Origin of the sequence: Acidovorax facilis (genome assembly GCF_050626955.1) — a bacterium.
GTDB lineage: Bacteria > Pseudomonadota > Gammaproteobacteria > Burkholderiales > Burkholderiaceae_C > Acidovorax > Acidovorax facilis.
In genome coordinates this window covers 5115001-5169947 of record NZ_CP192460.1, presented here as the reverse complement: position 1 = coordinate 5169947, position 54947 = coordinate 5115001, and the positions used below count along the sequence as shown (strand labels likewise).

The 54947-nt window shown below is 65.9% G+C and carries 52 protein-coding genes and 2 rRNA genes (2 of these 54 only partly in view); 27 read left to right on the top strand and 27 right to left on the bottom strand.

Translation table 11 applies throughout. The annotated features are described in order from the left end of the window. From ACQ4MJ_RS23705 to ACQ4MJ_RS23695, 3 genes are all read left to right on the top strand, one after another. On the top strand, nucleotides 1–903 hold the final stretch of the coding sequence (locus ACQ4MJ_RS23705) for a site-specific recombinase (protein WP_431151049.1). Its footprint begins 1125 nt before the window's first position; 903 of the gene's 2028 nt are visible here — the last part of the coding sequence; its start codon lies beyond the left edge, outside the window; its stop codon occupies nucleotides 901–903. A 161-nt stretch (nucleotides 904–1064) separates the two neighbouring features. Continuing rightward, nucleotides 1065–2324, top strand: a complete 1260-nt coding sequence (locus tag ACQ4MJ_RS23700) for a cation:proton antiporter (RefSeq protein ID WP_121421423.1) — start codon at nucleotides 1065–1067, stop codon at nucleotides 2322–2324. Beyond that, nucleotides 2314–3438, top strand: a complete 1125-nt coding sequence (locus ACQ4MJ_RS23695) for a YbdK family carboxylate-amine ligase (protein WP_055395579.1) — start codon at nucleotides 2314–2316, stop codon at nucleotides 3436–3438. Before ACQ4MJ_RS23700 ends, ACQ4MJ_RS23695 begins: the two co-directional genes overlap by 11 nt. Nucleotides 3439–3459: 21 nt before the next feature. Here ACQ4MJ_RS23695 and ACQ4MJ_RS23690 read toward each other — a convergent pair whose 3' ends face one another. Next, the gene (locus ACQ4MJ_RS23690; RefSeq protein ID WP_121508331.1) at nucleotides 3460–3858 is read right to left on the bottom strand and encodes a tautomerase family protein; all 399 of its coding nucleotides are present in this window, start codon (nucleotides 3856–3858) and stop codon (nucleotides 3460–3462) included. Continuing rightward, a complete protein-coding gene (locus tag ACQ4MJ_RS23685; protein ID WP_431151050.1) occupies nucleotides 3840–4064 on the bottom strand; it encodes a hypothetical protein in 225 nt (74 codons plus the stop codon). The genes ACQ4MJ_RS23690 and ACQ4MJ_RS23685 overlap by 19 nt, the downstream gene beginning before the upstream one ends. Nucleotides 4065–4226: 162 nt before the next feature. Between ACQ4MJ_RS23685 and ACQ4MJ_RS23680 the strand changes: the two genes are divergently transcribed. The 5 genes from ACQ4MJ_RS23680 to ACQ4MJ_RS23660 all read left to right on the top strand — a co-directional run bounded on the left by ACQ4MJ_RS23680 (nucleotide 4227) and on the right by ACQ4MJ_RS23660 (nucleotide 7669). Beyond that, nucleotides 4227–5135, top strand: a complete 909-nt coding sequence (locus ACQ4MJ_RS23680) for a LysR family transcriptional regulator (RefSeq protein WP_431151051.1) — start codon at nucleotides 4227–4229, stop codon at nucleotides 5133–5135. A 45-nt stretch (nucleotides 5136–5180) separates the two neighbouring features. Beyond that, a complete protein-coding gene (gene thiL / locus ACQ4MJ_RS23675; protein ID WP_431151052.1) occupies nucleotides 5181–6164 on the top strand; it encodes a thiamine-phosphate kinase in 984 nt (327 codons plus the stop codon). Between the two features lie 126 nt (nucleotides 6165–6290). Further along, nucleotides 6291–6494 (top strand): YgaP family membrane protein, encoded by a 204-nt coding sequence (locus tag ACQ4MJ_RS23670; protein WP_010466405.1) that lies wholly within the window; start codon nucleotides 6291–6293, stop codon nucleotides 6492–6494. Nucleotides 6495–6667: 173 nt separating this feature from the next. Next, on the top strand, nucleotides 6668–7216 hold the full coding sequence (locus ACQ4MJ_RS23665) for an RNA polymerase sigma factor (RefSeq protein WP_431173681.1): 549 nt from the start codon (nucleotides 6668–6670) through the stop codon (nucleotides 7214–7216). A gap of 99 nt (nucleotides 7217–7315) precedes the next feature. Continuing rightward, the gene (locus tag ACQ4MJ_RS23660) at nucleotides 7316–7669 is read left to right on the top strand and encodes a hypothetical protein (RefSeq protein WP_431151056.1); all 354 of its coding nucleotides are present in this window, start codon (nucleotides 7316–7318) and stop codon (nucleotides 7667–7669) included. Nucleotides 7670–7705: 36 nt separating this feature from the next. On the opposite strand, the gene ACQ4MJ_RS23655 is transcribed toward ACQ4MJ_RS23660, so the two are convergent. The 4 genes from ACQ4MJ_RS23655 to ACQ4MJ_RS23640 form a co-directional block, all read right to left on the bottom strand. Continuing rightward, entirely contained in the window at nucleotides 7706–7855 is a 150-nt protein-coding gene (locus ACQ4MJ_RS23655; protein ID WP_431151057.1) for a hypothetical protein, read from the bottom strand. A gap of 274 nt (nucleotides 7856–8129) precedes the next feature. Continuing rightward, a complete protein-coding gene (locus ACQ4MJ_RS23650) occupies nucleotides 8130–9470 on the bottom strand; it encodes a ferredoxin reductase family protein (protein WP_431151059.1) in 1341 nt (446 codons plus the stop codon). A 128-nt stretch (nucleotides 9471–9598) separates the two neighbouring features. Then, nucleotides 9599–10780 carry an Acg family FMN-binding oxidoreductase gene (locus ACQ4MJ_RS23645; RefSeq protein WP_121508326.1) on the bottom strand — a complete coding sequence of 394 codons (1182 nt, stop codon included), beginning with the start codon at nucleotides 10778–10780 and terminating at the stop codon, nucleotides 9599–9601. A gap of 32 nt (nucleotides 10781–10812) precedes the next feature. After that, nucleotides 10813–11853 (bottom strand): NAD-dependent epimerase/dehydratase family protein, encoded by a 1041-nt coding sequence (locus ACQ4MJ_RS23640; RefSeq protein WP_426305430.1) that lies wholly within the window; start codon nucleotides 11851–11853, stop codon nucleotides 10813–10815. Between the two features lie 142 nt (nucleotides 11854–11995). On the opposite strand from ACQ4MJ_RS23640, the gene ACQ4MJ_RS23635 reads away from it, so the two are divergent. The 8 genes from ACQ4MJ_RS23635 to ACQ4MJ_RS23600 all read left to right on the top strand — a co-directional run bounded on the left by ACQ4MJ_RS23635 (nucleotide 11996) and on the right by ACQ4MJ_RS23600 (nucleotide 19920). Next, nucleotides 11996–12880 carry a LysR family transcriptional regulator gene (locus tag ACQ4MJ_RS23635; protein ID WP_431151061.1) on the top strand — a complete coding sequence of 295 codons (885 nt, stop codon included), beginning with the start codon at nucleotides 11996–11998 and terminating at the stop codon, nucleotides 12878–12880. Nucleotides 12881–13011: 131 nt separating this feature from the next. Then, nucleotides 13012–14619 (top strand): DUF4139 domain-containing protein, encoded by a 1608-nt coding sequence (locus ACQ4MJ_RS23630; protein WP_431153142.1) that lies wholly within the window; start codon nucleotides 13012–13014, stop codon nucleotides 14617–14619. 88 nt (nucleotides 14620–14707) lie between these two features. Then, nucleotides 14708–15184, top strand: a complete 477-nt coding sequence (locus tag ACQ4MJ_RS23625) for a universal stress protein (RefSeq protein ID WP_431151063.1) — start codon at nucleotides 14708–14710, stop codon at nucleotides 15182–15184. An 18-nt stretch (nucleotides 15185–15202) separates the two neighbouring features. Next, nucleotides 15203–15730 (top strand): phosphatidylglycerophosphatase A family protein, encoded by a 528-nt coding sequence (locus tag ACQ4MJ_RS23620; RefSeq protein WP_431151064.1) that lies wholly within the window; start codon nucleotides 15203–15205, stop codon nucleotides 15728–15730. Further along, nucleotides 15727–16254, top strand: coding sequence for a CinA family protein (locus tag ACQ4MJ_RS23615; protein ID WP_121421437.1), 528 nt, complete (start codon nucleotides 15727–15729; stop codon nucleotides 16252–16254). Before ACQ4MJ_RS23620 ends, ACQ4MJ_RS23615 begins: the two co-directional genes overlap by 4 nt. 81 nt (nucleotides 16255–16335) lie before the next feature. Then, a complete protein-coding gene (locus tag ACQ4MJ_RS23610; RefSeq protein WP_431151066.1) occupies nucleotides 16336–17238 on the top strand; it encodes an alpha/beta fold hydrolase in 903 nt (300 codons plus the stop codon). Between the two features lie 218 nt (nucleotides 17239–17456). Beyond that, entirely contained in the window at nucleotides 17457–19346 is a 1890-nt protein-coding gene (locus ACQ4MJ_RS23605; RefSeq protein ID WP_431151067.1) for a cyclic nucleotide-binding and patatin-like phospholipase domain-containing protein, read from the top strand. Nucleotides 19347–19431: 85 nt separating this feature from the next. After that, nucleotides 19432–19920, top strand: coding sequence for a nuclear transport factor 2 family protein (locus tag ACQ4MJ_RS23600; RefSeq protein ID WP_431151069.1), 489 nt, complete (start codon nucleotides 19432–19434; stop codon nucleotides 19918–19920). A 1131-nt stretch (nucleotides 19921–21051) separates the two neighbouring features. Here ACQ4MJ_RS23600 and ACQ4MJ_RS23595 read toward each other — a convergent pair. The 4 genes from ACQ4MJ_RS23595 to ACQ4MJ_RS23580 form a co-directional block, all read right to left on the bottom strand. Next, nucleotides 21052–21492: a hypothetical protein gene (locus ACQ4MJ_RS23595; RefSeq protein WP_431151071.1), complete on the bottom strand. Its 441-nt coding sequence runs from the start codon at nucleotides 21490–21492 to the stop codon at nucleotides 21052–21054. A gap of 264 nt (nucleotides 21493–21756) precedes the next feature. Then, nucleotides 21757–21828: an SEC-C metal-binding domain-containing protein gene (locus tag ACQ4MJ_RS23590; RefSeq protein WP_431153143.1), complete on the bottom strand. Its 72-nt coding sequence runs from the start codon at nucleotides 21826–21828 to the stop codon at nucleotides 21757–21759. 110 nt (nucleotides 21829–21938) lie between these two features. Further along, nucleotides 21939–23492, bottom strand: a complete 1554-nt coding sequence (locus ACQ4MJ_RS23585) for a SulP family inorganic anion transporter (protein ID WP_431151073.1) — start codon at nucleotides 23490–23492, stop codon at nucleotides 21939–21941. 130 nt (nucleotides 23493–23622) lie between these two features. After that, a complete protein-coding gene (locus ACQ4MJ_RS23580) occupies nucleotides 23623–24480 on the bottom strand; it encodes a YecA family protein (RefSeq protein WP_228899235.1) in 858 nt (285 codons plus the stop codon). Nucleotides 24481–24696: 216 nt separating this feature from the next. Here ACQ4MJ_RS23580 and ACQ4MJ_RS23575 point away from each other — a divergent pair, with 216 nt between their 5' ends. The 4 genes from ACQ4MJ_RS23575 to ACQ4MJ_RS23560 all read left to right on the top strand — a co-directional run bounded on the left by ACQ4MJ_RS23575 (nucleotide 24697) and on the right by ACQ4MJ_RS23560 (nucleotide 29753). Next, nucleotides 24697–26439 (top strand): FMN-binding glutamate synthase family protein, encoded by a 1743-nt coding sequence (locus ACQ4MJ_RS23575; protein ID WP_431151075.1) that lies wholly within the window; start codon nucleotides 24697–24699, stop codon nucleotides 26437–26439. An 8-nt stretch (nucleotides 26440–26447) separates the two neighbouring features. Further along, nucleotides 26448–27269 (top strand): hypothetical protein, encoded by an 822-nt coding sequence (locus ACQ4MJ_RS23570; protein ID WP_431151076.1) that lies wholly within the window; start codon nucleotides 26448–26450, stop codon nucleotides 27267–27269. Between the two features lie 222 nt (nucleotides 27270–27491). Then, the gene (locus ACQ4MJ_RS23565; RefSeq protein WP_431153144.1) at nucleotides 27492–29234 is read left to right on the top strand and encodes an ABC transporter ATP-binding protein/permease; all 1743 of its coding nucleotides are present in this window, start codon (nucleotides 27492–27494) and stop codon (nucleotides 29232–29234) included. Nucleotides 29235–29324: 90 nt separating this feature from the next. After that, nucleotides 29325–29753, top strand: a complete 429-nt coding sequence (locus ACQ4MJ_RS23560; protein WP_431151077.1) for a GNAT family N-acetyltransferase — start codon at nucleotides 29325–29327, stop codon at nucleotides 29751–29753. A 28-nt stretch (nucleotides 29754–29781) separates the two neighbouring features. On the opposite strand, the gene ACQ4MJ_RS23555 is transcribed toward ACQ4MJ_RS23560, so the two are convergent. The 10 genes from ACQ4MJ_RS23555 to argS all read right to left on the bottom strand — a co-directional run bounded on the left by ACQ4MJ_RS23555 (nucleotide 29782) and on the right by argS (nucleotide 38674). Next, complete coding sequence (locus tag ACQ4MJ_RS23555) at nucleotides 29782–30063, bottom strand: hypothetical protein (RefSeq protein ID WP_431173680.1); 282 nt, start codon at nucleotides 30061–30063, stop codon at nucleotides 29782–29784. Nucleotides 30064–30099: 36 nt separating this feature from the next. Beyond that, entirely contained in the window at nucleotides 30100–30585 is a 486-nt protein-coding gene (locus tag ACQ4MJ_RS23550; RefSeq protein WP_431151081.1) for a putative toxin-antitoxin system toxin component, PIN family, read from the bottom strand. Continuing rightward, nucleotides 30575–31867, bottom strand: a complete 1293-nt coding sequence (locus ACQ4MJ_RS23545; protein ID WP_431151083.1) for a THUMP domain-containing class I SAM-dependent RNA methyltransferase — start codon at nucleotides 31865–31867, stop codon at nucleotides 30575–30577. Before ACQ4MJ_RS23545 ends, ACQ4MJ_RS23550 begins: the two co-directional genes overlap by 11 nt. Continuing rightward, nucleotides 31864–32346 carry an acyl-CoA thioesterase gene (locus ACQ4MJ_RS23540; RefSeq protein ID WP_055402488.1) on the bottom strand — a complete coding sequence of 161 codons (483 nt, stop codon included), beginning with the start codon at nucleotides 32344–32346 and terminating at the stop codon, nucleotides 31864–31866. Before ACQ4MJ_RS23540 ends, ACQ4MJ_RS23545 begins: the two co-directional genes overlap by 4 nt. Nucleotides 32347–32413: 67 nt before the next feature. Continuing rightward, on the bottom strand, nucleotides 32414–34003 hold the full coding sequence (locus ACQ4MJ_RS23535) for an RNA polymerase factor sigma-54 (RefSeq protein ID WP_431151085.1): 1590 nt from the start codon (nucleotides 34001–34003) through the stop codon (nucleotides 32414–32416). Beyond that, nucleotides 34003–34800: an LPS export ABC transporter ATP-binding protein gene (gene lptB, locus ACQ4MJ_RS23530; protein WP_055402495.1), complete on the bottom strand. Its 798-nt coding sequence runs from the start codon at nucleotides 34798–34800 to the stop codon at nucleotides 34003–34005. The genes ACQ4MJ_RS23535 and lptB overlap by 1 nt, the downstream gene beginning before the upstream one ends. Nucleotides 34801–34811: 11 nt before the next feature. Next, nucleotides 34812–35465, bottom strand: a complete 654-nt coding sequence (gene lptA, locus ACQ4MJ_RS23525) for a lipopolysaccharide transport periplasmic protein LptA (RefSeq protein ID WP_431151087.1) — start codon at nucleotides 35463–35465, stop codon at nucleotides 34812–34814. Nucleotides 35466–35573: 108 nt separating this feature from the next. Then, nucleotides 35574–36230: a thiol:disulfide interchange protein DsbA/DsbL gene (locus ACQ4MJ_RS23520; RefSeq protein ID WP_431151089.1), complete on the bottom strand. Its 657-nt coding sequence runs from the start codon at nucleotides 36228–36230 to the stop codon at nucleotides 35574–35576. Nucleotides 36231–36310: 80 nt separating this feature from the next. Further along, on the bottom strand, nucleotides 36311–36955 hold the full coding sequence (locus ACQ4MJ_RS23515) for an SPOR domain-containing protein (RefSeq protein ID WP_055397987.1): 645 nt from the start codon (nucleotides 36953–36955) through the stop codon (nucleotides 36311–36313). A 9-nt stretch (nucleotides 36956–36964) separates the two neighbouring features. Further along, the gene (gene argS / locus ACQ4MJ_RS23510; RefSeq protein WP_431151091.1) at nucleotides 36965–38674 is read right to left on the bottom strand and encodes an arginine--tRNA ligase; all 1710 of its coding nucleotides are present in this window, start codon (nucleotides 38672–38674) and stop codon (nucleotides 36965–36967) included. Between the two features lie 203 nt (nucleotides 38675–38877). Between argS and ACQ4MJ_RS23505 the strand changes: the two genes are divergently transcribed. Then, nucleotides 38878–39246 carry a PsiF family protein gene (locus tag ACQ4MJ_RS23505; protein WP_055397983.1) on the top strand — a complete coding sequence of 123 codons (369 nt, stop codon included), beginning with the start codon at nucleotides 38878–38880 and terminating at the stop codon, nucleotides 39244–39246. A gap of 78 nt (nucleotides 39247–39324) precedes the next feature. Here the strand turns inward: ACQ4MJ_RS23505 and ACQ4MJ_RS23500 are convergent, their stop codons facing one another. Both ACQ4MJ_RS23500 and ACQ4MJ_RS23495 read right to left on the bottom strand, forming a co-directional pair. Next, complete coding sequence (locus tag ACQ4MJ_RS23500) at nucleotides 39325–39771, bottom strand: DUF2214 family protein (RefSeq protein WP_218301423.1); 447 nt, start codon at nucleotides 39769–39771, stop codon at nucleotides 39325–39327. Between the two features lie 203 nt (nucleotides 39772–39974). After that, nucleotides 39975–41342, bottom strand: coding sequence for a dicarboxylate/amino acid:cation symporter (locus ACQ4MJ_RS23495; protein WP_121421454.1), 1368 nt, complete (start codon nucleotides 41340–41342; stop codon nucleotides 39975–39977). A gap of 230 nt (nucleotides 41343–41572) precedes the next feature. On the opposite strand from ACQ4MJ_RS23495, the gene ACQ4MJ_RS23490 reads away from it, so the two are divergent. Beyond that, entirely contained in the window at nucleotides 41573–44242 is a 2670-nt protein-coding gene (locus ACQ4MJ_RS23490; protein WP_431151092.1) for a hybrid sensor histidine kinase/response regulator, read from the top strand. Nucleotides 44243–44454: 212 nt separating this feature from the next. Here ACQ4MJ_RS23490 and ACQ4MJ_RS23485 read toward each other — a convergent pair whose 3' ends face one another. From ACQ4MJ_RS23485 to ACQ4MJ_RS23475, 3 genes are all read right to left on the bottom strand, one after another. Next, entirely contained in the window at nucleotides 44455–45099 is a 645-nt protein-coding gene (locus ACQ4MJ_RS23485; RefSeq protein ID WP_431151093.1) for a response regulator, read from the bottom strand. Nucleotides 45100–45125: 26 nt separating this feature from the next. After that, a complete protein-coding gene (locus ACQ4MJ_RS23480; protein ID WP_055397973.1) occupies nucleotides 45126–46058 on the bottom strand; it encodes a LysR family transcriptional regulator in 933 nt (310 codons plus the stop codon). Nucleotides 46059–46201: 143 nt separating this feature from the next. After that, complete coding sequence (locus tag ACQ4MJ_RS23475; protein ID WP_431151095.1) at nucleotides 46202–48127, bottom strand: acyl CoA:acetate/3-ketoacid CoA transferase; 1926 nt, start codon at nucleotides 48125–48127, stop codon at nucleotides 46202–46204. A 283-nt stretch (nucleotides 48128–48410) separates the two neighbouring features. Here ACQ4MJ_RS23475 and ACQ4MJ_RS23470 point away from each other — a divergent pair, with 283 nt between their 5' ends. The 5 genes from ACQ4MJ_RS23470 (at nucleotide 48411) to ACQ4MJ_RS23450 (ending at nucleotide 53827) form a co-directional block, all read left to right on the top strand. Beyond that, on the top strand, nucleotides 48411–50621 hold the full coding sequence (locus ACQ4MJ_RS23470) for a malate synthase G (protein WP_431151096.1): 2211 nt from the start codon (nucleotides 48411–48413) through the stop codon (nucleotides 50619–50621). Nucleotides 50622–50935: 314 nt separating this feature from the next. Beyond that, complete coding sequence (locus tag ACQ4MJ_RS23465) at nucleotides 50936–51199, top strand: cysteine-rich CWC family protein (RefSeq protein WP_431151097.1); 264 nt, start codon at nucleotides 50936–50938, stop codon at nucleotides 51197–51199. Between the two features lie 70 nt (nucleotides 51200–51269). Next, nucleotides 51270–51458 (top strand): 4-oxalocrotonate tautomerase, encoded by a 189-nt coding sequence (locus ACQ4MJ_RS23460; RefSeq protein WP_010466444.1) that lies wholly within the window; start codon nucleotides 51270–51272, stop codon nucleotides 51456–51458. A 57-nt stretch (nucleotides 51459–51515) separates the two neighbouring features. Beyond that, a complete protein-coding gene (locus ACQ4MJ_RS23455; protein WP_431151098.1) occupies nucleotides 51516–52970 on the top strand; it encodes a DHA2 family efflux MFS transporter permease subunit in 1455 nt (484 codons plus the stop codon). 89 nt (nucleotides 52971–53059) lie between these two features. Beyond that, a complete protein-coding gene (locus ACQ4MJ_RS23450) occupies nucleotides 53060–53827 on the top strand; it encodes a class II glutamine amidotransferase (protein ID WP_431151100.1) in 768 nt (255 codons plus the stop codon). Nucleotides 53828–54012: 185 nt separating this feature from the next. Here ACQ4MJ_RS23450 and rrf read toward each other — a convergent pair. Both rrf and ACQ4MJ_RS23440 read right to left on the bottom strand, forming a co-directional pair. Beyond that, nucleotides 54013–54125, bottom strand: a 5S ribosomal RNA gene (gene rrf, locus ACQ4MJ_RS23445). 154 nt (nucleotides 54126–54279) lie between these two features. Further along, nucleotides 54280–54947 (bottom strand): 23S ribosomal RNA (locus ACQ4MJ_RS23440); it runs 2211 nt beyond the window's last position.

Genomic DNA, 54947 nt, shown 5'->3' with positions numbered 1-54947 from the left:
GCGTTCTGGGGCGGGTTCATGGCGGGGGTCAACTACGCCGTGAGCTTTGTGCTGATCCAGCTGTTGCACTTCACGGTGGCCACCAAACAACCGGCCATGACGGCGCCGGCCATGGCAGCCAAGCTCAAGGAGCTGGGCTCGGGCGGCGCGATCGAGGCGTTTGTGGATGAGATCACGCACCTGGTGCGCTCCCAGGTGGCGGCCGTGCTGGGCAACGTGCTGGTGGTGTTTCCCGCCGTGCTGGCGCTGGCCACGCTGATTGCCCTGGCCACGGGCGGGCCCGCCATCAGCGTGAAGGAGGCAGAGCATGTGCTCGCATCCTTGCACCTGCTCGGGCCTTCGCTGTTTTTTGCGGCCTTTACCGGGGTGCTGCTGTTTGCATCCAGCATCATTGCGGGCTGGACGGAGAACTGGTTTGTGCTCCACCGCATGGACTCAGCCCTGCACTACAACCCGCGCATCACCGGGCTGCTGGGCGCCGAGCGCGCCGCGCGCTGGGCCCGCTTCCTGCGCGAAAACCTCTCGGGCCTTGCGGCCAATGTCTCGCTGGGTTTCATGCTCGGCCTGGTGCCCGCGTTTGCCGCTTTTTTTGGGCTGGGGCTCGATGTGCGCCACGTCACGCTGTCCACCGGCCAGGTGGCTGCCGCCAGCGCCGCACTGGGCCTGCAGGTGCTGCATTTGCCCGCGTTATGGTGGGCCGTGGCCTCGCTGCCCTTTCTGGGTGCGCTGAATGTGTCGGTCAGTTTTTATCTGGCCTTCAGCCTCGCGCTGCGCGCGCAAAACGTGAGCGGTGTAGACCGCTCGCGCATCTACGCCGCCATTCGCGCCCGCCTGCGCAGCGCGCCCCTGAGCTTTTTTGTGCCAGCGCGGCAAGCCAGCGTTGGTGTATCGTCGCAGGCCTGACGGCGGGCAACCGCCGCATCTGTCCTACATGGCCGGAATGTTTCCGCCTGTAAATTCGGGGCACCAACGCCCAAGCGCACCCCCTCCCATCTGCGGAGGGCCTGTGCGCGGGCCCTTTCACACCAACGGGCACCGCCCGTCTGACGCAGAGGTTCCATGACATGAACGAAATCCTGACCTTCTGGGCGCAGTGGCTGCGCCCCTCGGCCGGGTTGCCCACGGTGCAATGGTCGCTGCTGCTGGCCGTGGCCGCCATGGCGGGCTATCTCACGCAGCGCCACACGGGCCTGCCCAAGGTGCTCGGCTATTCGCTGGTAGGCACCGCCGCCGGGCTGGCCGGGTTCAGCGGTGCCGTGTGGCCGCTGCAGGGCATTGGCCTGTTCCTGCTGGAGCTGGGCATTGCCCTGGTGCTCTTTGAATGTGGTGGCCGCATTCCGCTGCGCTGGTTCCGCCACAACCCGATGGTGCTGGTGCAGAGCATTGCCGAATCGGTGCTGACCTATTTCGCCGTGTACTGGGTGCTGGTGTGGCTGAACCTGCCCACGCAGGTGGCCGGGCCGCTGGCCCTGGTGGCGCTCGCGGCTTCACCCGCCGTGCTCACGCGCGTGGTGGCCGACACCCGCGCCGCCGGGCCCGTGACGGAACGCGCCATCGTGCTCACCACGCTCTCTACGCTATACGCGCTGACACTGGGCAGCGCCAAGGCCGAGCTGATCAACCGCCAAAGCGTCACCATGGTGGAGACCGTGTACCCCGTGATGGTGGTGCTGGGCGTCTCCATCATCGTGGCCGCCGTGCTGGCCCTGGTGCTGCGCATGGCGTTGCGCTTCATGAGCCCCACGAGCGAAAACACCTCCATGCTGTTTCTGGCATTGGTCGCGGCGGGCACCGCCGTCGCAGCGCACATGGGGGGCTCGGCGCCGCTGGCCGCACTGCTGGGCGGCATGCTGCTCAAGCAACTCAACCCGCGCCCCTGGGCCTGGCCCCGCCAGCTGGGCAATGCGTCGTCACTGCTCACCATGCTGATGTTTGTGCTGGTCTCTACCGTGGCGGCGCAGGCCGACTGGAGCGCTCCGGTGGCCGGCGTGGTGCTGGCCCTGATTGCCGTGCGCCTGGTGGCCAAGGCCACCGGCGTGGCACTGGGCAACGTGGGCAGCGGTGCGAGCTGGAAGCAGGCGCTGTGGGTGGGCTGCGCGATGACACCGATGTCGTCCATCGCACTCTTGATCGCCTCGCAGTTCGTGCTGGCCTCGCCTTCCACCGGCCATGTGATTGCCGGTGTGGCGCTGCCGGCCATCTTGCTGATGGAGGTGCTGGGCGCCGTGATCGCCACCGTGGCCATTTACCGTGCGGGCGAAAGCTCCAAACCCTGGGCGCCATTGACCCGCAGCAACAACGGAGAAAACAGCCGTGAGTCTTGAAGCCTTCAACCATTCCGAACCGCTGACGCTGGGTGTTGAGCTGGAGCTGCAGCTCGTCAACACCAACGACTACGACCTGGCCCCCTATGCCGAGGACATGCTGCGCCTCATGAAGAAAACCCCGCTGCCCGGCAGCGTGGTGCCCGAGATGACGAACAGCATGATCGAGATATCGACCGGCATCTGCCACTCGGCCAGCGAAGTGCTGGGCCAGCTCACGCCCATCCGCGATGCGCTGGTCAAAAGCGCTGACAAGCTCAACATCGCCGTGGTGGGCGGCGGCACGCACCCCTTCCAGCAGTGGCACGAGCGGCGCATCTACGACAAGCCGCGTTTTCGTGAGCTGTCCGAGCTGTATGGCTACCTGTCCAAGCAGTTCACCATCTTCGGCCAGCACGTGCACATCGGCTGCCCCGACGCGAACGCCGCGCTGCTCATGCTGCACCGCATGTCGCGCTACATCCCTCACTTCATCGCACTGTCGGCATCGAGCCCCTATGTGCAGGGCCAGGATACGGCCTTCGACTCGGCACGCCTGAACTCGGTGTTTGCGTTTCCGTTGTCAGGCCGCGCCCCCATGGCCCTGACCTGGGACGACTTCACGGTTTACTTCGACAAGATGACGCGCACCGGCGTGGTCAAGAGCATGAAGGACTTCTACTGGGACATTCGCCCCAAGCCCGAGTTCGGCACCATCGAGATCCGCGTGTTCGACACGCCACTGACCATTGAGCGCGCTGCCGCACTCGCGGGCTACGTGCAGTCGCTGGGCGCATGGTTTCTGGCCGACCAGCCCTTCATGCCCGCCGAAGACGACTACCTTGTGTACACCTACAACCGCTTCCAGGCCTGCCGTTTTGGCATGGATGCGGTGTATGTAGACCCGGCTACGGGCGACCACATGCCGCTGCGCGAGCACATCCTCAAGACCATGGACAAGATCGCCGGACACGCCGCCGTGCAAGGCGCATCAAGCGCCATGCACATGCTGCGCACTGAGGCGGAGGCGGGCCAGAACGACGCGCGCTGGCTGCGCGAGCGCCAACGCGAAGAGCAATTGCTGGCCGAGGTCAGCCGCCAGGCAGCGCAGCGCTTTCGCGGCGCACCAGCCTGAGCGCGCCTCGCACCCGCACCTTCACGCCGCCAGCGCCAGCTTGCGCGCCTGCTGCGTGCGCCCGCCATAGCCCCAGTCGCTGGCGGGCAGCTCCCGCACCACCACGTAGCTGGCCGTGGCCAGCGCGCCGTCACCGGCCAGCTGGCGCTGCAGTTCAGCAAATGCGGCCTGGATGAAGGCGGCCTTCTCTTCCCGTGTGTTCGTACCCTCTGTGATGCTGATCTCCAGCAGTGCCGTGGGCTGCTCGATGGGCGCACCGCCGATGTGCCAACGCGCGGCGGGCAGGTCGTCGATGACCACCGCCGTCACCTCGCGGCGCTTGCCCAGCAGGTCCACGGTCAGGTCGGTCAGCGCGCTGGCCAGCTGCCGGTAGCGCTCGGGGTTTTGTAGCGGGGCGAGTTTCAGGACAAGGGTTGGCATGGTGTTTTCAGCTCCGGGGTGGAAGGATTCATGGGCGCAGCTTCAGTGCGCGCGAGGTTGAAAGCCCGGCGGACCATGCGCAGGAACCCACGCGCCACCCAGGTGTGGGCTTCGCGAATCGCGTCCTGCCGCAGCTGCAGCGCGTGGCGCTTGGCCTCGTCGCGCAGTCGCTGGTAGTCATCGGGGTGCAGGTGCTGTGGGTACATGCTCATTTCCTTTCAGGGTGAAGCCACTGTAGGCAGCACCGGGCACGGCGGAAACCGCCTGCGCTGCAAGGCCGTTTTGCACAGATTGCAAGGGGCCTGTGCGCGCATCGAGCGCGACGATTCGTGCAGAGGCTCCCCGGCCCCCGCCGTTACCATTGCCCGATGCGCGATATCCGCTTTGAAGACATGCACCTGTTCGTGCGCGTGACCGACCTGGGCTCGCTCTCGGCGGTAGCGCGCGAGCGCGATGCGCCGGTGAGCCAGGTCTCGCGCACGCTGGCCCGCATCGAGAAGGCCTGCGGCGCACGGCTGCTGCACCGCACCACCCACGGCCTCACACCCACACCCGAGGGGCTGACCTTTCTGGACTACTGCCGCCGCATCACCGGCACGCTCGACGAGCTGGAGGGCGAGTTCGCCCAGCAAAGTGGCCAGCCCAGCGGCTGGGTGCGCGTGGCGTCCAGCTCGGTGGTGGCCGAACACCTGCTGATCCCCAGCTTCGACAGCCTGCAGCACAAGTACCCGCAACTGCGTGTGGAACTGGTAGTGGACGACCGCATGGCCGACATGGCGCGCGATGGCATCGACATCGCCATCCGCACCGGCCCGCCGCTGACCGACACCGTGGTGGCGCGCCCGCTGGGCACGCTGGCACGCGCGCTGTACGCCACACCCGGCTACCTGCAGACACACGGCGTGCCCCAGCGCCCCAACGATCTGCGCCAGCACCGGCTCATCACCAACAGCGCGGTGGCGTTTCTGAACCACTGGCCTTTCCAGATCAATGGCGAACCGCAGGTGCTGGTGGCCGAGGGCCACTGGCGCTCGGGCAGCACGGCCATCACCGCGCGTTTGGCGCTCCAAGGCCTGGGCATTGCGCGCCTGGCCACGGTGGTGGCTGAGCCCCTGGTGCGCCAGGGCCTGCTGGCGCCGGTGCTGGCCGACTGCGTGGACCTGCAGCCCAGCCCCATCCATGCCATCACACTCACCCGCAGGCACCGGCTGCCCAAGATCCAGGCCTGCATCGACCATTGGGCGCAGTGGTTTTCCACCGCAGAGCCGACCGACTGAGCGGGTTCGCGCCGTTTTCTTCCTCCGATTCTTTAGGACCGCACCGTGGGTGAATTCGACCTGATTGCACATTACTTCACGCGCCCCGCGCGCCCGGGCGGTGCCGTGGCCCTGGGCGTGGGCGACGACTGCGCGCTGCTCGCGCCCACACCCGGCATGCAGCTAGCCATCTCCAGCGACATGCTGGTAGAGGGCCGCCACTTCTTCGCAGACGTGGACCCGGAAGCCCTGGGCCACAAGGCGCTGGCCGTGAACCTGTCGGACCTGGCGGCCTGTGGAGCGCGCCCGCTGGCGTTTACCCTGGCCTTGTCACTACCCTGGGTGGATGAGGCCTGGCTGGAAGGCTTCTCGCGCGGGATGTGGACGCTGGCCGATGCCCACGGCTGCGAGCTGGTGGGCGGCGACACCACGCAGGGCCCGCTCAATATCTGCATCACCGTGTTTGGCGAGGTGCCCCCCCGCCAGGCCCTGCTGCGCAGCGGCGCGCGGCCCGGCGACGATATCTACGTGAGCGGCACGCTGGGCGACGCCCGCCTTGCGCTGGAGGCACTGCTGGGCCACACCCCCCTTCCCGCCGACGTGCTGGCCCGCGCGCGCCAGCGGCTGGAGCGCCCCACCCCGCGTGTGGCCCTGGGCCTGGCCCTGCGCGGCGTGGCCAGCAGCGCCATGGATGTGAGCGACGGGCTGCTGGGCGACCTGTCGCACATCCTCAAGGCCTCAGGCGTAGGGGCCCGGATCGACACGCACATCACTTCAAAAATGATAGCTTCTAGCGTTTATCCATCAAGCGCTGGAGCCCTATTTGATGCTGAATTAATTCGCCAATGCACGTTGGCAGGTGGCGACGACTACGAGCTGGCCTTCACCGCCCCGCCCACGCAGCGTGACGCGGTGGCCGCCGCGTCGCAGGCAAGCAGCACGCCCGTCACCCGCATCGGCACGGTGCTGGTGACACCTGGACTGCAACTGGTGGATGCACAGGGCCAACCGGTAGACAAGCGCTACGCCTCGTTTGACCATTTCCGGTAACGGGCAGCCGTGACTGGCCGCGACTTTTTTTCGCAAACCATGAATCCTTTTGCGATACCCGCAGCTCTTGGTGGTGGAGGCGCCCTGTGTTGGCACCTCCTTCAACCGACCAAGGAGCCCATTCCCATGCTGTACCGCAAAAACATAACCCGCCCCGAAAGCCTGCTGCGCGTTGTCGGGGGCGTCGCCCTCATCGCTGCGGGCCTGTGGTGGCTGGCCGCATCGCCCCTGGGCCTGGCACTGGCCGCCTCGGGCGTTGGCAGCATCCTGAGCGGCGCATTTGGCTACTGCCCCGCCTGCGCCATGGTGGGCCGCAAGCCTGTCGAATGACATGAAACAACACCCCCTGAGTCGCTTCGCGCCTTCACCCCCGCTCTCACGTTGCGCGTGGGCAGGGGGACGCAGCCATCGCGGCGGGGCGGCCCTTGCGCGGCGGCCCGCGCAGGGGTCGCGCCGGTTTCACAGGCTGCGGGTGGCGCAATGCGCTGTGGAGAACTAAAACCATGAGCAACCCCATGACCGCACCCACACTCGCCCAGCTGCTTCCCGCCGCGCGCAGCGGCAATGCCGTGGCGATGGAGCAGCTGCTGCGCCTCACCCGCCCCGACATCCGCCACTATGCGCTGCGCCACTGCGCCGCCACCACGGCCACCGACGACGTGGTGCAGGAGGCGCTCATCATCGTTTACCGCCGCGTGGGCGCGCTGCGCGAGGTGGCGGCGTTTGGTGGCTGGGTGGTGCGCATCGTGCAGCGCCTGTGCATGCGGCCGATGCTGGCGTGGCTCAAGGCCGAGCCACTGGCGCAAGTCGAAGACAACCTCGCCTGGTCGCACCGCCCCGACCACGAGCTGCGCCACGACCTGGCCCTGGCCATCGACTCGCTGCCACCGATCTACCGCGATGCGCTCCTAATGCGCGACTTCGAGGAGCTCACGATCGAGGAGATGGCCGGGCGCCTGGGCACCACGCGCGAGGCCGCCAAAAGCCGACTGCACCGGGCAAGGGCTCTGGTGCGCGAGTACCTGGTGCCATCGGCGCCTGCGGCTCGCTGAGCCCCGCTGCGCACGCAATCGGACGGGTTGCGCAATAGTTCACGCAGCACGCTGCAGGCTTGTGCGTGGCCCGTGCAACAAGGTGCAACATCGCGCTCCATGGCTTATACCTACCTGTTCTTTCAGCCCGCACGGTTGCCGCTGTCTACCGACGAGCTCTCACCCGATACGGTGCTGGTGCTGCGCGACATCCATCACATCAAAACATCGCTCGCGCAGATGGTGCCGGGCCTGGAGTGGGCCCTGCCCACCTGGGGCCACGCCACGGTGCTCGGGCATGGCGTGGAATTTCATCTGCCCGACAACGCATCCGACGGTCCGCTCGCCATGCATTGCTCGCTGCGCACCGACTACACCGCGTGGGTGCAGGCGCTGTGCGACGCGCTGGGCTGGCTGGCCTTCGACGAGCGGCCCATGTGCCTGCAGCCCCACGGCCCATCGTTTCCCGCCTGAGAGTCCGCCCTGCGGGGCAGGTGCCGAAGACCCCGGCTACTTCGCAATGATGGTCAGCAACGCTTCACGCGTGGACTGCGCGCCCGCATCGGCAAAGGCCATGCGGTTCTGGGCCAAAAGCTTGCCCCACGGGGCGATGCAAACCAGTTGGAGGCCTACCGCAGCACGCATGTGGGCGATGTGCATGACACCTCGCCCTACCCGGCCGACAACCCACCGGACATCGAGCCCTGTGTGAAGAGAGACAAGCCCCAGTTCATCTTCACCGCGGACTGGATACGGCGCATGGACAGGCTGACCGCGTTCGTAGCGCCGGGGGCATGAGCACCTCACGGCCAACATTACGGGCACCATTTGCTACATTTTCAATAGCTATTTGCGCTTACCTGTAAAGCGCTGAGTGGCAATTGGACCCATTTTTCCTCAGCCCCACCCGGAGCGCCGGGGAGAAAACCCCGCCTCAACGCATCTGGAACAGCTCTTGGTGAAAACATGCAGGCGAGCGCCCCAGCTGCTGCATGCCCAGGCGCACCGCCTCGGCAAAACCCTGCGGCCCACAGAACCACACGCTCGCCGCCGGGCTGGTGCCCGCCAGCAGCGCTGTGGGTGTCACGGGCCCAGCATCGTCGCTGTAGTGGATCTCCAGCGTCACGCTGGGCAGGCGCGCGCACAGCGCGGCCATGCGCTCGGCAAACACCGCCTCGCCCGCATGGCGCACGCAGTAGTGCAGGTGCACCCGGGGCGCCAGCGCGGGCGTGGACTGCATCGACTCGAGCCAGGCCATGAACGGCGTGGCGCCAATGCCTGCGGCCACCCACACCTGCTCGGTGGCGCTGTCGCCGCGAAAGTCAAAGCAGCCATACGGCCCCTCGATGCTCACCGTCTGGCCCGGCTGCACCTGCAGGGGCAGCTGCCCCGTGTGGTCGCCCAGCGCCTTGATGGCAAACCGCAGCACGCCGTTGCCCTGGTCAGCATTGAGCAGGGTGAAGGGGTGCGCCCCTTCGGCACGGCCAAAGGTGACAAACGCAAACTGACCGGCCGCATGCTTCCAGCCACTGGCGGGGCTGACCTGGCAGGTCACTTCCAGCACCCCAGCCCCTTGGGGCGACACGCTCACCACACGGGCCGCATGGCGGCGGCTGCGCCCGATGGCCCCGGCCAGCGAGCGCACGGCGCACAGCACCCCCACCAGCGTGCACAGGCCCACCAGCACACCCGCAGGCTGCTGCCACCAGGCAGGCGGCGTGAGCACCACGGCATGGAAGGCCAGCACCAGGTACACCACGGCCAGCAGCTTGTGCAGGTAGCGCCACACGTGGTACGGAAACCGCTGCCACAGCGTGATGACCAGCATGGCCGCGAGGAACCACACGGCCCATTCCCCCATCTCCTCGGCCAGGTGGCGGAAGGTGTTGAGCCACCAATCCGCGCGCGGCGTGCGCACCGGGCGGCCTACCCAGTCAGCCAGCAGGCTGCGCGACAGCTGCAGCCCGTAGTGCAGCAACGCCAGCACAATCGCGCCGATGCCCGCCCACTTGTGCAGGCGGTAGCTCTTGTCCAGGCCACCGAGCGGCTTTTCCAGCCACGCGGGCCGCACGGCCAGCACCATGATCAGCGACATCAGCGTCCAGGCTGCCACCCCGGTGAGCAGGATCAGCTGGCTACGCCACCACCAGACATCGCCCCACGCGGGCGGTGCAGGCTGGGGCACGATCAAAGCCAACATCCACACGCCCATGGCCACCGCCAGAGTGCCCCCCAAAACCTTCTTCCACATCACCAGCCCCACTAATTGTTGCAATGCAGCAACTGTAGAAACCCGCGATGAACGCCACCTGAACAGTGTGTGAAGCAGCGGCAAAGCGCGCCAGTGTGTGGCCGGAGGTTGATCTGCATCAGCCCTTTGCGCAGGTCCTGTCCTCCTCCGAATCAAGCCTGCACAAAACGCGCGAGCGGCCTGCGCGGCGTGGCAGGCACCTCGCCCTGCGGGTAGCCAATGCGGCAGAACATCTGCACGGTGGGCTCCTGGGGTGTGCGCGGCGCGGGCCGCCCCAGCACCAGCTGGTGCACGCGCTCGAAGTGCGGGGCCATCTCGGCAAATTCCTGCACCGCCTGGCTCATGGGGTGCATGCCCACACCCAGCGCCGTGGCCTGCAACTGCTGGCGCACATACAGGCGCCCGGTATGAATCTGGTCGCTGCGCGTGTTGGGGCCGGCAATCCACACAAAACCCATGGCCGTGCGGCTGTGGCCTTCAAAGCGGCCCATGGCATTTTTGTACGCCGCGCTGCCTTCGGCGGGTGGTGCGGAGCGGTCGAACAGGCCAAGGGCCGACACCGCGCGCACAAAGGGCGAGTTGATCGAGATGCCATCGCGGTGCTGCAGGATCTCGGCCGGGCCCACGCGGGTGAGCTGGATGCTTTCCATCATGGTGCGCGGCGTGAGCAGCTCTACCCGGGCGGACTCCCAGCACAGCGTGCGCAGCGCGGGCAACTGGTCTGCACTGACGGTACCGCCAACGCTGAGCGGGGCTTGAGCCGGGGCGCTGCCCAGCAACCGGGCCAGCAACTCGGGCGCCACGGGGCGGGTGGTGTCGAAATCGGTCTTGGGCGTGCGGCGCAGCAGCACCTGGGCAAACAGCGGGTCGGGCTGGCCGCCCGGCTTGAGGGTGATGCGCGCCACGGGACGGTCGTCCCAGTCCTTCAGGGCCGCAGGCATCTCGCCCTGCGGCCACAGCAGCACCTCGCTGGCCACGCCTTGCTGGGCCAGCGCCATCACCAGCAGCTCCAGAAAGGCGCCATGGCCGATGAGTATCTGGCGCCCACCCGGGTCGGTCTGTGGCAACACCCGTGCAGGGTCGGTGCGCAGGGTGATGACACCGCTCTCGCGCAAGTCCACCAGCCAGGGCTGCAGGTTGTGCGAATTGGGCGCGGTGATGGCGTAGGCCACCGCCCGGCGGCGCACATCGGTCTCGCCCACAGGGCCCTGCCAGGCCTCGACCGCCTCGGCGGGATAGTTCGAGCTCACGGCGCCGCAGGCGACCAGCGTGCCGGTGGTGGCGGCGGCGATGGTGCCACCCCCTGCCAAACGAATGAAGTTGCGACGGTTCATGAGAAGACTCCGGTGGTTCAAAGGTTGTGCCGTCAGGCCAGCGCAGCGCGGGTCGAACGCAAGGCTACGAGCCCCAAATCTGCCAGCGCCTGGCGCACGGCCTGATCGAAGGGGGTGTGGGGCTCGTCGCCGATCAGCGCACGCAGGCGGGTGTTGTCCAGACGGTGGGGCGTGCGCCACAGATAGCGCATGTCCGCCAGCGCAGCGAACGTGGGGGCCACCAGCCCCATCACGCGCAGCAGCGGCCACGGCAACTGCCCCACCCGCAGCGCGCCCGCATCGGGCAACCAGCCTTGCTCTGCGGCAATGGCCGTGAAGCTGTGCAGCCACTGCTGCGCCGTGACGTGATGGCCAGCGAAATGCAGGCACTCGAAGGGGGCCAGCCGGTCCCGCTCTTGCGCCACACGCACGAAGGTGCGGGCGAGGTCGGGCAGATAGGCCCAGGGCGTGGCTACGTCCAGCGGGCCGGGCCAGGTGATGCGGCCCCGGGGCAGGTCCTTGGCAATGGCCTGGTCCAGCCAGCTGCCGGTGCCACTGCCAAAGAAGTCCCCGGCGCGCAGCACCACGGCGCGCATGTCGCCCCCTTGCGTGGCAGCCTGCAGGCGCAGCTCCAGTTGCACCCGCATGCGGCCCTTGAAGCCCGTGGCGGCCTGGGGTGTGTCTTCGTGCAGCACGGGCGGCATGCCTTCACCAAAGTTGTAGACGTTGCCCGGCAGCATCAGCGTGGCGCGCAGCTGGCGGGTGACGGCAATGGCAGCTTCCATCAACGCGGGCGCCTCTTCGCGCCAGGCCTTGTGCGTGTAGGCGGGGTTGAGCGCATGCACCACCACCTGCGCGCCTTGCGCCTGGGCCGCCAGTGCGGCGGTGTCCTCCACCGCCACGGGCATCCACCATACACCGGCGATAGCGGGCAGCGCAGGCCCGCGCGCACCGGGCCGCACCTGGGCCAGCACTTGCCAGCCGGCCTGGGCAAAGGCCCGGGCCGCCGCCAGTCCCAGCCGGCCCCGGGCGCCCAGGATCAACACGGTGGAAGGGTTGTCCGTGCAGGGCGGAAAACGGGGGTGGGTGGTCATGTCAGGGCTCCATTCACAAGGGATGTATCGATTGTGGAAACGCAGAGCCCGTTACACAATTGGCTAAGCGTCCATAACAGCAATGCAAATTTGAATACCTCCAACCACCCCGCTGCCACCCCGTTGCGGGCACGCTATCGCCATGAACCAAACCTTTGACTGGAGCCTTGTGCAGTCCTTTCTGGCCGCGCTGGACCAGGGCAGCCTGCTGGGCGCGGCGCGCGTTCTCAACGCCAGCCAGCCCACCATCGGCCGCCACATTGCCGAGCTGGAATCGCAGCTGGGCGTGGTGCTGTTTGAGCGCACAGGGCGCGGCTTGTTACCCACCGCGACGGCGTTGCGGCTGGCCGAATCGGCCCGCGCCATGGAGATGGGCGCCCACCAGCTGGCACGCAGCGTGTCGGGCGCGGAGGAAGGCGTGACGGGCACCGTGCGCATCACCGCCAGCCAGCCCGTGGCCTGCGTGCTGCTGCCGCCCGTGCTGGCGCGCATGCGCCAGGCGCTGCCCGAGGTGCAGGTCGAGCTGGTGGCCAGCAACCAGGTCACCAACCTGCTGCGCCGCGAGGCCGACATTGCGCTGCGCATGGTGCGCCCCGACCAGGCCAGCCTGGTGGCCAAGCGCATCGGCGCGGTCACGCTGGGCGCCTATGCCCACCGCGACTACCTGCGCCGCAAAGGCATACCCCGGCAGCCGCCCGACCTGCTGCAGCACGAGCTGGTGGGCAACGACCGGCACGAGGACATCCTGCAAGGCTTTGCCGCCATGGGCTACCCGGTGGAGCGCCAGCACTTCGCGTTTCGCACCGACGACCTCATGGCGTATTGGGAAGCCGTGCGCGCAGGATTGGGCATCGGCTTTGTGGGCAACTACATGGCCCGCACCGACCCAAACGTGGTGGCGGTGCTGCCCCAGCTTGCGTTGCCCGAGCTGCCTATCTGGCTCACGGTGCACCGCGAGATCCGCACCAGCCGCAGGATTCGGGCGGTGTATGACTTTTTGGCGGCAGAAGTGCCAAGGGTGCTTTAAGCGCCTGTTCCACACCACGGCGGCTGCTAGCATCCCATTCCCTTCGTCCACCGCGCCCCAGGAGCCCCGTGATCCACCCGCCCATTGCCTTGCGCTTTCCACACCCGCTGCGGCTCTTGTGCCTTGTCAGCATGGCCCTGCTCTGCAGCGCGGCCTCGCCTGCGCTGGCCCAGGACACCTCCCGTATCGCCCGCGTCACCGTCTACCCCGGCAGCGCCACGGTGGAGCGTGCGGCCAAGGTGCCCGCTGGCGCGCGCAGCCTCACGCTGACCTGTCTGCCCGCGTCGCTGGATGTGCAAAGCCTCCAGATCAACGCCGACCCTGCCGTGCGTGTGGGCGAGTTCAACGTGCTCACCGAGGACCGCGATGTGGCGGCAGGCTGCGCGAGCCCGCTGGACGGCCGCATCCGCGAGCTGGAAGACCAGATCGCGGTAGTGAAGGCCGAAGCCTCCGCCCTGCAACTGGTGGATGGTTACCTGCGCAGCGTGGCACACACCGGCAATGGCCAGGAGGCGGCAGCGCCCGCTACAAGCGCCCCCCGTGTCGCCCCCCCTACGCCCGCACAGATCACCGCTACCGCCGATGTACTGCGCAAGTCTGGCCAAGACAGCTTTGCACGCGCGCACCAACTGCAACGCAAGCAGGAGGCGCTGGAGCTGGCCCTCAAGCCCCTGGTGGCCGAGCGCGACCGCGTGGCCAGCCAGCGTGCGCGGGTGGTTTCCGTCACCATCAACCTGGCCGCCGAGCGCGAGGCCGAGCTGCGCCTGTCTTACCAGGTACGCGGCCCTGGCTGGCAACCCACCTACCGTGCCACGCTGGATGCCACCAAATCCACCGTGCTGATCGAGCGCCAGGCGCTGGTGGCGCAAAACAGTGGCGAAGACTGGAGCAACGTTCAACTGACCCTGTCCACCGGCCAGCCAGGCCGCGCCACGCAGGGCCGCTTGCCGCGCGAATGGACGCTGGATGTGGCCCCGCCGCCGCGCCCCGTGGCCGCAGCCGCCCCCGTGATGGCAATGGCGGCAGCGCCTTCGCCCGTGGCACGCTCGCGCAACGCGGTCGAGGAGGCCATGCCCACCTTCGACGTCAGCACCCTCGACAAGGGTTTTGCCACCGAGTTCGCCGTGCCGCAGCGCATCACCGTGCCATCAAGCGGCCAGCGCGTGACTCTGGCGCTGGGCAACCATACCGCACCCGCCACGCTGATCACCCGCACAGCCCCCGCCGTGGAAGAAGCCGCCTACCTGGTGGCCCACATGGCCCAGCCGCCGGGCGTGTGGCCCGCAGGGCCTGCAGGCCTGTACCGCGACGGCGCGTTTGTGGGCAACGGGCGCATCGACTTCTCCACCCCCAGCGCGGGCGCACCCGAGGGCAGCGCCAGCCTGTCATTTGGCCGCGATGAACTCGTCACCGTGCGCGCCGAGCCCGCGCAGGACCTGACGGGCAGCACCGGCTTTACCGGCTCGCGCACCGAGCGCAAGACCCGCCGCGCCTACAGCGTGGAGAACCGCCACAAGACCGGCATCACGCTGCAGGTGCTGCATGCCGCGCCGGTGTCGCGCAACGAGAAGATCGAGGTCGAATCGCGCTACCAGCCCCAGCCCACCGACACGGCCTGGAACCGCACGCCCGGCACCGTGGCCTGGCAGCAGCCGCTGGCCGCAGGCGCCACGGCGCAGTTCAGCGCCGAGCACACCATCCGCTACCCCAAGGATGTGGAGCTGCAAGAACGCCAGTGAACCGGCAACTGCAGCCCGCCCCACCCACAACAGTCGTTCACAATCGACAGCAGCGCCCCACGAAAAAGCCCGAGGAGCCCGCCCCACCATGAGTTACCAACACATCCTCGTTGCCGTTGACGGCAGCCCCACCTCGGACCACGCCGTGGCCCAGGCCATCGGCCTCGCGCAATCCACGGGTGGCCGCATCCGGCTGCTGCATGTGATGGACCCGGTGGCCCACATCAGCGGCTTTGAGCAGCCCGAGGTTTACAGCCAGGAGGTACTGCCCCGCCTGCGCAAGGCTGGCGAAGCCCTGCTGCACCAGGCCCAGGAGCGCGTGGCGCAACGCGGTGTACCGGTAGACACTGTGCTGATTGAAAACCTGGACGCCCGAGTGGCGCAGCTGGTGGTGGAGCATGCCCAGGCCTGGGGGGCCGACCTGATCGTGCTGGGCACCCACGGGCGCCGTGGCCTGGCCCGCGTGCTGATGGGCAGCGATGCCGAGCAGATTGCACGCACCGCGCCCGTGCCCGTGTTGCTGGTGCGCCTGCCCGCAGGGGCAGACGTGGCCGCCAGCGCCTGACAGCCCCTCCCTCGTGCCATGACCGTTTCCGAGCCCCCGCAGCCCCTGCCCTCCCGCCGCCCTACCGTGGCGTTCATGTTTTCCCACCCGGCCCACTTCATCGCACTGGGTTTTGGCGCCGGGCTGTCGCGCGTGGCGCCGGGCACCGTGGGCACGCTGTGGGCCTGGCTCAGCTACCTTGCACTGCAGCAATGGCTGTCCCCCCAACACATGGGCCTGCTGATTGCCGCCAGCACCGTAGTGGGCTGGTGGGCCTGCACCACCACCGCGCGCAACATGGCCGTGGCCGACCCCGGCAGCATCGTGTGGGACGAGGTGGTGGCCTTCTGGCTGGTGCTGTGGCTGGCCATGCCCATGGGCTGGTGGGGGCAGCTGGTGGCGTTTGGGCTGTTCCGATTCTTTGACGCGGCCAAACCCGGGCCGGTGGGTTGGGCCGACAGCCTGTTCAAGGGCTTTGGCTGGCGCGGCGGCTGGGGTATCTTGTGGGACGACTTTGTGGCAGCCTTCTGTACCCTGCTGGTCATTGCAGTGTGGAGGTTTCTATGACAACCGCATCGCTATCAAATAAAGAGCTGCTAGCGCTTGATACATCAGCGCTAGAGGCCAATTTGACCCAAATTTCTCTGGAATTGCTCAAACACAGCCACCTGCTGGCCACGGCCGAAAGCTGCTCGGGCGGCATGATCGCGGCGGCCTGCACCGACCTGGCGGGCTCCAGCCAGTGGTTCGAGCGCGGCTTTGTCACCTACTCCAACGCCGCCAAGGTCGAGATGCTGGGCGTGCCCGCAGCACTCATTGAGCAGGAAGGCGCCGTGAGCGAGGCCGTGGCCCGCGCCATGGCCGATGGGGCGCTGGCCCATTCCCAGGCGCATGTGAGCCTGGCCGTAACCGGCGTGGCCGGCCCTACAGGCGGCAGCGAGGCCAAGCCCGTGGGCACTGTGTGGTTTGCCTGGTGCGTGAATGGCGAAACCCACAGCGAGATGCAGCACTTTGCGGGCGACCGCGCCGCCATCCGTGCGGCCACGGTGCGGTATGCACTGCAGCGGCTGCTGGGCTTTTTGCTGGCCTGATCCCCCGGGTAGGCACCTGACGGGGCGTGCACGCCAACTCAGCCTGTCGCCCCAATGCATTCAACCATCGCCGCATCCCGCATGACCTCACCTACCTGGTTTGAAGGCTTCACCACCCAGCGCATCACCACCGCTGGCGCCGAGATTTTTGTCCGCACCGGCGGTACCGTGGGTGCACCGCCCCTGCTGTTGCTGCACGGCTTTCCGCAAACCCATGCGCTGTGGCACCGCGTGGCGCAGCAGCTGGCGCACGACTACTTTCTGGTGCTGCCCGACCTGCGCGGTTATGGCGATTCATCGCACGCGCCCGGCCTGCCGGACCACCGCAACTACAGCAAACGCGCCATGGCGCAGGACATGGCCGAGGTGATGACCGCGCTGGGCCAGGACGCGTTCTTTCTGTGCGGCCACGACCGGGGCGGCCGCGTGGCCCACCGCCTGGCGCTGGACCACGCCGCGCGCGTGAAGAAGCTGTGCGTGATCGACATCGCCCCTACGCTCGACATGTACGCGCGTACCGACATGGAGTTTGCGCGCGCCTACTACCACTGGTTCCACCTCATCCAGCCCGCGCCGCTGCCCGAGAGCATGATTGGCGGCAACCCGCTCGCCTACCTGCACGCCAAGCTGGGCGGCTGGGGCAGCGCGGGCCTGGCCCACATCGAGCCCCAGGCGCTGGCCGACTACGAGCGCTGCTTTTGCACGCCCGAGGCCATCCACACCGCGTGCGAGGACTACCGCGCCAGCGCAGGCATCGACCTGGAGCATGACCGCGAAAGCCGCGCGCGCGGCGAGAGGATCGCGTGCGACACGCTGGTGATCTGGGGCGAACACGGCGTGGTGCACCGCCTGTTCGACCCACTGGCTCTGTGGCAGGCGCAATGCGCGGGCGTGGTGACGGGCCAGGCCGTGCCTGCAGGGCACTTCATCCCCGAGCAATTGCCCGCGGCCACGGCCCGCGCGCTGAGCGCCTTCATGCGCTGACGACCCGCTCCGCATCGGCACGGAGGGGCAATCGCAAGGGCCCGCCGTGCATTTGTTCACGCGCTGCCCGGCCACCATGCCTTGCACAGTGCGCACAGGTGCCCTTGCGTTCCTAGAATCCGCCGCTTCGCACGCTGCGGAACCCATCGCAAACACGACGTGTTGGCGAGCCCCCCGCTTTCCGCAGCGCCCCACCGAGCCTTGCCGATTGCGTGACCATGCCCCCCTTTACCGCCACCCAGAACCAACTGCTCACCGAGCACCTGCGCAGCTTTCTGCCAGGCATCGAACCCGAAGCGCTGGAGCTGCTGCGCGCCCAGCTGGAGTGGGTGGAGGTGCCCGGCGGCAGCACGCTGATGGCGCAGGGCGAGCCCGGCGAGTCGATGTACCTCACCGTGAGCGGCCGCCTGCGTGCCTATGTGCGCTGCGATGACGGCAGCATCGGCCCGCAGCGCCGTGTGGCCGATATGGGCCGGGGCCAGGTGATTGGCGAGATCAGCCTGTTCACCGACGCACCGCGCGCCGCCACCGTGGTCGCCGTGCGCGACTCGGTGCTGGTGCGACTGACTAAGGATGTGTTCAAGACCCTGCTGGCCAGCAGCGCCCAGGTGTCGATTGCCCTCACGCGCCAGATCATCCAGCGCCTGCAAACGGGCACCGCCACCCACACGGCCGCACAAGAGCGGCCCGTGGCCATGGGCCTGCTGCCCGTGAGCAGCGGCGTGGACCTGCAGGGCTTTGGCCAGAGCCTGGCGCGCCAGCTGGGCACCATCGGCCGCGTGCGTGTGGTCGACTCCGCCACCGTGGACGCAGAGCTGCACGAGCCCGGCATTGCCCAGCGCGAAGGCGCCGACGCCACGGCCAACCGGCGCATCGCCATGCTGCTCGACGAGATCGAGGCGCGCAACGACTTCGTGCTGCTGCTGGCAGACCCCGAGCCCACGCCCTGGACACGGCGCGTGAGCCGCCACTGCGACGAGTTGCTGCTGCTGGCCGACGCTCAGGCCGAGCCCGCCATCCACCCCATCGAAGAAAACTGCCTGCTGCGCCGCGCGCCCCTGGCCGAGGCCGCCGAGATCCTGGTGCTGCTGCACCCGGAAGGCACGCAGTGCCCACGTGGCACCCAGCAATGGCTGGACCGCCGCCCCGTGGCCGACCACGTGCATGTGCGCCCCACCCTCGACCGCGACATGGCGCGCCTGGCCCGCATCCAGAGCCGCACGGCCGTGGGCCTCGTGCTGGCGGGCGGCGGCGCGCGCGGCTTTGCGCACCTGGGCATCTACCGCGCGCTGCAGGAGGAAGGCGTGGAGATCGACTGCGTGGGTGGCACCAGCATCGGATCGGTCATGGCCGCGTATGTCGCATCCGACCAGCCGCTGGCGACGGTGATGGCCAACGCCCGCGAGGCGTTTCGCACCAACCCCACGGGCGACTGGAGCCTGCTGCCGCTGATGTCGCTCATCAAGGGCCGCCGACTGCGCCACATCCTGCACGAGGCCGTGGGGAGCCTGGTGGGCTTCCCGGCCCAGGTGGAAGACCTGTGGAAGAACTATTACTGCGTGGCCACCAACTACTCGCGCGCCAGCGAACAGGTGGTGCGCCGTGGCAGCCTGGTGAAGTCGCTGCTGGCCAGCATCTCCATCCCCGGTGCATTGCCGCCCGTGGTGCACGAGGGCGACCTGCTGTGCGACGGTGGCACGTTCAACAACTTTCCGGTGGACGTGATGCGCAGCAGCATGCGCGGCGTGGGCACGGTGATCGGCGTGGACCTGAACTTCCGCAAGCCGCGCCGCATCGAGCTGGACGACATCCCCACCAGCTGGGCCCTGCTGCGCGACAAGCTGCGCCCGCGCGCCCAGCGCCGCTACAAGCTGCCCTCGCTGGCCAGCTACCTCATGCAGGTCACCATCCTGTACAGCATGTCGCGCCAGCGCCAGTCGCAGCAGCTCACCGACCTGTACTTCAACCCCCCCATGGACCGCGTCGGCATGCTGCAGTGGAACCGCTTCGAGCAGATCGTGCAGCAGGGGTATGCACATGGCATCCAGGTGCTGGACGGACTGGATGACATCAAGCGCCGGCGCATCGGCGGGCTGCGCACCCGTTGAGAACGCACCACACGGCCCGGTCGCCCAAGCGGCATGCAACAGGCAGGCACCGGTGTAGCATGGGCGCCCTTGAGGAGGAGACCCCATGCACCCCAACGCCCAGACCCTGCAGCGCTTCTACACCGCGTTTGCGCAGCTTGACCACGCCACCATGGCCGCCTGCTATGCGCCCAACGCCACGTTCGACGACGAGGCCTTTTCCCTGAAGGGCCGCGACCAGATCGGCGGCATGTGGCGCATGCTATGCACCGCCACCAAAAAGCCCGGCGCGGCCGAGCACTGGAAGCTCACGTTCAGCGGTATCGAAGCCGACGCGGCCGGCGGCAAGGCGCACTGGGAAGCGCACTACCTCTTCAGCGCCACGGGGCGCAAGGTGCACAACATCATCGACGGCACCTTCACCTTCACGCCCGAAGGGCTGATCGCCACCCACCGCGACCGCTTCAACTTCTGGCGCTGGGCACGGCAGGCTCTGGGGGCACCAGGGCTGCTGCTGGGCTGGTCGCCATCGCTCAAGCGCAAGGTGCGGAGTACGGCGGCGGGGAATTTGAAGAAGTTTTTGGCGCAGGGGTGAGGGGTGGTGTTGCGGTGACGCAGATCGCTCAATGCATTGGGAACTGCGGCTCTCGGCCAGAACCGGACATAGGCGTCATATGGAATTTTTGAGTGCTCCCAGAATTCTCCCCGGACTACCTGGAGTGGGCAATTTCCCGCGCCAATTCAGTGCGACTGGACAAGGTAAGCATCGCGAGGGTCTGGTCGTAGAGTTTTGCGCGGACGAAAACCGCTGCTGGGTTGGAAATTTCCAGCCAGGACTCACGAAGTTTTCAGCCGTCTTCGCGGATGGAAGGGGACTTGAAGCAAATGTGCTGGCTGGCGGCCAAGGTTACAGGGTGAACACGGTGACCGGGGAGCTACTTGAAGAGTTCGGGGGTGACATTGAGTCTGCGCTGGAAGTACCGAGCACTGGATGTCTGCTGCTTTGCAGTCCCACAGACTTCGAACTTCGACAAAGGGGAGGGGGCGTCGTTTGGCGCTCGCGCCGCATCTCTTGGGATGGCTTCCGCGATCTATCCCTTCATGACGATGAGTTGAGAGGCGAAGCGTGGATGTTCGACGACACATGGCACCCGTTTACCATTTTTCTTGCAACTGGTGCAGTTGAAGGTGGCTCGTACTACGAAGCGCAGTAGGTGGAAGAAAGATGAGCGTTTGGGACTTGCGCAGGCGTCTGCTTAGGGCCCAAAGCGGAAAGTCAACGTCTTGGCTACAGACCAAAACTACGGCCGGCGATTGCCGCAAAGAACGCCGCAAGGTTAACGGTAAGTAAGGCGAATAGCGTCCGCCGAAATCTGAACCCTGACAACGCGCACACGAGCAGTGTTGCACTAACGGAGAGGAGAAACGCACCACCGGTGTACGCGGCTACTTCGTGCAGAACGTTAACCTTTAAAGGAGCGCTACGCGATCCTCCCTCAGCAAGTTCTCCGGTTTGCAAGGCGATGACTCCTGCACTACCCGACATAGCGGCGAGCATAAGAAGGATCGCTTTCCCGCCTATCCGCTCAAATGCCGACGATGGCCTCTCAGGTTGTGACAGCCCGTCTGTGCCTTGGCTCATGTCGTTTCCTCTTCCAAGATCAATGTCCGCTTCTGACGGAATTCTGCCCCACGGCGAGAGACGCTATCCAGCCCTAAGCCGAAGTTAGGGCTTTCGATAGCGCTTCTGACGTTCGCGGTGGATTTGCAGATCGTCGGACATCGATTTCGACCTTCCAGCGCCAAAGATGGAAACCCAGCCTGCAAACAGGGAAAGCCCGGCGGGGAGAAGAATCGCCGTGAGACCCATGCCATCTCGCGCCAAATTGAAGGCCATTGCGGCAAGTACCAACGCAATGCCTCCAATAACCAGGCCCCTCGCCCAAAAAAAAGTCCCGTGCATAAGGCGCTCTGCGCGAGAGACAGGCTCGTTAGAGCCTAGCTTGTCTTCAAAGAACGCCTGCCAGAAGACCCAGAAAATAATGGGAGCCAGCAGTATTGCGAAGAAGGCTCTCTCCCCATCCATCACAAGCCAAGCAGAGAGAGAAACCAAGACGATGCCTACTGCAATGAGAACTCTGCGCTCCATAACTTCCCAGCGCTCCATGCCTTCTCCTCGATGAGTGGGTGAACGTCCGCTCCTAGCCGAATTCTGCCCGACGGCGAGGAACGCAATCGGACCCATCGGAGCCACTGCTACGATGACGGCCACCGGCCCAAAGCGCCCTATCACTGTGCTCGATCAGCGACAGGCAGCCACCCACCTTGAACCCCGCCCTCGCATCTGCAACGGGCAGCAGTGGAAAAGTCAAGTCCAATTGGCCCCTAGCGCTTATTCAACAAGCGCCAGCAGCTATCAAATCAGTAGCTTCTACCAAAAACCCGTAGCACTCTTGTACTTCTTGCCACTGCCGCAATGGCACGGAGCATTGCGACAGGACATGTGGCGATGCCGTGCACGGAGACAAAAGGGCCGGCAGCCAAGCGCTGGGCCTGCTGGGTGTGCTGCGGGGCTGGTCGCCTTCGCTAAAACGCCAGCGGCCCCCTCCCCGTTCAACCGACCACCCCTCCTTTCGCACGGTCCGGTGCGACATCGCTCCCCATCCGATCAATCAGCACCGCGCTGGCTTCGTTAAGCCCCAGCACCTGCACCGTGCAGCCATGGTGCCTCAAGCGTTCCACCACCTTGTCGAGTGCGGCCACGGCGGTGATGTCCCAGAAGTGGGCGTGCGTCACGTCGATGACCACCGCGCGGCCTTCGGCGCCCAGCACGTCGAACGCCTCGATGAACGCATCGGCCGAGGCAAAAAACACCTGGCCGGACACGCGCCAAGTGCGCTGGCCCAAGGCCGTGGCACCAGCGCCATCTGCGTGATCGGCGCCATCCGCATCGTCGTGCACGCGCACCTCCAGCATGTGCGAGACCTTGAACGCAAAGAACACCCCGCTGAGCACTACGCCCACGGCCACGCCAGCCGCCAGGTTGTGGGTGGCGATGGTGACGGCCACGGTGGCCAGCATGGCGGCGCTGGACAGGCGCGGGTGGCGCACCAGGGCACCCAGCGATTTCCAGTCGAACGTTTCGGCCGACACCATGACCATGATGGCCACCAGCGCAATCACCGGCACCTTGGATACCCAGTCTTTCAGCGCCACCATGAGGATGAGCAAAAACACCCCGGCGAACAACGTGGACAGGCGCCCGCGCCCGCCGTACTTCACGTTGCCCACAGCCTGGCCGATCATTCCGCAGCCCGCAATGCCGCCGAACAGGCTGGCCGCGATGTTGGCCACGCCCAGCCCCGCACATTCGCGGTTCTTGTCACTGGGCGTGTCGGTCAGCTCATCGACCACTGCGGCGGTGAGCACTGATTCGAGCAGGCCCACCATGGCGATCGCCAGCGCGGGCAGCAGGATGATGCGCAGGGTGTCGAGCGACGCGGGCACCTGCGGCAGCGCAAACACAGGCAACGCGTCGGGCAGTTTGCCCAGGTCACCCACCGTGGGCAGGTGCAGCCCCAGCGCCGATGCCAGCACAGTGAGCACCACCACGCAGATCAGCGGTGACGGAATGGCGGTGAGCGCAGGCCATGCCAGCCGCTGGCCCAGCCACGGCAGGCCGTAGATGAGCGCCAGCCCCAACGCCAGCGCCCCCCAGGTGGCCGTGCTGGCGCCGTGCAGGTGCGGCAGTTGCGCGGCAAAGATCAGGATGGCCAGCGCATTGACGAAGCCCGTGCGCACCGAGCTGGAAACGAAGCGCATCAACACGCCCAGCTTCATCAGCCCAAACGCCACCTGCACCGCGCCTGCCAGCAGCCCCGCCGCCAGCAGGTAGCCCAGCCCGTGCGACTGCACCAGCGGCGCAGCCACCAGCGCCACCGAGCCTGCCGCCGCCGACACCATCGCAGGCCGCCCGCCGGTGAAGGCGATGACCAGGCTGATGACAAACGAGGCGAAGAGCCCCACCGAAGGGTCCACGCCCGCCACAAAGGAGAAGGCGATGACTTCGGGGATGAGCGCAAACGTGGCCACAGCCCCGGCCAGCAGCTCGCGCGGAATGCTGGGCGCCCATTCGGCGCGCAGACGGTTCAGGGTGGAAGGGTTCATGCGGTGTGCCCTGCAAAAAACAAAGCGCGCCCGAAGGCGCGCTGCGAGGAATTTCAGATCAAAACAGGCTCTAGCGCTTATCCATCAAGCGCCAATAGCTATCCAATCAATAGCAAATTGCCCAACAAAATCAAGCTCCGTGGCACTTCTTGTACTTCTTGCCGCTGCCGCAGTGGCACGGGTCATTGCGCCCCGGCTCGGGCGCCTTGCGCACCGTCTCCACGCGCGGGCCCATGCTCTTCCACAGCTGGCGCAGGTCGTACACGGCCCAGATGGCTTCGCCGAAGGCCTCGACGCGCGCCTGGCTGGTGCTGGGTGGGCCGTCTTCGTCGTACATGCAGACTTCGGGCTTGCCGGTGTCGTCTTCGGTCAGGGCAACGATGCGGTCCAGCGCGTCGTCCAGCCACTTGGCGGCTTCCTTGTCGCGCGGGGCGGCCCAGTCTTCAGGCCAGTTTTCCACGGCAAACATGAAGCCCAGGGCCCACACCTGACCGAAGGACGGGATCTCCTGGTCGTCGCCCATTTCGGCGCGCTGCTCGTCGGTCAGGCTGGCCACGGCGCCGCGCATGTCCATGGCTTCGGGCTGGAAGGTGCGGTCGTCGTCCAGCGTCTTCACGTCGGTGTCGAGCTGGGTCACGATTTCGGCCCAGCGGCGGTTCCACAGCTCTAAAAAGCGCGCCTGCTGGGCGGCGTCAGCAAAGGCTGGCAACTGCGGCAGCGGGTCGCCTTCGGCAACATCCAGCTCGGCGCCGTCGCCCAGCAGCATGGGCAGGTACTCGGCCGGGGCGATGGCGCGGCGGCTGCAGATCAGCGCGGTCATGAAGCCATCGCAGAACTCCCACTGCGGGATTTCCTCGCCGCGCGAGCGCAGGTCGTCGAGGATGTTGTCGATCTCTTCCAGCTCTTCAGGGCCCAGTGCGGCGGCCGGGGCGCCCGCGGGGTCATCAAGATCGTCGGTGGAGGGAGTGGGCGATGTGGGTTCGGTCATGGGGGGCTCCGGTCGTCAAGCGAGAAAGCGGGGGCGGTAAAACATTGTTTTACTTTTATGATGCGCAGGCCTTGTGCCGTGGCGCTGGTGTAGCGGCGGAGGTACGGCGACCCGGGGTGGTGCCGGGCCTCAAAAGCGCCTTGCGCAACATGGCAACCCGATAAAAAGGCGGTCAGTGTAGCCCCCTCTCGCACCGCCACCAGAACCAGGACCCCCATGCTCCACCAACTGAACTCCCTGTACCCGGTGCGCTACACGGCCTTTGCGCTGTGCGTTTTCGGGCTGCTGCTGTCGCTGTTTGCGCTGGTGGCTTTTCACGTGGGGTTGCCCGTGGTGCTGGTGTTTGCTGCCCTGGTAGCAGTGGGCGTGTACGACCTGCAGCAGTCGCGCCACGCCATTTTGCGCAACTACCCGGTCATCGGCCACATCCGCTTCATGCTCGAATATGTGCGGCCCGAGGTGCGCCAGTATTTCATCGAAAGCGATAGCGAGGCCGCGCCGTTCTCGCGCGCCCAGCGCTCGCTGGTGTACCAGCGCGCCAAGGGCGACCCGGACAACCGCCCCTTCGGCACGCACCTGGACGTGGGCGCGCAGGGTTATGAATGGGTGAACCACTCGCTCGCACCCACACAGCTGCCGTCGCACGACTTTCGCGTGTGGATCGGCGGCAACCCCGATGCGCCGTCGCAGTCTGTGGCGCCTTGCACCCAGCCTTACCACGCGAGCGTGTTCAACATCTCGGCCATGAGCTTTGGTGCGCTGTCGGCCAATGCGATCCTGGCTTTGAACCAGGGTGCAAAAAGAGGCGGCTTCGCGCACGACACGGGCGAGGGCAGTATCAGCCAGCACCACCGCGTGCATGGCGGTGACTTGATCTGGGAGATCGGCTCGGGCTACTTTGGCTGCCGCAACCCCGATGGCACGTTCAGCGAAGAGCGTTTTGCAGCCAGCGCCACCGACCCGCAGGTGAAGATGATCGAGCTGAAACTCAGCCAGGGCGCCAAGCCGGGCCACGGCGGCGTGCTGCCGGGGGCCAAGGTGACTGCCGAGATCGCCGCTGCGCGCGGGGTGAAGGAGGGCGAAGCCTGCATCTCGCCCGCCAGCCACAGTGCGTTCAGCAACCCGGTGGAAATGATGCAGTTCATCGCGCGGCTGCGCACCCTGTCGGGCGGCAAGCCCACGGGCTTCAAGTTCTGCCTGGGACACCCGTGGGAATGGTTTGCCATCGTCAAGGCCATGCTGGTCACCGGCATCACGCCTGATTTCATCGTGGTCGACGGCGCCGAGGGCGGCACGGGCGCGGCACCGGTCGAATTCACCGACCACGTGGGCGCGCCCCTGCAAGAGGGCCTGCTGCTGGTGCACAACACCCTGGTGGGCGTGAACCTGCGCGACCGCGTGCGCATTGGCTGCGCGGGCAAAGTGATCAGCGCCTTCGACATCGCGCGCATGATGGCGCTGGGCGCCGACTGGTGCAACGCGGGGCGCGGCTTCATGATGGCGCTGGGCTGCATCCAGGCGCAAAACTGCCACACCGGCCACTGCCCCACGGGCGTGACCACCCAGGACCCGCTGCGCCAGCAGGCCCTGGTGGTGCCCGACAAGGCCACGCGCGTGGCGCAGTTTCACCGCAGCACCTTGCACGCGCTGCAGGAGCTGGTGCAGGCCGCCGGGCTGCGCCACCCCAAGGACATCACAGCCCACCACATCGTGCGCCGCATCAGTGACACCGAGGTGCGCCTGCTGTCCAACCTGATCACGCGCATGCAACCGGGCGCGCTGCTCGGCCCGCTCGACGCGCAGCACAACGTGTTCCGCCTGTACTGGCCCTTGGCCAGCGCGCACAGCTTTCAGGCCAGCGAGCCTGCACTGGAACCCTCCATCCCCCACCATGTCGAGCTGGTGCACGCAGCAGCCGCGGGCACCGCAGCGGCCGTGGCGGGGGACGCCGCTGTATGAACTTGACGATGGACGCATCCGCCCCCACCCACACCGCCGCCCCGGACTACGCCGCCTTCTTGCAGCAGCAACTGGCCACCCAGCCCCACAACGTGATGGCCCATGTGCTGGGCCACGAACAGATCTGGATCAAGCGCGCCGGCGCGCCCCACGGCACGGGCCGCTACCGCGCCATGGCCGTGCTGGCCGCCCTGCTGCGGCTGGACGCCCTGCGCCCCGTGCCCAACCCCGGCGGCCCTGCGGCCATTGCCACCGAAGTGCAGCGCCTGCGCGACCTGGCCGCGCGCGGCATCCGCGTGCCCGTGGTGCTGGCCGCCTTGCCCCATGGTTTTGCCATGCGCCACCTGGGCCACACGGGGGAAGAGATTCATTCGCTGGGCAACGAGATCGACCATGCCGTGCAGGCGGGTGACACGGCCACCGTTCTGGCGCTGTGGCAGCAGGGGCTGGACACGCTGGCCCTGGTGCACCGCCAAGGCACGTGCCTGAGCCAGGCCTTTGCTCGCAACATGGTGCGCTGCCCCGATGGCGAAGTGGCCTGCATCGACTTTGAGGACGACCCCGCCGCCGTGCTGCCCCTGGCGGTGTGCCATGTGCGCGATGCGCTGTGTTACGCGCACTCCACCGCGATCTACCTGCACACCAGCGGCACGCTGACCGAGGGGCGCGAGCGCTGGGTGGCGTGGGTGGCGCAGGAGAGCGCGGAGATGCAGACGGTGCTGGCGACCAGTGTCCGGCGGATGGGGTGGATGGGGCTTTTGCCGGCAAGCCGCAGACTGGGGCGGGATTTGCAGCGGGTGCGGGCGGCGTACGAGTTGCTCAGCAGATGAAACGCGGCCGCTCCTATCAAGCTGTGGTTGTTCACTGACAGCGCCAAGCGCGCTCATCGCCTATCGTTCAGGTGGAGCTTCCTCCAGCCCTCCCTTCTTTCCATGCCACTGCCCGCCGCTGCCAGCCCAGCCGCCCCTGAGCCCACGCCCTTGCCCACCACCTCCGACAAGACCCGCCGCAGCCGACCGCCCACCCTGTCGCGGGCTGCCTGGAAGCAGTTCATGGGCGTGGCCCGGCCCTACTGGGCAGGCGACAAGAAGCGCACCGCCTGGGGCCTGATGGCACTGCTGATCGCCCTGATGGTGTGCGAGACCCAGCTGGCCGTCATGCTGATCGACAAGACGGGGGAGATGACATCGGCCCTGGCGGCCAAGCAGGCCGACCGCTTCTGGATCGCGGTGCGCACCAGCCTTGTTGTACTGGCATTCGCGGTGCCGGTGTACGCCTTTTATTACTACATGCGCGATGCGTTTTCCAACCACTGGCGGCGCTGGCTCACCCACCGTTTCCTGGATGGCTATCTGAGCGAACGCAAGTACTACGAGATCGGCGCGGGCGGCGACATCGACAACCCCGACCAGCGCATCAGTGAAGACATCAACACCTTCACCAGCCGGTCCACGCACTTCCTGCTGATTTTCATCGGCTCGCTGATGCAGCTGGTGGCGTTCAGCGCGGTGTTGTGGTCCATCTCCAAGACGCTGGTGGCATTTTTGGCGGTGTATGCCCTGCTGGGCACCTTCGGGGCGCTGTACTTTTTTGGCGCGCCGCTGATCCGGCTGAACTTCTGGCAGATCCGCCGCGAGGCAGACTTCCGGTTCGGGCTGATGCGGCTGCGCGAAAACGCTGAATCCATCGCCTTCTACCGGGGCGAACCCCAGGAGCGCGTGCAGATCGACCACCGGTTCGAGGCTGCGTTTACCAACTTCGCCCGGCTCATCAAAAAGCAGCTCTCGCTCAACCTGTACCAGCGCTCTTTCAGCCAGCTTACCTTGATCCTGCCCAGCATCCTCCTGGCCAATGCGGTGCTGTCGGGCGAGCTGGAGGTGGGCCGGGCCATCCAGGCGGCAGGCGCATTTGCCGCCGTGCTGGGCGCCATCTCGCTCATCGTGGACAACTTCGAGAGCCTGAGCCGGTTTGTGGCGGGCATCGACCGGCTCCATACCCTGTCGCAGGTCGTGCTCAAAACCCCTGCCGCGCCCACTCCCTGGGCCGAGCCCGCCCCAGCAGGCCAGCCTGCGGACGATGCGGCGCCCGCGATCAACGCCCACGACCCCTCCGAGCCCCCACCGCAAATCACCACCCGCATCGGCGACACGCTGGCCATCGAAGGGCTCTCGCTTTACACCCCCCACTTCGGTCGCCTGCTCGTGGCCGACCTCTCGCTGCAGCTACAGCCCGGCGACGCGCTGCTCATCACCGGCCCCAGCGGCTGCGGCAAAAGCTCGCTCTTGCGTGCCATTGCCGGCCTGTGGCACACGGGCAGTGGCACCGTGCAGCACCCGCCCCTGGAAGACATGTTCTTCCTGCCCCAGCGCCCCTACATGCAGATTGACACACTGCGCAGCCAGATCATCTACCCGAGCAAGCAGACGGCGCTGAGCGACGAACGCCTGCTGGAGCTGCTGCGGGAGGTGCACCTCGAATCACTGTCCAAGCGTGTGGGGGGGCTCAACGCGTCCTACGACTGGGAGAAACTGCTGTCCGTCGGCGAGCAACAGCGCCTGGCCTTTGCCCGCGTGCTGGCGCGCCAGCCCAGCATCGTCATCCTGGACGAAGCCACCAGCGCGCTGGACAGCGCCAACGAAACCGCCCTCTACGAACGCCTGCGCGCCAGCGGCACCACCCTCATCAGCATCGCCCACCGCCCCGCCGTGCTCAAACACCACACGCACGTGCTGGAATTCAAGGGCGAAGGGGCCTGGGAGCTGTACGCGGCAGCGGACTTCAGGTTTGATAGCTGAGCGCGGCGGCTCAAGCGACGGAGGGGCAGCTTCGCCCGATGAGAGCAGGTCGGGTTACGCTTCGCCAACCCGACCTACATGACTTCCGCAATGACCGACTTTGAGATCTACACACCCACAGCAGAAGAAGTTCACTCCGGCGTCTTAGGCCGTCGGATGCGGCAATTCAACTACGGGTTCGTCGGTGAGTACGGCCAGTCCCAGCCGGTGTGGGTGAGCGCGCGTGACACCCAGGGCGAATTGGTGGGCGGGCTGCGCGGATTCGTGTTTTTGGAATGGCTGAACGTGGAACTGCTGTTTGTGGACGAAGCCGCCCGGCACCATGGAGTGGGCCGCAACCTGCTGGCAACAGCGGAACAGAAAGCCCGCGAGCTGGGCGCACACAGCGTGACGCTGAACACCTTTGAATGGCAGGCGCGCGAGTTCTATCTTAAACAGGGCTATGAGGAGTTTGGGCACATCGACAACTACATCCAGCGATTTCAGCTGGTGTATTTGAAGAAGGCTTTGATGCCCTGATGTCCTCGGCCAGCGTGCCTACGCGTCTTCAAAAGTCCCACGCGAACCACAGCCAGGCAGCGACAACCAGACAACCCATCGAGAGCACAACAAAGACCCAGTAGAGGCCGGGAATGCCCCCTACCGCAGTCAACTTGTTCGACTGCAACCCATCCTGCTCGGCGGGCGACAAAGGATCCACGCCAACAGCCCGGCCAGACGATGGCGGTACAGCCCAGATCTTGTGGCCGGACGTTCGTTCAAACTGACGCGCATCGAAAGCGAGGTACGCGAAGAAGCCTGCAAGGACTAGAAAACCCAGTGGCCCCATACGGATCCTCATGGTGACAGACGGCTCAAAGAGCGTTCAATCCATCGCAGCGACGGGTACCTCTTCAAGCACCAGCTCCGTCGCCACTTGCGCATCCAACAGCGCCAACCGCTTGCGCATACAGATCACCGCCTTGTCCTTGCTCAGCAAAATCGCCCGGTGTGCCGCCGCCAGGTCGATGAACTTCTGGTCGTCCGCGTCCTTGCAGACATAGGGCACCTTGGGCGCGACCTCCACCAGCCGCGCCTGCGCATCAAATGCAGCGAGTACCTGCGCTGCATCCAGGCGGTAGTAGTCCATGCGCCCAACGATGTGCGGATAGGCCAGCACACGCTCCAGTTCGTCGCGCATGACCTGGGTCGCTATCCAGGCCAGGCGCCCTTGGGCCAGCAGTGCGCGCAGGGGGGCGGTGCGCGGGTCGCTGAAGATCAGCAGGTCGAGCGCGACGTTGGTGTCCACCACCACAGGGCGGGCGGGTTCGCCCTGTGCGGCCTCGGCGGGCAGGCGCAGTTCAACCTGCATTGCGCGGGTCGTTGTCAGGGGCGGGTTTTGCAGCACGGTCGCGCACCGCGCCCTTGATCATGTCGAAGCGGAAGAGGCGGCATTCGATGGGGCCGTTCCACATCGGCACGCGGCGCGATTCTTTCAGGCGCATCTTGCCGGGCAGCTTGAGGTCGGGTGTGAGCATCCAGGCCTGCCAACCAGCGTAGTTCTTCTTCCAGTGCGAGGCCAGCTGGCTGAAGAATTCGCCGCCATCCTCGGTCTGCGCCTCTTCCCGACCCACGGCCATGCCCTGGGCACGGTCGGCAGCGCGCTCGCTGGCGTTGCGGCCTGCGCTACCTGCGGCAGCAATGCGCTCGCCGTAGGGCGGGTTGAGCAGCATCACGCCAGGCTGGTCGCACGGTGGCATGCGCTGCAGGGCGTCGCCGCCGCGCAGCTGCACGGCATCGGCCACGCCTGCGCGCTCAGCATTGCGCTGCGCAAAGTCGACCATGCGGAAGGCCACATCACTGCCAAACAGGGGCACAGCGCTTGTCTGTATTGCGCTTTCAGCTTCGCTTTTAATAGCATCCCAGACATGGGCCTGGAACGGCAGCAGCTTCTCGAACGCAAAACGCCGCAGCATGCCGGCCGGAATGCGGCAGGCGATCTGCGCGGCCTCGATCACGATGGTGCCGCTGCCGCAGCAGGGGTCGTACAGGGGCTGGGGGTTGTCGCCATGCGGGTCCCAGCCGCTGGCGGCAATCATGGCGGCGGCCAGGGTTTCTTTCAGTGGCGCATCGCCCTTGTCTTCGCGCCAGCCGCGTTTGAACAGCGGCTCGCCCGAGGTGTCGATGTAGATCGTGGCCTCGTCGGTGGTCAGGTGCAGGTGGATGCGCACATCGGGCCACTGGGTGTTCACGTCGGGCCGCACGCCGCTTTTGGCGCGGAAGCGGTCGGCCACCGCGTCCTTGACCTTGAGACCTGCGAAGTTGAGGCTCTGCAACGGGCTGTGTTGGGCCGTCACCTCGACCTTGAAGGTCTGGCGCGTGGTGAACCAGATTTCCCAGGCCACGTCGCTGGCCATGGCATAGAGATCGTTCTCGGAGCGGTACGGGCGGTGCGCCAACTGCACCAGTACGCGCTGGGCCAGTCGGCTGTGCAGGTTGAGCAGCAGCGCCTCGCGCCACGAGGCGCGCAGCAGCACGCCGCCGCGGCCGACGAGCAGGTCTTGCCCCGTGAGGCCGGTGATGCCATGCACCTCGTCGGCCAGAAAGCCCTCCACACCAGCGGCGCAGGGGAGAAAAAGTTGGAGTTGGTTCATGTCGATGGGGAGGATACGCGCTCAGACAATGCGTGGGAATCCGGCGTTCCCGCGCGGGCCAGCAGCAATTGGCGGATGGATTCGGGGATCGGCGCCACCTTGCGGTCGGCCTTGCCGATGAAGACGATGCCGATCTTGCCGCGCGCCACCTCGCGGCCTGAGGTCTTCTCGGTCATGCAAAACACCAGGTCAAACCCATAGCGGTTGAAGTCCGCAGGCGCCATCTCCACGCGCATGGTTTCACCGTGGAAACCTTCGGACTTGTACTGCGCCACGATGTCGCCGACCACGATGGACAGCCCGCCCACGTCGGCCTCGGGGTAGCCCAGCGACTGGAAGAAGCGCACCCGCGCTTCAGAGACCAGGCTCAGCAGTTGCGCGTTGTCCAGGTGCCCGCCTTGGTTGACGTGGCTGATGTAGATCTGCAGCTCGGTGGCAAAGCCGAAGTGCGGGGGGAGGTCGAAGACGATGCGGGCCATGGTGGGGTGGCGGATAGAAAAACGAAAAATTCAAACAGGGCGAGCCATGCGCCCCCAACCGGGGTACCTACAGCGCCTTGCGCAGGTTGGCCGGCGCGATCTTGAGCGCCTCGCGGTACTTGGCCACGGTGCGGCGTGCGCACTCGATGCCCTGTTCCTTGAGCATCTCGGCGATCTGGCTGTCGGACAGCGGCTTGGCGGGGCTTTCTGCGGCCACAAACTGCTTGATGAGGGCGCGCACGGCGGTGCTGGACGCGTTGCCGCCGGTCTCGGTACCCAGGCCCGAGCCAAAGAAGTACTTCAGCTCATACGTGCCAATTGGCGTGGCCATGTATTTGGCGGTGGTCACGCGGCTGATGGTGGATTCGTGCAGGCCCAGTTCGTCGGCGATGTCGCGCAGCACCAGCGGGCGCATGGCCAACTCGCCGTGGGTGAAGAAGCTTTTTTGCCGCTCCACGATGGCGCGCGAGACGCGCAGGATGGTGTCAAAGCGCTGCTGGATGTTCTTGATGAACCAGCGGGCCTCCTGCAGGCGCTGCTGCATGCCCTGGTGGCCCTCGCCGCCCTTGTGGCCGCGCAGGGCGCCAGCATAGATGTCGTGCACGCGCAGGCGCGGCATCACATCGGGGTTGAGGCTGACGATGAAGTTGTGCTGGCCATCGCGTCCATTGGCACGCCCGGCTTTGCGCACGATGACATCGGGAATGATGATGTTGCGCTCCACGTCGGCAAAGCGACGGCCGGGGCGAGGCTCCAGGCGAGCGATCAGCGCCATGGCGGCGCGGGTGCGCTCTTCGCCGTCGCCACACAGCTGCGTCAGGCGGCGGATATCGCGGCGGGCCAGCATCTCCAGCGGCTGCTGACAAATGCGCAGCGCGGTCTGCACCGTGTCGGGGTCAGCATCGCTGTCCTCGTCGGCAGCCAGCGCCGTGAGCTGCAGCGTCAGGCATTCGGCCAGGTTGCGCGCACCCACGCCGGTGGGCTCCAGGCTTTGCAGCAGGCGCTGGGCCACGGTGAAGCGGTGCACCAGCTCTTCGATTTGCTCCAGGTCGTCCGGCCCGGCCAGGCTGATGGCCAGCTCTTCCAGCGGCTCTTCGAGGTAGCCGTCGTCGTTGAGCGATTCAATGAGAAAACGCAGCGCGGCGCGGTCGATCTCGGACAAGCGCAGCGCCAGCGCCTGACGGTGCAAAAAGGCGGTCAGCGATTCATGCGAACGGGCCAGCTCGGTGGCGTCGGCCTCGTCGCCTTCGGAGTCGTTGCGGTTGCGGGCGGGCGCATCCCCGCCCCACTCCGCGTCGTTGGGCGCCATTTCTACCGTGCCGTCACCGCTCCAGTCAGGCTCGTCAGCGCCAGCACTCGGTGCTTCAGCATCATTTTGGCCTTCAGCGCTTGTGCTGCTTGCGCTGCTAGCTCCTGAAAATATAGCATCATCAGCACTGTACTCATCAGGCTGCGCGGGCGTGTCGGCGGCTTCCAGGCCAAACTCCTCGCGCGGAGCTTCGTCGGCATTGCGTTCGAGGAACGGGTTTTCGTCGAGCATCTGCTCGACTTCCTGCGAGAGTTCGAGCGTGGACAACTGCAGCAGCCGGATGGACTGCTGAAGCTGGGGGGTCAATGCAAGATGCTGCGAGACGCGCAGCGAGAGTCCAGGCTTCATCACATCCTGAAGTGTTCGCCAAGGTAAACACGTCGTACCTCGGCGTTGTCCACGATCTCGGACGGCGTGCCCTGCGCGAGCACGCGGCCATCGCTGATGATGAAGGCGTGGTCGCAGATGCCCAGGGTTTCGCGCACATTGTGGTCGGTGATGAGCACACCAATGCCCCGCGCCTTCAGGAAGCCGATGATGCGCTGGATCTCGATCACGGCAATGGGGTCGATGCCGGCAAAGGGCTCGTCCAGCAGGATGAAACGCGGTTGAGTGGCCAGGGCCCGGGCAATCTCGACGCGGCGGCGCTCGCCGCCGGACAGGGCCATGGCGGGCGAGGCGCGCAGGTGGTCCACGCGCAGCTCCTGCAGCAGGGCCGTCAGGCGCTCCTCGATGGCGTCGCGCGAGAGCGGCTGGCCGTCATCACCACGCTGCAGTTCCAGCACGGCGCGCACGTTCTCTTCGACTGTGAGTTTGCGAAAGATCGAGGCTTCCTGCGGCAGGTACGACAGGCCCAGGCGCGAGCGCCGGTGGATGGGCATGTGGGCCACCGATTGGCCGTCGATGCGGATGTCTCCCTCGTCGCTGCGCACCAGGCCCACGATCATGTAGAACGAGGTGGTCTTGCCCGCGCCGTTGGGGCCGAGCAGCCCCACGACCTCACCTTTTTGCACGACCAGCGAAACGTCCTTGACGACCTTGCGGCTGCCATAAGACTTCGCCAGGTGCTGCACCTCCAGGCGGCTGCCCGCCTGGGAATCAGGCCCCAGGCGGCTACCCGCCTGAGTGTCAGGGCCGGTACTCACAGCGGGCCCACTCACTTGGCGCCGCCGCCAAGGCTGTTGCTGGGGCGCAGCGCCGGGGCTGAGGCCGGGGACGCCGCCTCGGGGGCCGCCGCAGCGGGCGGTGGATCTTTGGGGGCCAGCACGGCGCGCACGCGGCTGCCCGGTGCGGGGGCATCGCCCGCAGCGTTGGTGGCGGTGCGCTTTCCGTCCACGGAGAACACGTCGGTCAGGTTGTTGTAGACAATCACGGCGCCGGTGATCTCGTCGCTGAGCACAGCGCCCCGGTAGCGGCGCAGCTCGGCACGGGTGATGAAGCGGACGTTGTCGGCCTTGCCGTCGTACTCGATGACTTCGCTCTCGCCTTCAATGAACTCCTCGGGTGCTCCCGGCAGGGTGTCGCGCTTTTGCCGGAAGAAGGCGCGCTTGCCGGGCTCTGCCGTGACCACACCGTACTGGTAGCCATCGGCATCCTGGCGCACATCCAGCCGCGCGCCGCGCAGCACGATGGAGCCCTTGGTCATGACCACGCGGCCAGAGAACACGCTGGTCTGCTTGAGTTCATCGTGGCGCAAAGCGTCCGCCTCGATGTTCATGGGCTTGGCGCGGTCGGCCTTTTCGGCATGGGCCACACCGAAGGTGCAGGCCAGGGCCGCGAGCAGGAGGATCGGAAGGAGGCGATGGTTCATAGGGCACGAATCTTGCAATCATTGTAGCCACCCCGTCGCGTTCCTCCATGAAAAAAGCCCGCATGTGCGGGCTTTTGCCAATGGGAACCGGCGGCCGGGCGAAAACCGTCAGCCTTTGCGGGCCACTGCCGCCAGATGTTCCACCACCTGCAGCACGTTTTGCATGCTGCCCGCCATGGTGCCATCGGTGTAGAACTTGCCCGCCACACCCATCGAGGGCACGCCCTCCACACCGTAGGCGTCCTGCAGTTGCGAAGCACGGCGAACCTGGTTGGACACGCTGAACGAGGTGTAGATTTCCTTGAACTTGGCGGCGTCCACACCCTGTTGGGCCACCCAGGCAAAAATTTCGTCGTCCTTGGCCAGCTTCTGCTTTTCCACATGGATGGCGCGGAACACCTTGGCGTGCAGGGCTTCGAGCTTGCCCATGCCTTCCAGGGCGTAGTACAACTTCTGCTGGGGCACAAAGCTCGCGTTGAAGGCCACGGGCATACGACGGACGGAGAGGTCCTTGGGGGCGGCCTTGACCCAGGCGTCGAGCGCGGGTTCAAAGGCGTTGCAGTGGGGGCAGCTGTACCAGAAGAACTCGATCACATCGACCTTGCCCGCAGGCGCGTCGGGCGCTAACGGCTTGTCAAGCCGCCGGAAGTCCTTGCCCTCCTTGAACTGGCGGGCCTGAGCCAGCGCGGGGGTGGCCACTGGCAACGTCAGGGCGGAAGCGGCAACCGCCGAGGCGGCGGACAAAGAAAACTCACGGCGTTTCATGACAAAGACTCTCCTGTTACAGGTCTGGGGGATGTGAGCCATGCCCCCGCAAAAAGTTCAGCCACCCGAAGTCTGGCGCGTCAGCGCTGCACGCGCACCAGCGCCGACTCCAGCCCGGCACCATCGAGCTTCTCCTTGAGCTGCTCGGCGTCGTCGCGCTTGGTGAACGGCCCCACACGCACGCGGAACACCGCCCGGCCATTCTGCTCACGCTCGCTCACGCGGGCCTCCCAGCCCAGCATGGCCAGCTTGGCGCGCTGCGCATCGGCGTCCGCCTGGGTGCGGAAAGCCCCGGCCTGGACAAAGTAGTCGAACGGGTCCAGATTGCCCTTGGCAGCAGCCTTGGCCACGGCCAGATCGCCCAGCGGGTCGGCGCCAGGCTTGGTTTCAGCCTTGGCCTCGGGCTTGCTGGCAGCGGGCTTGGGTGCGGGCGCCGATGCCACAGCCCGCGCATCCGGCGCGGCTGGGGTGGGCGCCGAGGCAGCCACAGCGGGCGGGGCTGCCGGGCGAGCCGGGTTCTTGCCATACAAAGGCGAATTGGGATCCCAGTTCTTGTTCTTCTGGGTCTCGGCGGCGTCCATGTCCACGCCCCGGCCATTGCCCTTGTTAAGGAAGGGGACCGGCACCTTGGTCACGTACACCGCCACAGCCAAGGCAGCGCCCAGGCCCACGATGACCCCAACGATAAAGCCGACGATGGTCCCGCCCGTCTGTTGTTTCTTCATAGTGACTGCTTACATTCTGGCTGGAGCCGACACGCCCAGCACGGCCAGGCCATTGTGCAATACCTGCGCGGTGGCGGCGACCAGCGCCAGGCGAGCCTTCTTCACGGCCTCGTCGTCCACCAGGATGCGCTCGGCGTCGTAGTAGCTGTGGTAGCTGGCGGCAAGGTCGCGCAGGTAGAAGGTCACATCGTGCGGGGCTTCGCCGTCGGCCGCAGCCGTGAGCATTTCGGGGTACTTGGCCAGCTGCAGCATCAGCGCCTGGGCCTGTGGGCCTTCGAGAGCCGACAGATCGACGTCGTGCAGCGAAGCCACGTTGCCACCGCCAGCCTCTTGCCACGCGCGCAGCACCGACTGGATGCGGGCATGCGCGTACTGCACGTAGTACACGGGGTTGTCGTTGTTCTGCGCCACGGCCAGGTCCACGTCGAAGGTGTACTCGGTATCGGGCTTGCGGGAGAGCAAGAAGAAACGCACGGCGTCCTTGCTGGTCCATTCGATCAGGTCGCGCAGCGTGACATAGCTGCCTGCGCGCTTGCTGATCTTGACCTCTTCACCGCCCTTGACCACACGCACCATCGTGTGCAGCACATAGTCGGGGTAGCCCTGCGGAATGCCCACGTCGGCCGCTTGCAAGCCCGCGCGCACGCGGGCAATGGTGCCGTGGTGATCCGTGCCCTGGATGTTGACGACCTTCGTGAAGCCACGCTCCCACTTGGCGATGTGGTACGCCACATCGGGCACGAAGTAGGTGAAGGAGCCGTCCTGCTTGCGCATGACGCGGTCCTTGTCGTCGCCGTAGTCCGTGCTTTTCAGCCACAGCGCGCCATCTTGCTCGTAGGTCTTGCCATTGGCGACGAGCTTGTTCACCGTGGCCTCGACGCGGCCGCTGGTGTACAGGCTGGACTCCAGGTAGTACTCGTCAAAGTGCAGGTTGAACGCCTGCAGGTCCTTGTCCTGCTCGTTGCGCAGGTAGGCCACGGCGAACTGGCGGATATTGTCGTAGTCCTCGACGTCGCCGTTGGCCGTGAACTCGCGGTCGTCGGCCTTCACCGTGGCCTTGGCCTTGAAGGCCTCGGCAATGTCGGCGATGTAATCGCCGTTGTAGAAGTTCTTGGCCAGCGGGTTGTCGCTGTCGGTGGGCCAGCAGTCGTCGCCGGGCTTGAAGCCCTTGGCGCGCAGCTGCGTGCTCTTGGTCAGCGTATCGATCTGCACGCCCGCGTCGTTGTAATAGAACTCGCGGTGCACCTTCCAGCCCTGGGTGCTGAACAGGTTGCAGATGGCATCGCCTAAAGCAGCTTGGCGGCCGTGGCCCACGTGCAGCGGGCCGGTGGGGTTGGCCGAGACAAACTCGACCAGCACGCGCTGGCCGTTGTCGGGTTGATAGCCGAAACGCTCGCCAGCGGCCAGCACCTCGCGCACGACTTCCTGCTTGGCGGCGGGCTTCAAGCGGATGTTCAGAAAGCCCGGTCCGGCGATTTCAATGGCATCCACCCAGCGGTTGAAGGCGGGCGTGGCCTCCAGTGCGGCCTTGAGCTGTTCACCCAAGGCGCGGGGATTGAGCTTGAGCGGCTTGGCCAGTTGCATGGCGGCGGTGCAGGCGAAGTCGCCATGGGCCGCCACCTTGGGGGATTCAAACGCCGCCTTGGCGCCAGCGCCAGGGGACAGGACTTCCAGCTCGGCCGCAAGCGCAGCGAGCAATTCATTTTTGGCTGTGAGCATCGGCGGATTTTACGGGGCCGGGCCGGGGCGCCCACCGAGCATGCCGCCAGCAGCGCCAAAGCAGCCCTGCGCAGCCAGTACGCAACAGATCGTAAAGAATCATGGCCTGGCCTGCGGCGTGTCAGCCCCGTCTCCAGAGCATACGTTGTAATCGGGCAATCCGACGCAGGTTGCGTCAGATGCCACACTCTACTGGAGCCCCTATGAACAAGCTTCTCTCCCTGACAGCCCTGAGCCTGGTCCTTTCGTTCGGCGCAGCCCACGCTGCCGACGCCCCTGCCGCCGGAGCCAAGGCTGCCGCCCCGGCCACGGCAGCAACCCCCGCCACGCCGGCAGCGCCTGCGGCATCGGCCGCCGCGCCCACCAAGCAGCAGACCCGCATGGCCACCTGCAATGCGGAAGCGGCGGACAAGAAGGGCGACGAGCGCAAGGCTTTCATGAAGACCTGCCTGAGCAACAAGCCAGAAACCCAGCAAAACAAGATGAAGGCCTGCAACGCTGACGAAAAAGCCAAGACGCTCAAGGGCGACGAGCGCAAGGCCTTCATGAGCGAATGCCTGAAGAACAAATAAGCCCTGCCAAAACAAAGAAAGCCGCTGCCCGTGAGGGTCAGCGGCTTTTTTGTGGGCGGAAGGTCTTTCTTGCGACGCCTACCAGCCCCGCGCCCAGAACACCGCGATCACCGCCACCACCGGCAACACGTGGGACTGGATCATCACGAGGCGGCGAACTTTTTTCACCTCCAGCGCGTCAGGCAGTGCCCCCGTGCTGCGCAGCGCATGGCGCCAGCGGCGAAACACCAACGAAGGCCAGAAGGACAGGAGAATCATGACCAGAATGATGGTGATCTTGATGTGAAACAGCGGCTGCGAGAGATACCACGAAGCCCCCTTGATGCCCCAGAGGACACGCGCCACGCCGCTGGCTATCATCAGCGCCCCCGCCACACCGTAGATCACATCCAGCCGCGCCAGACGCTCGACCACAGCGGCGTTCATCCACTCCATGCGGCACAGCGCCGCCTGGCTCGATAAAAAGACCACAAAGGTCAGGATGGCCACCAGGTGCAGGGCGGCGAGGACGGCTTCGAGGGTCATGGGGGTTTCCTTTGCAAAACCCAGGACCTCAGTGCGCGCTGCTTTTCTGAAACCCGGGTGGCCGCCATTTTGCTTGAGGAATTTCGCGACCGCCGCGCAACGCGGCATGCCGGTATGTGTGCCACCGCATTGCGTCCCCCCAAAAAAAGCGGCGCAGACCCGAGGGCCTGCGCCGCTTTGACCGAACACCGGAGCGGACGCGATCAGGCCACCGTGCGGGCCATCGCGCCTGCCGGCACATCCGCAGGCACCACCGGGGCCATGGCAGTGGCCGGGGCGGGCAGGGGATGACCGTTCAGCGCGGCATCCAGGCGCTCATGGTCCAGCGCGTTTTCCCAACGGGATACCACCACGGTGGCCACGGCGTTACCAATAAAGTTGGTCAGCGAGCGGCATTCGCTCATGAAGCGGTCCACACCCAGAATCAGCGCCATGCCGGCCACCGGCACTTCAGGCACCACGGCCAGGGTGGCGGCCAGAGTGATGAAGCCTGCACCGGTCACGCCTGCTGCGCCTTTGGAGCTGAGCATCGCCACCAGCAGCAACGCCACCTGGTGACCCAGCGTCAGTTCGGTGTTCGTGGCCTGGGCGATGAACAGCGCGGCCAGCGTCATGTAGATGTTGGTGCCGTCCAGGTTGAAGGAATAGCCCGTGGGCACCACCAGACCCACCACCGACTTGCTGCAACCGGCCTTTTCCATCTTTTCCATCAGCGAGGGCAAGGCGGATTCAGACGACGAGGTGCCCAGCACCAGCATCAGCTCGGCCTTCAGGTAGCGGCACAGCTTGAACACCGAGAATCCACACAGCCGCGCCACAAAGCCCAGGATCACCACCACGAACAGCAACGAGGTGATGTAGAACGAGCCCACCAGCCAGGCCAGATTGACCAGCGAACCCAGGCCAAACTTGCCGATGGTGAACGCCATGGCACCGAACGCACCGATGGGCGCGGCCTTCATCACAATGCCCACCACCTTGAACACGGGGGTGGTCAGCGCTTCCAGAAAATGCTGCACCGGACGGCCCGCCTCACCCACCAGTGCCAGGCCCACGCCAAACAGCACGGCCACGAGCAGCACCTGCAGGATGTTGTCGCCCACGAAGGGGCTGACCAGCGTCTTGGGGATGATGTCCATCGCAAACCCGGTCAGGCTCATCTCATGCGACTTGGCCACGTAGCTCTTCACGGCCGTCTGGTCCAGATCGGCGACGTTGATGTTCATGCCCGCGCCGGGCTGCACCACGTTGGCCACCACCAGACCCACCACCAGGGCCAGCGTGGAGAAGAACAAAAAGTACGCCATGGCCTTGCCAAACACGCGGCCCACGCTGCTCAGCTGCGACATGCCCGCAATGCCGGTCACGATGGTCAGGAAGATCACCGGCGCGATGATCATCTTGACCAGCTTGATGAAGGCATCACCCAGCGGCTTGAGCGCCTCGCCATAGGCGGGTTCAAAATGCCCGAGCAAGACACCCAGGACGATGGCGAGCACCACCTGGAAATACAGCTGCCGGTAAAAAGGCAGCCGCACGGGGTGGGCTGTGGGGGCGGAAATGGCGTGCATGGAGGTCTCCTGAAATCACGAAAGACTGCACCACCGGGGTGCGTCGAGGGTGCCGTTTGTACCGCCGCACGCTGTTTGAGCCGATAACCTATTGGTATTAGTCAGGGGCACCGCCATAGGGCGCCGCTTGCCCCAATATAGGGAAAACACCTAGCACCTGGCCGGGATGCGGCACACTCGCTCCCCGCAACATCCCAGCCTACGGACCGCGCCAGGAACAAATTTTCCCCATGACGATGACGCCCCGCCTCCGAAAATTCTGGACCCTGCTGATCCTGCTTGGGGGCATGGTGGGCAGCATGTTCATCGCCGGCCAATGGGCCTGGCAGCGTTCACTGCAGGAAGAAAACCGCAGCGTGCAGGGCCAACTGGCGCTCTACGGCCAGGCCCTGGCCCAGCGCATCGACCGCTACCGCACCCTGCCCGAAGTGCTGGCGCTGGATGCACAGCTGCGCAACGCGCTGACCCACCCACTGAGTGCGGCCGATGGGGAGCAGCTCAACCGCAAGCTGGAGCAGGCCAACGGTGCCAGCCAATCCTCCACCCTTACCCTGCTCAACCGCGACGGCCTGGCCGTGGCCGCCAGCAACTGGCGCACGGCCACCAGCAATGTGGGGGTGGACTACAGCTTTCGCCCCTACGTGCAGCAGGCGCTGGCCCAGGGGCGCGGCAGCTTCTATGGCATTGGCGTGACCACGGGTGAGCCGGGCTACTTTCTGTCTCAGGCCATCCACGACGACCAGGGCCAGACGCTGGGGCTGGTGGCCATCAAGATCGCGCTGCAGGAGCTGGAACGCGAGTGGCTGCAGACCACCGACATCGTGCTGGCGTCGGACGCGCATGGCGTGGTTTTTTTGGCCAGCCAGGATGCGTGGCGCTACCGCCTGCTGGAGCCACTGGACGATGAGGAACGCCGCGAGCTGAACGCCACCCGGCAGTACGCCGACCAGCCGCTGCGCCCGCTGGAAGTCCGCGTGGTGGAAGCCCTGGACACTGGCGGTCGGCTGGTCAGCGTGCAGGCCCCTGCCCTGCCCGGCCGCGTGCTGTGGCGGACCCAGCCCCTGCCCGGCACCCTGTGGCAGCTGCACCTGCTGCACGAGACACACAGCAGCTTCGCGGACAGCCGGTGGGCCGCTGCGGCAGGCGCGGGCGGCTGGCTGGCGCTGGGCCTGCTCGTGCTGTTTGTGCGCCAGCGCCAGCGCCTGTCAAGCCTGCGCCAGCGCAGCCGCCAGGAGCTGGAGACCGTGCTGCGCCAGCACGCCCAGGAGCTTCGCACCGCGCAGGACGGCATCGTGCAGGCGGCGCAGCAGGCCGCCCAGCAGACCGACACGGGCCTCTCGCGCAGCCTGGAACATCTGCCGCAGGGCGTGGTCATCATCGACGCCGACCTGAACCTGGTGGCCTGGAACTCGCGCTATGTGCAGCTGTTTCGCTTCCCGGCAGACCTGATGCGCGTGGGCCAGCCCATTGCCGACCTGATGCGCCACAACGCGCGCCGGGGCCTGCTGGGGCCCGGCCCGGTGGATGAGGCCATCGAACGGCGGCTGGCCCACCTGCGCAGCGGCACGCCACACCTGCACGAAAGCGCCAAGGACGACGGGACGGTGCTGGAGATCCGGGGTAATCCGCTGCCCGAAGGCGGTTTTGTGACCAGCTACGCCGACATCACCAGCTACAAGAACGCCGCACGCGAGCTGCGATCGCTGGCCGATGCGCTGGAGCAGCGCGTGGCCGACCGCACCCGCGACCTGGACGCCGCGCGGCGCGAGGCCGAGCAGGCCAACCGCTCCAAGACCCGCTTTGTGGCCGCCGCCGTGCACGATCTGCTGCAGCCCCTGAACGCCGCGCGCATGTTCACTTCGCTGCTGCGCAGCCATCTGCCAGGCGACGCCGAACGGCACGCCGTGGACAGCATCGACGGCGCCCTGGCCGCGCAGGACGCCATCCTCAACAGCCTGCTCGACATCTCGCGCATGGAATCGGGCCAGTTCGATGTGCACATCCACGACGTGGCCCTAGGGCCACTCTTGCAGGTGCTGGGCCACAACTTTGGCGTGCTGGCCGAAAGCCAGGGCCTGCAACTGCGCTGCGTGCCCACGCGCGCCGTGGTGCGCACCGACGACAACCTGCTGCGCCGCATCCTGCAGAACTTTGTCTCCAACGCCATCCGCTACAGCCGACGCGGGCGCATCGTGGTGGGCTGCCGCAGAGTGGGCAATGACCACCTGCGCATCGAAGTGCATGACCAGGGCCCCGGCATCCCCGAGGCGCTGCAGCGTGTAATTTTCGAAGAATTCCGCCGCCTGGACGAGGGCCGCGCCGACGACCGGGGCGCAGGCCTGGGCCTGGCCATTGTCGAACGCCTGGGCCGCCTGCTGGGGCACGAGATCGGCCTGCGCTCGCAACTGGGGCGTGGCAGCGTGTTCTGGGTGTGTGTGCCGCTGGGCAACCCCGCCGCTGCGCAGCAGGCTGCGCCCCCCGCCACCATGCAGCAACCCGCCGACGACGCGCCGCTGCAGGGCAGCAGCGCCTGGGTCATTGATGACGACGGCCCCACCTGCACCGCCACGCAGGCCCTGCTGCAGCGCTGGGGCTGCACGGTGCCACTGGCCGCTGGCGCGCCCGAGGCCCTGGCCGCCGCCCAGCCCGGCCAGGCACCCCGGTTGGTGCTGCTGGACGTGCACCTGGGCAGCCACCACCATGGCCCCGATGTCTACACGGAGCTGTGCCAGCGCTGGGGCCAAGCCCCCGCCGTGATCCTGGTCACCGCCGAACGTGACGCCACCCTGCGCCGCCAGGCCGCCGAACGCGGCTGGGGCTTTCTGGCCAAGCCGGTGCGGGCGCCCGCGCTGCGGGCGCTGGTGAGTCAGACGCTGCTTAGACAGGAAGCATCCCCCTGAGCCGCTGCGCGGCTTCCCCTTCTCTCTCCGCGCTGCGCGCCACGGGAAGCGGGAGGACGCCAGTGCATGCACTGTGTGTTGGCGGCGCTTGCACGGCGCCTCGCGCAGGGTGCTGCGCCCGGTTGGATAGGCTGCGCTCGTCGCTACGCTTTTAGTAGCTGCCAGGGCTTTTTGAATAAGCGACAGCGGCCGTTTTGATGCAGATCTCCACCTCAGGAAGACACGCCGTCTTCCGTCTCCAGGCTTTTGACCAGCACCGCCGCCTGCGTGCGGCTGTAGCACGCGAGCTTTTTCAGGATGGCGGTGACGTGCACCTTCACCGTGTTCTCCGCCAACCCCAGCGCGGCGGCGATCTGCTTGTTGAGCAGCCCGTCGGCCAGGCACAGCAGCACGCGGAACTGCTGGGGCGTGAGCTGCGCGAGCCGCGCGGCCAACTCGGCGTCGGCCTCGGAGCGCTCGGCCGCCATGGGCGGGAACCCGCTGCCGCCGTCCAGCACGGCCTGGATGGCGTCGCCCATGGCCTCGGCGGGCGCGGACTTGGGGATGAAACCCGCCGCACCAAACTGCTGCGCGCGCCGGATGACACGCGGGTGGTCGTTGGACGAAATGATCACCACCGGCAGCTCGGGGTATTCGCCGCGCACATGCAGCAGGGCCGAGAAGCCGCGTGTGCCGGGCATGCTCAGGTCCAGCAGCACGAGCTCGATCTCCGGGTGCTCCTGCAGCGCCGTGCCCAGCGTGGCGGCGCTGGCCGCCTCCAGCGTGCGGTACTGGGGCAGGCGTTCGCGCAGCACGTGCAGCACGGCCGCGCGGAACAGCGGGTGGTCGTCAGCGACGAGAAGCGTGGGCTCGGACATGGAATGTGCAGTCTGCCACGGGGCCGTCAGCCGCCCTGGGGGCCTTTCCAGAACGCGGGCTGTGCGTACTGGTGCTTGAGGTGCTCGATCCACAGCCGCACACGCAGCGGCAGGTGCTTGCGCTGGGGGAAGACCACGTAGATGCCGTTGGGCGGTGCGGCAAAGTCCTCCAGCACCGCGACCAGTCGGCCTGCGGCGATCTCGGCCTCGACCTCCCAGGTGCTGCGCCAGGCAATGCCCCAGCCGCCCAGGCACCAGTCGTGCAGCACCTGGCCATCGGAGCAGTCGAGCGGCCCGCCGGGCTTGAGGTGCATGACCTCGGTGGAGCCATCGGCATGCGGCACCCGGAACGCCCAGCCGCGCGTCTGCGAGGCGTCGCTGGAGAGCGTGAGGCAGTCGTGCTGCACCAGCTCGGCCGGGGCGCGCGGGGTGCCGCGCCGGGCCAGGTATTCGGGTGTGGCCACGCACAGGCGGCGGTTGTCGGCAATGCGCACGCTCACCAGCGACGAATCGGGCAAATCGCCCACGCGCACAGCGCAGTCAAAGCCTTCGCCCGCCAGGTCCACCACGCGGTCACTGAGGTTGAGAGAGATGGTCACATCGGGGTGCGCCGAGCGGAAACGCGGCACCAGCGGCGCCACATGGCGGCGGCCAAAACCAGCCGGGGCGGTGATGCGCAAATGGCCCGTGGCCTTGACGCCGCCTTCGGACACGCTGGCCTCGGCATTGGCCACGTCGGACAGCAGGCGCTGGCAGTCTTCCAGGAACGCGCTGCCCTCGTGCGTGAGGCTGATGCGGCGGGTGGTGCGCACCAAGAGCTTCACGCCCAGGTGCTCTTCGAGCGCATCGAGCCGACGGCCCATGATGGCGGGCGCCACGCCCTCGGCCTTGGCGGCTGCCGTGAGGCTGCCGCGCGTGGCCACCGATACAAAGGATTCGAAGGCCTTGAGTTTGTCCATGGGCGGTGATTATGGAGACATCCACGCGGGGGCCTGCACCCGGCCGCTGCAGCGCGGCGTCGCCCAGTGACTGAAAAATCTGAAGCAAAAACAGGCCCTTGCGCGCGACCAGATTGCCTTGATAGCTATTATTAATATAGCAATCAGGTCAATCGAGACTTGAGGAACCCCACGGTGCCGTAGCGCTTGACCTCCGCATAGTGGTCGCGCGTGAGGCCTTGCACCATGGCCGCATAGGCATCCGCCAGGTCGGGCGCGATGGTGAAGTGGTCGTAGTTCACGATCACCGCCACGCGTTCGCCACGCGTGGCGAGCGGGGCCAGCAGGTGGCGCACCTCCTGCTCGATGGCGTCGATGGTGCTGGCGGTGTTGATCTGCAGGCCCGAGAAGTCGATGTGCAGCAGTTGGCGTGCGGCGTCCAGCTCAAAGCGCTGCACCAGCGGGCGGTTGAGCAGTTGCTCACGCAGGCCCAGCGGGCCGGGCTCGAACAGGCGCATATCCATGGTCTGCAAACCCGGGCTGATGCGCGGCGTGAAGGACATGTGGGCGAGCACGTCGCGGTGCAGGTCGATGCCGGGCGCCAGCTCGATCAGCTCCAGCGCGCCGCCGCCCTCCGGCTCGCCCGAGGGCACCAGGCGGAACACGCAGCGCTCCGTCACATACAGCACGCGCTGGCCGCGCCGCAGGGCCTCGGCGCCGCTGAAGGTGCGATGCTCCACCTCGCGCACCAGCTTGCGCGCGCCGCCTTCGTGCAGGATGTGCAGGTGGCCGTCCACCGCCTCCACCTGCAGCGCGCCTGCCGTGAAGGTGCCGACAAACACCACGGTCTTAGCGTTCTGGCTGATGTTGATGAAGCCGCCCGCACCCGCCAGGCGCGGGCCAAACTTGCTCACGTTGAGGTTGCCGTGCTGGTCGGCCTGCGCCAGGCCCAGGATGGCGATGTCGAGACCACCGCCGTCGTAGAAGTCGAACTGGTTGGGTTGGTCGATGATGGCCTGCGGGTTCACGGCCGCGCCAAAGTTCAGGCCACCCGCCGGGATGCCGCCGATCACGCCGGGCTCGGCCGTGAGCGTGACGAGGTCGATGATGCGCTCCTCAGCCGCTACGTTGGCCACGCCCTCGGGCATGCCTATCCCTAAGTTCACTACTTGGTGCGGGCGCAGCTCCAGCGCTGCGCGGCGGGCGATGATCTTGCGCTCGGTGAGTGGCATCGCCTCCAGGGTGTCCACGGGCACACGCAGCTCACCGGCAAAGGCGGCGCTGTAGGGCTCGGCAAAGGTCTGGTGGTGGTGCGCGGGCTCGGTGGCCAGCACCACGGCGTCCACCAGCACGCCGGGCACCTTCACCTGCCGGGGGTTGAGCGACCCACGCTCGGCAATGCGCTCGACCTGCGCAATGACCACGCCGCCCGAGTTGCGTGCCGCCATGGCAATCGCCAGCGCTTCGAGCGTGAGCGCCTCGCGCTCCATGGTGAGGTTACCGTCCGCGTCGGCTGTGGTCGCGCGGATGATGCCCACGTGGATGGGGAAGGCCTTGTAGAACAGGTAGTCCTGCCCGTCGATGGGCAGCACGCGCACCAGGTCTTCGGTGGTGCGCGCGTTGAGCTTGCCGCCGCCGTGGCGCGGGTCCACAAAGGTATCGAGACCCACGCGCGTGAGCGTGCCGGGCTTGCCCGCGGCGATGTCGCGGAACAAATGTGTGATCACGCCCTGGGGCAGGTTCCAGGCCTCGATCTGGTTGTCCACCGCCAGTTTCTGAATGCGTGGCACCAGGCCCCAGTGCCCGCCGATCACGCGCTTGAGCAGCCCCGCGTGGCCCAGGTGGTTGAGGCCGCGCTGCTTGCCGTCGCCCTGCCCTGCAGCGTAGACCAGCGTGAGGTCGCGCGGGGTTTGCGTGGACTCCCAGCGCTGGGCCAGTGCCACGGCGATGCTCTCGGCAAAGCCGATGCCCACAAAGCCGCCCGTGGCCACGGTGTCGCCGTCGTGGATGAGTTGCACCGCATCGGCGGCGCTGACGATCTTGTTCTTGTAGGCAGCGTTCAGCGCGCCAGCGGCCAGGGGTGCCTGCATGGATTTGTCTCCCGGTGGGGTTATTTTTATGAGCCAGATCACGGCCTCGCAATAGATTGCGGGGGCGCCCCGGCTCTTCGCGCAGCGTAGTGCTTAACCGGCCGGTGCGCCATTCCGTGCAACTACGGACTGTCACCAGTTTTGCGTAAAAGTCACTGGTTTCGAGCTTTTCACCGTATTTATGTGGAGAAACATTTGCAATACAGTCTGTCCATGGCCTTCTCGCCAAGGTCCGACATTTCTTTGATCCACGTTTCAACAACTCAACTCTTTAGGCACCCTCATGACCGACCGCACCGCAATCCACGGCCTGCAAGTGGCCACCTCCCTGTACCGCTTTGTCGAAGACAAGGTGCTGCCCTGCACGGGTGTCGATGCCGCCGCCTTCTGGAAGGGCTTTGACGCCATCGTGTCGGACCTGGCCCCGCGCAACATCGCCCTGCTGGCCGAGCGCGACCGCCTGCAGACCGAGTTGGACACCTGGCACAAGGCCAACCCCGGCCCCATCAAGGACATGGTGGCCTACCGCAGCTTCCTCGAAAAGATCGGCTACCTGGTGCCCCAGCCCGCCGATGTGAAGGCGACCACCGCCAACGTGGACGACGAGCTGGCCACGCAGGCCGGCCCGCAGCTGGTGGTGCCCATCCTGAACGCACGTTATGCACTCAACGCCGCCAACGCGCGCTGGGGCAGCCTGTATGACGCGCTGTATGGCACGGACGCCATCAGCGAAGAAGGCGGCGCCGAAAAAGGCAAGGGCTACAACCCCGTGCGAGGCGCCAAGGTGATTGCCTTTGCGCGCCAGGTGCTGGACGACACGGCGCCTTTGGCCTCGGGCTCGCACAAGGATTCGACTGGCTACAAAGTGGAAGGCGGCCAGCTGGTGGTGTCATTCGCCAACGGCAGCACCACAGGCCTGAAGGACGCATCGCAGTTCAAGGGCTACCAGGGGAGCGCAGCAGCGCCTTCATCGGTGCTGCTGCAGCACAACGGCCTGCACCTGGATATCCAGATCGACCGGTCTACCCCCATCGGCCAGAGCGACGCTGCGGGCGTGAGCGACCTGGTGCTGGAAGCGGCCCTCTCCACCATCCTGGACCTGGAAGACTCCGTGGCCGCCGTGGACGCCGAAGACAAGGTGCTGGGCTACAGCAACTGGCTGGGCATCATCCAGGCCACGCTGACCGAGCAGGTCGCCAAGGGCGGCAAGACCTTCACGCGCGGACTGAACCCTGACCGTGTTTACACGGCCCCCCAAGGCGGAGAAGTGCGCCTGCATGGCCGCTCGCTCATGTTCCTGCGCAATGTGGGCCACCTGATGACCAACCCGGCCATCCTGTGGACCGACGCGCAGGGCACGCAGCGCGAGATCCCCGAAGGCATCATGGATGCAGTGGTCACAACGGCTATCGCATTGCACGACCTGCAAGGCCATGGCGCCAACGGAATCCGCAACTCCCGCAAGGGCAGCGTCTACATCGTCAAGCCCAAGATGCACGGCCCGGCCGAAGTCGGCTTTGCGGCCGAGCTGTTCGGCCGCGTCGAGAAGCTGCTGGGCCTGCCCGACAGCACCGTCAAGCTGGGCATCATGGACGAAGAGCGCCGCACGTCCGTCAACCTCAAGGCCTGCATCGCCGCCGCATCGAGCCGCGTCGCTTTCATCAACACCGGCTTCCTGGACCGCACGGGCGACGAAATGCACACCGCCATGCACGCCGGCCCCATGGTGCGCAAGGGCGACATGAAGACCAGCGCCTGGATCCAGTCGTACGAGAAGAACAACGTGCTCGTGGGCCTGAGCTGTGGCCTGCGCGGCAAGGCGCAGATCGGCAAGGGCATGTGGGCCATGCCCGACCTGATGGCCGAGATGCTCAAGCAGAAGATCGCCCACCCCAAGGCCGGTGCCAACACCGCCTGGGTGCCCAGCCCCACGGGCGCCACGCTGCACGCGCTGCACTACCACCAGGTGAAGGTGAGCGACATTCAGATCGAGCTGGAAAAGACCGACGTGAATGCCGAGCGCGACAACCTGCTGACCGGCCTGCTGACCGTGCCCGTGGCCGCCGCCCCGAGCTGGAGCGACGCCGAGAAGCAGCAGGAGCTGGACAACAACGCCCAGGGCATCCTGGGCTACGTGGTGCGCTGGGTGGACCAGGGCGTGGGCTGCTCCAAGGTGCCCGACATCCACAACGTGGGCCTGATGGAAGACCGTGCCACGCTGCGCATCAGCAGCCAGCACATGGCCAACTGGCTGCTGCACGGCGTGGTGACGCATGCCCAGGTGAAGGAGACCTTCGAGCGCATGGCCGCCGTGGTCGATGGCCAGAACGCGGGCGACCCGCTGTACCAGCCGATGGCGGGCCACTTTGACACCAGCTACGCCTACCGCGCGGCCCTTGACCTGGTGCTCAAGGGCCAGGAGCAGCCCAGCGGGTACACCGAGCCGCTGCTGCACGCCTGGCGCCTGAAGCTGAAGGCGGCGCAGGCAGCCTGAGCAGCAGGCGGTGACGCGCGCGTGGGCATCGCGCGCGCTTCAATGAGACGATTGCTCAGTTTTTTATAGCTGCTTGCGCTTGATAGTAAAGCGCTAGCAGCTATTTTTGTTTGAAGCTTTCTTTCAACCCATCCCCACCTCGCTGCGCACAACCCAAAGTTGGTTTACGAACGTGCGACAGGTCCGAGGGAATCGGCCCACGGCAGAGGGTTCAACCAGTTCCGCTCCGCAGCGGGGTATGTGCTTGCGCCGTACACTGGCCCTCGGCACGCCCGCCCCCGTGGCGGGCCACCCGTCTGCAAGCCGAATCCGCCATGACTTCCCCTTCGCCCAGCGCTAGTAGCGCTACCGATGCGCCCGCCGCATCCGTCTGCCCCCTGTGCGGGCAGCCAAATCTCTGCGCAATTGCTGCCGGACAGCCATCCGAGAGCTGCTGGTGCATGGCCCCCGGCACCGTTGCCCCCGAGGCACTGGCCGCGCTGCGGCCCGAACAGCGGGGCAAGACCTGTATCTGCCCGGCCTGCGGATCACGCGGGAGGCCGTCCTCTCCGTCGTCGTCGCCGCTTGCACCGTCGTAGCAGCCCGCGTCGATATGATTTCGCCTTTGTTTTTTGTTTGTGCAACCACCCCTACTGCAAGGAAGCTGAAATGCCCACGTACCACGTCGAAATGATGGAAGGCCGCACGGTCGAACAAAAGAAGAAGCTGGTGGAGGAAATCACCCGCGTTTCCGTTGAAATCCTGGGCGGCTCGCCCGAGTCGGTGGACATTCTCATCACCGACATCAAGCGCGAAAACTGGGCCACGGGAGGCAAGCTCTGGTCCGAGCGCACCTGAGCGGGGCTTTGCCCCTTTTCAGGCGCATTGGCGCAAACTGTTGACCCGCACCGCTCCATGACCCAGGCAGGCTCGCTGGCCGTTTTGAGGGAGCGCTACGGAGAGCGCTACCGCTGGCTGGTATTGCTGTCCGTGATGGTGGGCACGATGGCGTCGATCATGTCGTCCACCATCGTGAACGTGGCCATCCCCGACATGAGCCACTATTTCACGCTGGGCCAGGAGCGCGCGCAGTGGGTCACCTCAGGCTTCATGGTGGCCACCACGGTGTCGATGCTCACCACGCCCTGGCTGCTGTCGCGCTACGGGTACCGCGCCACTTACGTCGGCGCGATGCTGCTGCTCTTGGCGGGCGGCATTGGCGGCGGGCTCGCGCGGGATTTTGGTCTGGTGCTGGCTGCGAGGGTTGCGGAGGGGTTGGCGGCAGGCGTTGTTCAACCGATCCCGGCCGTCATCATTCTTTACGCCTTCAAACCCCATGAGCAGGGCCGCGCCAGCGGCATCTTCGGCATGGGCGTTGTACTGGCACCCGCCATCGGGCCTAGCATCGGCGGCTTGCTGGTGGACTGGTTTGGCTGGCGCTCGATTTTTTTCATGGTGGTGCCGCTGTGTCTGGCGTCCATCTGGTTGGCTTACAAGTTTGTGCCCGTCACCGCCCCGGGCGGCGTGGAGGCCAACCGCCAAGGTGAGGCGCTGGACTGGCGTGGGCTCCTGCTGGGCACTGTGGGTACGCTGTGCTTGCTCAATGGCCTGGTGTCGCTGCATGGCGGCTCCGTGGCCGAAGCACTCGGCCTGCTGTCGGGAGCGGTGATGGCTGTCGCGTGTTTCATTGCCTGGCAGCGCAAGTTGCTGCGCATGGGCCGCAAGCCGCTGATGGATCTGCGCCTGTTTCAGTACCGCCAGTTCGCCATGGGCAGCGTGGTGGCATTCATCTACGGTACGGCCTTGTTCGGATCCACCTATCTGCTGCCAGTGTTCATGCAGTTGGGGCTGGACTTGTCGGCATCACATGTGGGTACGCTCATGCTGCCAGCAGGATTTGTCCTTGCCATCACCATCGCGGTGGTGGGCCGGCTTGCCGACCGCCAGCCCACCCATTTTCTGGTCAGCATCGGACTGGGCTTGCTGGCGCTTTCGTTTGGACTCATGGTGTTTGTGGGCTTGGGCTCTTCATTGTGGATGCTGGTGGCGTTTGCAATGTTGGGCCGCATTGGTCTTGGCTTCATCCTGCCCTCGTTGAACCTCGGGGCCATGCGGCCTCTGGACAAATCACTTATCTCGCAGGGCTCCAGCACCATCGGCTTCTTGCGCATGCTGGGCGGGGCAGCCGGCGTCAGCCTGTGTGGCATCGTCCTGGAGTGGCGATTGAGCGCCCATGGCGCCTCGCTCGTCGCGGGCGCCAGCGGCCCGGCCCGTATCACTGCGTTCGGCGAAACCTTTTTGATGCTGACCTTGTTGTGCCTGCTGGCCTTGGTAGCCGCCTGGCAACTGCGGGAAGCCAAGCCCCGTTAAACGGGCCACCTATCGACATCGCCTTCGCTGGACCGCATCGGGCATGATCTAGCTGCACCGCCAAGACTTCAGAGAAACGGAATCTCCCCATGTGCCAACTGCTCGGCATGAATTGCAATGTTCCCACCGACGTGACCTTCAGCTTCACGGGATTTGCGCAACGAGGAGGAAAAACGGATCACCACAGCGATGGATGGGGCATCGCCTTTTTTGAAGACAAAGGCCTACGACATTTTGTAGATCATCAGGCAGCGGTGGAGTCTCCGGTGGCAGAGCTGATCCGCCGATACCCGATCAAAAGCAAAAACGTCATCGCCCACATCCGCAAGGCGACCCAGGGCATTGTCAGCCTTCAAAACTGCCACCCCTTCGTGCGTGAACTCTGGGGACGCTATTGGGTTTTTGCCCACAACGGCGATCTGAAGGATTTCCGCCCCCGCCTCCACTCGCATTTCCGCCCGGTGGGCGACACCGACAGCGAACATGCTTTTTGCTGGATCATGCAAGAGTTGGCAAAGTCCCATGCCAGCGTGCCGTCCGTCCCGGAACTGACTTTGACGCTGAAAGAGCTCGCCGCACGGATCAGCCCCCACGGCACCTTCAATTTCTTGCTCTCGAATGGTCAGGCGCTATGGTCCCATGCGACTACCAGCTTGTACTACCTAGAGCGCCGGTATCCGTTTGGACAGGCGCAACTGAGTGATGAAGACGTCAGCCTCGACTTTTCGCGAGAAACCAATGAAAAGGACGAAGTGGCCGTGATTGTGACGAGCCCGCTGACTACCAATGAAACCTGGACTGCGTTTGGTAAAAGCGAATTGCTGGTGTTTTGCGAAGGCAGAAGACTGGACGTCTAAGCACTAGCGCTGTGCGCGCGATGCGATCAAAGGGGCTTGTCTCGGGCGGGAGCCTTTGGCCGTGTAGCTTCAGTGTCCAGAGAGTTGGCACGCAACGCTCTCGAAGCCATCCTGCACTGCATTAGCGCCATGCCAAAAGCAAAAAACCCCAGTCATATCTGACTGGGGTTTTCTGGGCTGTAAGAGCCTGACGATGACCTACTTTCACACGGGAACCCGCACTATCATCGGCGCAAAGTCGTTTCACTGTCCTGTTCGGGATGGGAAGGAGTGGTACCAACTTGCTATGGTCATCAGGCATAACTGGGTGCTGAGCTGTTCGAGGAACAGCCTAGCGAATTCATAGAGTTTGGAATCAGATTTTTGTGTCTTTTGACTGCGTCAACTTGGCATAACAATCTTTGAGCTTTTCACACATTCCTTACGGTTTGCATATTGGCTATCAAAGTTATAGGGTCAAGCCGCACGAGCAATTAGTATCAGTTAGCTTAACGCATTACTGCGCTTCCACACCTGACCTATCAACGTCCTGGTCTTGAACGACTCTTTAGGGGGCTCAAGGCCCCGGCAGATCTCATCTTGAAACGAGTTTCCCGCTTAGATGCTTTCAGCGGTTATCTCTTCCACACTTAGCTACTCGGCAATGCCACTGGCGTGACAACCGATACACCAGAGGTGTGTCCACTCCGGTCCTCTCGTACTAGGAGCAGGCTTCCTCAAATCTGCAGCGCCCACGGAAGATAGGGACCAAACTGTCTCACGACGTTTTAAACCCAGCTCACGTACCTCTTTAAATGGCGAACAGCCATACCCTTGGGACCGGCTACAGCCCCAGGATGAGATGAGCCGACATCGAGGTGCCAAACACCGCCGTCGATATGAACTCTTGGGCGGTATCAGCCTGTTATCCCCAGAGTACCTTTTATCCGTTGAGCGATGGCCCTTCCATACAGAACCACCGGATCACTATGTCCTGCTTTCGCATCTGCTCGACTTGTCAGTCTCGCAGTTAAGCACGCTTATGCCATTGCACTATCGTCACGATGTCCGACCGTAACTAGCGTACCTTCGAACTCCTCCGTTACGCTTTGGGAGGAGACCGCCCCAGTCAAACTGCCTA

What these genes read in the sequence shown, in the direction of transcription:
- ACQ4MJ_RS23700 (WP_121421423.1), top strand. Translation starts at nt 1,065, where the DNA reads ATGAACGAAATCCTGACCTTCTGGGCGCAGTGGCTGCGCCCCTCGGCC.
- ACQ4MJ_RS23690 (WP_121508331.1), bottom strand. Translation starts at nt 3,858, where the DNA reads ATGCCAACCCTTGTCCTGAAACTCGCCCCGCTACAAAACCCCGAGCGC.
- ACQ4MJ_RS23685 (WP_431151050.1), bottom strand. Translation starts at nt 4,064, where the DNA reads ATGTACCCACAGCACCTGCACCCCGATGACTACCAGCGACTGCGCGAC.
- ACQ4MJ_RS23680 (WP_431151051.1), top strand. Translation starts at nt 4,227, where the DNA reads ATGCGCGATATCCGCTTTGAAGACATGCACCTGTTCGTGCGCGTGACC.
- ACQ4MJ_RS23670 (WP_010466405.1), top strand. Translation starts at nt 6,291, where the DNA reads ATGCTGTACCGCAAAAACATAACCCGCCCCGAAAGCCTGCTGCGCGTT.
- ACQ4MJ_RS23665 (WP_431173681.1), top strand. Translation starts at nt 6,668, where the DNA reads ATGAGCAACCCCATGACCGCACCCACACTCGCCCAGCTGCTTCCCGCC.
- ACQ4MJ_RS23660 (WP_431151056.1), top strand. Translation starts at nt 7,316, where the DNA reads ATGGCTTATACCTACCTGTTCTTTCAGCCCGCACGGTTGCCGCTGTCT.
- ACQ4MJ_RS23655 (WP_431151057.1), bottom strand. Translation starts at nt 7,855, where the DNA reads ATGCACATCGCCCACATGCGTGCTGCGGTAGGCCTCCAACTGGTTTGC.
- ACQ4MJ_RS23645 (WP_121508326.1), bottom strand. Translation starts at nt 10,780, where the DNA reads ATGAACCGTCGCAACTTCATTCGTTTGGCAGGGGGTGGCACCATCGCC.
- ACQ4MJ_RS23640 (WP_426305430.1), bottom strand. Translation starts at nt 11,853, where the DNA reads ATGACCACCCACCCCCGTTTTCCGCCCTGCACGGACAACCCTTCCACC.
- ACQ4MJ_RS23635 (WP_431151061.1), top strand. Translation starts at nt 11,996, where the DNA reads ATGAACCAAACCTTTGACTGGAGCCTTGTGCAGTCCTTTCTGGCCGCG.
- ACQ4MJ_RS23630 (WP_431153142.1), top strand. Translation starts at nt 13,012, where the DNA reads ATGGCCCTGCTCTGCAGCGCGGCCTCGCCTGCGCTGGCCCAGGACACC.
- ACQ4MJ_RS23625 (WP_431151063.1), top strand. Translation starts at nt 14,708, where the DNA reads ATGAGTTACCAACACATCCTCGTTGCCGTTGACGGCAGCCCCACCTCG.
- ACQ4MJ_RS23620 (WP_431151064.1), top strand. Translation starts at nt 15,203, where the DNA reads ATGACCGTTTCCGAGCCCCCGCAGCCCCTGCCCTCCCGCCGCCCTACC.
- ACQ4MJ_RS23615 (WP_121421437.1), top strand. Translation starts at nt 15,727, where the DNA reads ATGACAACCGCATCGCTATCAAATAAAGAGCTGCTAGCGCTTGATACA.
- ACQ4MJ_RS23610 (WP_431151066.1), top strand. Translation starts at nt 16,336, where the DNA reads ATGACCTCACCTACCTGGTTTGAAGGCTTCACCACCCAGCGCATCACC.
- ACQ4MJ_RS23605 (WP_431151067.1), top strand. Translation starts at nt 17,457, where the DNA reads ATGCCCCCCTTTACCGCCACCCAGAACCAACTGCTCACCGAGCACCTG.
- ACQ4MJ_RS23600 (WP_431151069.1), top strand. Translation starts at nt 19,432, where the DNA reads ATGCACCCCAACGCCCAGACCCTGCAGCGCTTCTACACCGCGTTTGCG.
- ACQ4MJ_RS23595 (WP_431151071.1), bottom strand. Translation starts at nt 21,492, where the DNA reads ATGGAGCGCTGGGAAGTTATGGAGCGCAGAGTTCTCATTGCAGTAGGC.
- ACQ4MJ_RS23585 (WP_431151073.1), bottom strand. Translation starts at nt 23,492, where the DNA reads ATGAACCCTTCCACCCTGAACCGTCTGCGCGCCGAATGGGCGCCCAGC.
- ACQ4MJ_RS23580 (WP_228899235.1), bottom strand. Translation starts at nt 24,480, where the DNA reads ATGACCGAACCCACATCGCCCACTCCCTCCACCGACGATCTTGATGAC.
- ACQ4MJ_RS23575 (WP_431151075.1), top strand. Translation starts at nt 24,697, where the DNA reads ATGCTCCACCAACTGAACTCCCTGTACCCGGTGCGCTACACGGCCTTT.
- ACQ4MJ_RS23570 (WP_431151076.1), top strand. Translation starts at nt 26,448, where the DNA reads ATGGACGCATCCGCCCCCACCCACACCGCCGCCCCGGACTACGCCGCC.
- ACQ4MJ_RS23565 (WP_431153144.1), top strand. Translation starts at nt 27,492, where the DNA reads ATGGGCGTGGCCCGGCCCTACTGGGCAGGCGACAAGAAGCGCACCGCC.
- ACQ4MJ_RS23560 (WP_431151077.1), top strand. Translation starts at nt 29,325, where the DNA reads ATGACCGACTTTGAGATCTACACACCCACAGCAGAAGAAGTTCACTCC.
- ACQ4MJ_RS23555 (WP_431173680.1), bottom strand. Translation starts at nt 30,063, where the DNA reads ATGGGGCCACTGGGTTTTCTAGTCCTTGCAGGCTTCTTCGCGTACCTC.
- ACQ4MJ_RS23550 (WP_431151081.1), bottom strand. Translation starts at nt 30,585, where the DNA reads ATGCAGGTTGAACTGCGCCTGCCCGCCGAGGCCGCACAGGGCGAACCC.
- ACQ4MJ_RS23545 (WP_431151083.1), bottom strand. Translation starts at nt 31,867, where the DNA reads ATGAACCAACTCCAACTTTTTCTCCCCTGCGCCGCTGGTGTGGAGGGC.
- ACQ4MJ_RS23540 (WP_055402488.1), bottom strand. Translation starts at nt 32,346, where the DNA reads ATGGCCCGCATCGTCTTCGACCTCCCCCCGCACTTCGGCTTTGCCACC.
- ACQ4MJ_RS23535 (WP_431151085.1), bottom strand. Translation starts at nt 34,003, where the DNA reads ATGAAGCCTGGACTCTCGCTGCGCGTCTCGCAGCATCTTGCATTGACC.
- lptA (WP_431151087.1), bottom strand. Translation starts at nt 35,465, where the DNA reads ATGAACCATCGCCTCCTTCCGATCCTCCTGCTCGCGGCCCTGGCCTGC.
- ACQ4MJ_RS23520 (WP_431151089.1), bottom strand. Translation starts at nt 36,230, where the DNA reads ATGAAACGCCGTGAGTTTTCTTTGTCCGCCGCCTCGGCGGTTGCCGCT.
- ACQ4MJ_RS23515 (WP_055397987.1), bottom strand. Translation starts at nt 36,955, where the DNA reads ATGAAGAAACAACAGACGGGCGGGACCATCGTCGGCTTTATCGTTGGG.
- argS (WP_431151091.1), bottom strand. Translation starts at nt 38,674, where the DNA reads ATGCTCACAGCCAAAAATGAATTGCTCGCTGCGCTTGCGGCCGAGCTG.
- ACQ4MJ_RS23505 (WP_055397983.1), top strand. Translation starts at nt 38,878, where the DNA reads ATGAACAAGCTTCTCTCCCTGACAGCCCTGAGCCTGGTCCTTTCGTTC.
- ACQ4MJ_RS23500 (WP_218301423.1), bottom strand. Translation starts at nt 39,771, where the DNA reads ATGACCCTCGAAGCCGTCCTCGCCGCCCTGCACCTGGTGGCCATCCTG.
- ACQ4MJ_RS23495 (WP_121421454.1), bottom strand. Translation starts at nt 41,342, where the DNA reads ATGCACGCCATTTCCGCCCCCACAGCCCACCCCGTGCGGCTGCCTTTT.
- ACQ4MJ_RS23490 (WP_431151092.1), top strand. Translation starts at nt 41,573, where the DNA reads ATGACGATGACGCCCCGCCTCCGAAAATTCTGGACCCTGCTGATCCTG.
- ACQ4MJ_RS23485 (WP_431151093.1), bottom strand. Translation starts at nt 45,099, where the DNA reads ATGTCCGAGCCCACGCTTCTCGTCGCTGACGACCACCCGCTGTTCCGC.
- ACQ4MJ_RS23480 (WP_055397973.1), bottom strand. Translation starts at nt 46,058, where the DNA reads ATGGACAAACTCAAGGCCTTCGAATCCTTTGTATCGGTGGCCACGCGC.
- ACQ4MJ_RS23475 (WP_431151095.1), bottom strand. Translation starts at nt 48,127, where the DNA reads ATGCAGGCACCCCTGGCCGCTGGCGCGCTGAACGCTGCCTACAAGAAC.
- ACQ4MJ_RS23470 (WP_431151096.1), top strand. Translation starts at nt 48,411, where the DNA reads ATGACCGACCGCACCGCAATCCACGGCCTGCAAGTGGCCACCTCCCTG.
- ACQ4MJ_RS23465 (WP_431151097.1), top strand. Translation starts at nt 50,936, where the DNA reads ATGACTTCCCCTTCGCCCAGCGCTAGTAGCGCTACCGATGCGCCCGCC.
- ACQ4MJ_RS23460 (WP_010466444.1), top strand. Translation starts at nt 51,270, where the DNA reads ATGCCCACGTACCACGTCGAAATGATGGAAGGCCGCACGGTCGAACAA.
- ACQ4MJ_RS23455 (WP_431151098.1), top strand. Translation starts at nt 51,516, where the DNA reads ATGACCCAGGCAGGCTCGCTGGCCGTTTTGAGGGAGCGCTACGGAGAG.
- ACQ4MJ_RS23450 (WP_431151100.1), top strand. Translation starts at nt 53,060, where the DNA reads ATGTGCCAACTGCTCGGCATGAATTGCAATGTTCCCACCGACGTGACC.